General features: G+C 64.9%; 61 protein-coding genes (2 of these 61 running past the window's edge). 27 read left to right on the plus strand and 34 right to left on the minus strand.

Features of this window, described 5'->3' with window-relative positions:
• The 3 genes from ADBZ9O_RS25465 to ADBZ9O_RS25475 all read right to left on the minus strand — a co-directional run.
• Positions 1-113, minus strand: partial view of a TIGR02569 family protein gene (locus ADBZ9O_RS25465; RefSeq protein WP_526525838.1) — the 5' end (the start) only. The gene continues 742 nt to the left of window position 1, outside the view; the window shows 113 of its 855 coding nt (coding positions 1-113); its start codon is at positions 111-113; its stop codon lies off the left edge, out of view.
• Between the two features lie 95 nt (positions 114-208).
• Complete coding sequence (gene moeZ / locus ADBZ9O_RS25470; RefSeq protein ID WP_526533492.1) at positions 209-1390, minus strand: adenylyltransferase/sulfurtransferase MoeZ; 1182 nt, start codon at positions 1388-1390, stop codon at positions 209-211.
• Between the two features lie 112 nt (positions 1391-1502).
• Positions 1503-2540 carry a DUF3152 domain-containing protein gene (locus tag ADBZ9O_RS25475; protein ID WP_526525839.1) on the minus strand — a complete coding sequence of 346 codons (1038 nt, stop codon included), beginning with the start codon at positions 2538-2540 and terminating at the stop codon, positions 1503-1505.
• Between the two features lie 168 nt (positions 2541-2708).
• On the opposite strand from ADBZ9O_RS25475, the gene fasR reads away from it, so the two are divergent.
• A complete protein-coding gene (fasR, locus tag ADBZ9O_RS25480; RefSeq protein WP_526525840.1) occupies positions 2709-3356 on the plus strand; it encodes an HTH-type transcriptional activator FasR in 648 nt (215 codons plus the stop codon).
• On the opposite strand, the gene ADBZ9O_RS25485 is transcribed toward fasR, so the two are convergent.
• Positions 3343-3603 (minus strand): DUF3107 family protein, encoded by a 261-nt coding sequence (locus ADBZ9O_RS25485; RefSeq protein WP_526525842.1) that lies wholly within the window; start codon positions 3601-3603, stop codon positions 3343-3345. The two genes, fasR and ADBZ9O_RS25485, sit on opposite strands and share 14 nt — an antisense overlap.
• A 247-nt stretch (positions 3604-3850) precedes the next feature.
• Here ADBZ9O_RS25485 and ADBZ9O_RS25490 point away from each other — a divergent pair, with 247 nt between their 5' ends.
• Positions 3851-4636 carry a hypothetical protein gene (locus tag ADBZ9O_RS25490; protein WP_526525844.1) on the plus strand — a complete coding sequence of 262 codons (786 nt, stop codon included), beginning with the start codon at positions 3851-3853 and terminating at the stop codon, positions 4634-4636.
• 14 nt (positions 4637-4650) lie between these two features.
• Here the strand turns inward: ADBZ9O_RS25490 and ADBZ9O_RS25495 are convergent, their stop codons facing one another.
• Positions 4651-5343 (minus strand): ferritin-like fold-containing protein, encoded by a 693-nt coding sequence (locus ADBZ9O_RS25495; protein ID WP_526525846.1) that lies wholly within the window; start codon positions 5341-5343, stop codon positions 4651-4653.
• 325 nt (positions 5344-5668) lie between these two features.
• On the opposite strand from ADBZ9O_RS25495, the gene ADBZ9O_RS25500 reads away from it, so the two are divergent.
• Both ADBZ9O_RS25500 and ADBZ9O_RS25505 read left to right on the plus strand, forming a co-directional pair.
• The gene (locus ADBZ9O_RS25500; protein ID WP_526525848.1) at positions 5669-7201 is read left to right on the plus strand and encodes a DEAD/DEAH box helicase; all 1533 of its coding nucleotides are present in this window, start codon (positions 5669-5671) and stop codon (positions 7199-7201) included.
• Positions 7202-7215: 14 nt separating this feature from the next.
• Complete coding sequence (locus ADBZ9O_RS25505) at positions 7216-8439, plus strand: Rv3212 family protein (RefSeq protein WP_526525849.1); 1224 nt, start codon at positions 7216-7218, stop codon at positions 8437-8439.
• A gap of 2 nt (positions 8440-8441) precedes the next feature.
• Here ADBZ9O_RS25505 and ADBZ9O_RS25510 read toward each other — a convergent pair whose 3' ends face one another.
• On the minus strand, positions 8442-9239 hold the full coding sequence (locus ADBZ9O_RS25510) for a ParA family protein (RefSeq protein ID WP_526525850.1): 798 nt from the start codon (positions 9237-9239) through the stop codon (positions 8442-8444).
• Between the two features lie 75 nt (positions 9240-9314).
• Between ADBZ9O_RS25510 and ADBZ9O_RS25515 the strand changes: the two genes are divergently transcribed.
• The 3 genes from ADBZ9O_RS25515 to ADBZ9O_RS25525 are packed head-to-tail and all read left to right on the plus strand — an operon-like array spanning position 9315 to position 11511.
• Entirely contained in the window at positions 9315-9926 is a 612-nt protein-coding gene (locus ADBZ9O_RS25515; protein WP_526525851.1) for an acid phosphatase, read from the plus strand.
• The gene (locus tag ADBZ9O_RS25520) at positions 9923-11020 is read left to right on the plus strand and encodes an isochorismate synthase (protein ID WP_526525853.1); all 1098 of its coding nucleotides are present in this window, start codon (positions 9923-9925) and stop codon (positions 11018-11020) included. Before ADBZ9O_RS25515 ends, ADBZ9O_RS25520 begins: the two co-directional genes overlap by 4 nt.
• 8 nt (positions 11021-11028) lie before the next feature.
• Positions 11029-11511: a GNAT family N-acetyltransferase gene (locus tag ADBZ9O_RS25525; protein ID WP_526533494.1), complete on the plus strand. Its 483-nt coding sequence runs from the start codon at positions 11029-11031 to the stop codon at positions 11509-11511.
• Positions 11512-11522: 11 nt separating this feature from the next.
• On the opposite strand, the gene ADBZ9O_RS25530 is transcribed toward ADBZ9O_RS25525, so the two are convergent.
• Genes ADBZ9O_RS25530 through ADBZ9O_RS25540 form a run of 3 tightly spaced genes read right to left on the minus strand, consistent with a single transcriptional unit; the run spans position 11523 to position 14145 of the window.
• On the minus strand, positions 11523-11918 hold the full coding sequence (locus ADBZ9O_RS25530) for a hypothetical protein (protein WP_526525855.1): 396 nt from the start codon (positions 11916-11918) through the stop codon (positions 11523-11525).
• Positions 11915-12355: a type II 3-dehydroquinate dehydratase gene (aroQ, locus tag ADBZ9O_RS25535; RefSeq protein WP_526525856.1), complete on the minus strand. Its 441-nt coding sequence runs from the start codon at positions 12353-12355 to the stop codon at positions 11915-11917. Before aroQ ends, ADBZ9O_RS25530 begins: the two co-directional genes overlap by 4 nt.
• A complete protein-coding gene (locus ADBZ9O_RS25540; protein WP_526525858.1) occupies positions 12352-14145 on the minus strand; it encodes a bifunctional sugar phosphate isomerase/epimerase/4-hydroxyphenylpyruvate dioxygenase family protein in 1794 nt (597 codons plus the stop codon). Before ADBZ9O_RS25540 ends, aroQ begins: the two co-directional genes overlap by 4 nt.
• A 110-nt stretch (positions 14146-14255) precedes the next feature.
• Between ADBZ9O_RS25540 and ADBZ9O_RS25545 the strand changes: the two genes are divergently transcribed.
• The 11 genes from ADBZ9O_RS25545 to whiB1 all read left to right on the plus strand — a co-directional run bounded on the left by ADBZ9O_RS25545 (position 14256) and on the right by whiB1 (position 23887).
• Positions 14256-14900, plus strand: a complete 645-nt coding sequence (locus tag ADBZ9O_RS25545) for a TetR/AcrR family transcriptional regulator (protein ID WP_526525859.1) — start codon at positions 14256-14258, stop codon at positions 14898-14900.
• A 120-nt stretch (positions 14901-15020) separates the two neighbouring features.
• Complete coding sequence (locus tag ADBZ9O_RS25550) at positions 15021-15899, plus strand: shikimate dehydrogenase family protein (RefSeq protein ID WP_526525861.1); 879 nt, start codon at positions 15021-15023, stop codon at positions 15897-15899.
• Between the two features lie 44 nt (positions 15900-15943).
• The gene (locus ADBZ9O_RS25555) at positions 15944-17284 is read left to right on the plus strand and encodes an MFS transporter (protein ID WP_526525863.1); all 1341 of its coding nucleotides are present in this window, start codon (positions 15944-15946) and stop codon (positions 17282-17284) included.
• A 1-nt stretch (position 17285) separates the two neighbouring features.
• Positions 17286-18062 carry a protocatechuate 3,4-dioxygenase subunit beta gene (gene pcaH, locus ADBZ9O_RS25560; RefSeq protein WP_526525864.1) on the plus strand — a complete coding sequence of 259 codons (777 nt, stop codon included), beginning with the start codon at positions 17286-17288 and terminating at the stop codon, positions 18060-18062.
• On the plus strand, positions 18062-18634 hold the full coding sequence (gene pcaG, locus ADBZ9O_RS25565) for a protocatechuate 3,4-dioxygenase subunit alpha (RefSeq protein ID WP_526525865.1): 573 nt from the start codon (positions 18062-18064) through the stop codon (positions 18632-18634). The genes pcaH and pcaG overlap by 1 nt, the downstream gene beginning before the upstream one ends.
• Complete coding sequence (locus tag ADBZ9O_RS25570) at positions 18631-19833, plus strand: lyase family protein (protein WP_526525866.1); 1203 nt, start codon at positions 18631-18633, stop codon at positions 19831-19833. Before pcaG ends, ADBZ9O_RS25570 begins: the two co-directional genes overlap by 4 nt.
• Positions 19824-20999: a bifunctional 3-oxoadipate enol-lactonase/4-carboxymuconolactone decarboxylase PcaDC gene (gene pcaDC, locus ADBZ9O_RS25575; protein ID WP_526533496.1), complete on the plus strand. Its 1176-nt coding sequence runs from the start codon at positions 19824-19826 to the stop codon at positions 20997-20999. The genes ADBZ9O_RS25570 and pcaDC overlap by 10 nt, the downstream gene beginning before the upstream one ends.
• Complete coding sequence (locus ADBZ9O_RS25580) at positions 20996-21706, plus strand: 3-oxoacid CoA-transferase subunit A (protein ID WP_526525868.1); 711 nt, start codon at positions 20996-20998, stop codon at positions 21704-21706. The genes pcaDC and ADBZ9O_RS25580 overlap by 4 nt, the downstream gene beginning before the upstream one ends.
• Positions 21703-22380 (plus strand): 3-oxoacid CoA-transferase subunit B, encoded by a 678-nt coding sequence (locus ADBZ9O_RS25585; RefSeq protein ID WP_526525870.1) that lies wholly within the window; start codon positions 21703-21705, stop codon positions 22378-22380. Before ADBZ9O_RS25580 ends, ADBZ9O_RS25585 begins: the two co-directional genes overlap by 4 nt.
• A gap of 31 nt (positions 22381-22411) precedes the next feature.
• Positions 22412-23395, plus strand: coding sequence for a diacylglycerol/lipid kinase family protein (locus ADBZ9O_RS25590; RefSeq protein ID WP_526525871.1), 984 nt, complete (start codon positions 22412-22414; stop codon positions 23393-23395).
• A gap of 237 nt (positions 23396-23632) precedes the next feature.
• Positions 23633-23887, plus strand: a complete 255-nt coding sequence (gene whiB1, locus ADBZ9O_RS25595) for a transcriptional regulator WhiB1 (protein WP_011558794.1) — start codon at positions 23633-23635, stop codon at positions 23885-23887.
• A 70-nt stretch (positions 23888-23957) separates the two neighbouring features.
• Here whiB1 and pdtaS read toward each other — a convergent pair whose 3' ends face one another.
• Both pdtaS and ADBZ9O_RS25605 read right to left on the minus strand, forming a co-directional pair.
• A complete protein-coding gene (gene pdtaS, locus ADBZ9O_RS25600; protein WP_526525873.1) occupies positions 23958-25460 on the minus strand; it encodes a two-component system sensor histidine kinase PdtaS in 1503 nt (500 codons plus the stop codon).
• Between the two features lie 7 nt (positions 25461-25467).
• Positions 25468-25683: a biotin/lipoyl-binding carrier protein gene (locus ADBZ9O_RS25605; RefSeq protein ID WP_264068024.1), complete on the minus strand. Its 216-nt coding sequence runs from the start codon at positions 25681-25683 to the stop codon at positions 25468-25470.
• A 181-nt stretch (positions 25684-25864) separates the two neighbouring features.
• On the opposite strand from ADBZ9O_RS25605, the gene ADBZ9O_RS25610 reads away from it, so the two are divergent.
• Entirely contained in the window at positions 25865-25939 is a 75-nt protein-coding gene (locus ADBZ9O_RS25610) for a 50S ribosomal protein bL37 (RefSeq protein WP_011728008.1), read from the plus strand.
• 8 nt (positions 25940-25947) lie between these two features.
• Here ADBZ9O_RS25610 and rsrA read toward each other — a convergent pair whose 3' ends face one another.
• Together rsrA and ADBZ9O_RS25620 are read right to left on the minus strand one after the other, a co-directional pair.
• On the minus strand, positions 25948-26241 hold the full coding sequence (rsrA, locus tag ADBZ9O_RS25615) for a mycothiol system anti-sigma-R factor (RefSeq protein ID WP_526525874.1): 294 nt from the start codon (positions 26239-26241) through the stop codon (positions 25948-25950).
• The gene (locus ADBZ9O_RS25620; protein ID WP_526525876.1) at positions 26238-26894 is read right to left on the minus strand and encodes a sigma-70 family RNA polymerase sigma factor; all 657 of its coding nucleotides are present in this window, start codon (positions 26892-26894) and stop codon (positions 26238-26240) included. The genes rsrA and ADBZ9O_RS25620 overlap by 4 nt, the downstream gene beginning before the upstream one ends.
• Positions 26895-27140: 246 nt before the next feature.
• Here ADBZ9O_RS25620 and ADBZ9O_RS25625 point away from each other — a divergent pair, with 246 nt between their 5' ends.
• A complete protein-coding gene (locus tag ADBZ9O_RS25625; RefSeq protein WP_526525878.1) occupies positions 27141-27632 on the plus strand; it encodes an aminoacyl-tRNA deacylase in 492 nt (163 codons plus the stop codon).
• Between the two features lie 21 nt (positions 27633-27653).
• A complete protein-coding gene (locus tag ADBZ9O_RS25630; RefSeq protein WP_526525879.1) occupies positions 27654-28502 on the plus strand; it encodes an SDR family oxidoreductase in 849 nt (282 codons plus the stop codon).
• On the opposite strand, the gene ADBZ9O_RS25635 is transcribed toward ADBZ9O_RS25630, so the two are convergent.
• Entirely contained in the window at positions 28499-28765 is a 267-nt protein-coding gene (locus tag ADBZ9O_RS25635) for a helix-turn-helix domain-containing protein (protein WP_526525880.1), read from the minus strand. The two genes, ADBZ9O_RS25630 and ADBZ9O_RS25635, sit on opposite strands and share 4 nt — an antisense overlap.
• A 95-nt stretch (positions 28766-28860) precedes the next feature.
• Between ADBZ9O_RS25635 and map the strand changes: the two genes are divergently transcribed.
• The gene (map, locus tag ADBZ9O_RS25640; protein WP_526525881.1) at positions 28861-29625 is read left to right on the plus strand and encodes a type I methionyl aminopeptidase; all 765 of its coding nucleotides are present in this window, start codon (positions 28861-28863) and stop codon (positions 29623-29625) included.
• A gap of 7 nt (positions 29626-29632) precedes the next feature.
• Here map and ADBZ9O_RS25645 read toward each other — a convergent pair whose 3' ends face one another.
• Positions 29633-30421 (minus strand): SOS response-associated peptidase, encoded by a 789-nt coding sequence (locus tag ADBZ9O_RS25645; protein ID WP_526525882.1) that lies wholly within the window; start codon positions 30419-30421, stop codon positions 29633-29635.
• Positions 30422-30486: 65 nt separating this feature from the next.
• On the opposite strand from ADBZ9O_RS25645, the gene aroA reads away from it, so the two are divergent.
• The 3 genes from aroA to ADBZ9O_RS25660 all read left to right on the plus strand — a co-directional run bounded on the left by aroA (position 30487) and on the right by ADBZ9O_RS25660 (position 33699).
• The gene (gene aroA / locus ADBZ9O_RS25650; protein ID WP_526533498.1) at positions 30487-31758 is read left to right on the plus strand and encodes a 3-phosphoshikimate 1-carboxyvinyltransferase; all 1272 of its coding nucleotides are present in this window, start codon (positions 30487-30489) and stop codon (positions 31756-31758) included.
• Positions 31755-32768, plus strand: a complete 1014-nt coding sequence (gene rsgA / locus ADBZ9O_RS25655) for a ribosome small subunit-dependent GTPase A (protein ID WP_526525883.1) — start codon at positions 31755-31757, stop codon at positions 32766-32768. The genes aroA and rsgA overlap by 4 nt, the downstream gene beginning before the upstream one ends.
• An 82-nt stretch (positions 32769-32850) precedes the next feature.
• Positions 32851-33699: an aldo/keto reductase gene (locus ADBZ9O_RS25660; RefSeq protein ID WP_526525884.1), complete on the plus strand. Its 849-nt coding sequence runs from the start codon at positions 32851-32853 to the stop codon at positions 33697-33699.
• Positions 33700-33759: 60 nt separating this feature from the next.
• Here the strand turns inward: ADBZ9O_RS25660 and ADBZ9O_RS25665 are convergent, their stop codons facing one another.
• The 5 genes from ADBZ9O_RS25665 to ADBZ9O_RS25685 all read right to left on the minus strand — a co-directional run bounded on the left by ADBZ9O_RS25665 (position 33760) and on the right by ADBZ9O_RS25685 (position 39127).
• The gene (locus ADBZ9O_RS25665) at positions 33760-35034 is read right to left on the minus strand and encodes a fatty acid desaturase family protein (RefSeq protein WP_526525886.1); all 1275 of its coding nucleotides are present in this window, start codon (positions 35032-35034) and stop codon (positions 33760-33762) included.
• A 72-nt stretch (positions 35035-35106) separates the two neighbouring features.
• Positions 35107-36243 (minus strand): ferredoxin reductase, encoded by a 1137-nt coding sequence (locus ADBZ9O_RS25670; protein WP_526525888.1) that lies wholly within the window; start codon positions 36241-36243, stop codon positions 35107-35109.
• Between the two features lie 43 nt (positions 36244-36286).
• On the minus strand, positions 36287-36811 hold the full coding sequence (locus ADBZ9O_RS25675) for a DUF6912 family protein (RefSeq protein ID WP_526525889.1): 525 nt from the start codon (positions 36809-36811) through the stop codon (positions 36287-36289).
• Between the two features lie 20 nt (positions 36812-36831).
• Positions 36832-37689 (minus strand): polyphosphate kinase 2, encoded by an 858-nt coding sequence (ppk2, locus tag ADBZ9O_RS25680; protein WP_526525890.1) that lies wholly within the window; start codon positions 37687-37689, stop codon positions 36832-36834.
• 25 nt (positions 37690-37714) lie between these two features.
• Positions 37715-39127: a WS/DGAT/MGAT family O-acyltransferase gene (locus tag ADBZ9O_RS25685; RefSeq protein WP_526525891.1), complete on the minus strand. Its 1413-nt coding sequence runs from the start codon at positions 39125-39127 to the stop codon at positions 37715-37717.
• A 177-nt stretch (positions 39128-39304) separates the two neighbouring features.
• Between ADBZ9O_RS25685 and ADBZ9O_RS25690 the strand changes: the two genes are divergently transcribed.
• Positions 39305-39820 (plus strand): Rv3235 family protein, encoded by a 516-nt coding sequence (locus ADBZ9O_RS25690; protein ID WP_526525892.1) that lies wholly within the window; start codon positions 39305-39307, stop codon positions 39818-39820.
• Here the strand turns inward: ADBZ9O_RS25690 and secA are convergent.
• The 11 genes from secA to ADBZ9O_RS25745 form a co-directional block, all read right to left on the minus strand.
• Positions 39817-42633 carry a preprotein translocase subunit SecA gene (gene secA / locus ADBZ9O_RS25695; RefSeq protein WP_526525893.1) on the minus strand — a complete coding sequence of 939 codons (2817 nt, stop codon included), beginning with the start codon at positions 42631-42633 and terminating at the stop codon, positions 39817-39819. The genes ADBZ9O_RS25690 and secA overlap by 4 nt on opposite strands.
• A gap of 199 nt (positions 42634-42832) precedes the next feature.
• Positions 42833-43489, minus strand: coding sequence for a ribosome hibernation-promoting factor, HPF/YfiA family (gene hpf, locus ADBZ9O_RS25700; protein ID WP_526525894.1), 657 nt, complete (start codon positions 43487-43489; stop codon positions 42833-42835).
• A 346-nt stretch (positions 43490-43835) separates the two neighbouring features.
• A complete protein-coding gene (locus tag ADBZ9O_RS25705) occupies positions 43836-44474 on the minus strand; it encodes a ComF family protein (protein ID WP_526525896.1) in 639 nt (212 codons plus the stop codon).
• A 106-nt stretch (positions 44475-44580) separates the two neighbouring features.
• A complete protein-coding gene (locus ADBZ9O_RS25710) occupies positions 44581-45078 on the minus strand; it encodes a hypothetical protein (RefSeq protein ID WP_526525898.1) in 498 nt (165 codons plus the stop codon).
• Positions 45079-45199: 121 nt separating this feature from the next.
• The gene (locus tag ADBZ9O_RS25715; protein ID WP_526525900.1) at positions 45200-45586 is read right to left on the minus strand and encodes a hypothetical protein; all 387 of its coding nucleotides are present in this window, start codon (positions 45584-45586) and stop codon (positions 45200-45202) included.
• Positions 45587-45829: 243 nt separating this feature from the next.
• On the minus strand, positions 45830-46282 hold the full coding sequence (locus tag ADBZ9O_RS25720; RefSeq protein ID WP_526525902.1) for a hypothetical protein: 453 nt from the start codon (positions 46280-46282) through the stop codon (positions 45830-45832).
• Positions 46279-46557, minus strand: a complete 279-nt coding sequence (locus tag ADBZ9O_RS25725; protein ID WP_526525903.1) for a hypothetical protein — start codon at positions 46555-46557, stop codon at positions 46279-46281. The genes ADBZ9O_RS25720 and ADBZ9O_RS25725 overlap by 4 nt, the downstream gene beginning before the upstream one ends.
• A gap of 433 nt (positions 46558-46990) precedes the next feature.
• On the minus strand, positions 46991-47287 hold the full coding sequence (locus ADBZ9O_RS25730) for a hypothetical protein (protein WP_526525904.1): 297 nt from the start codon (positions 47285-47287) through the stop codon (positions 46991-46993).
• Between the two features lie 9 nt (positions 47288-47296).
• Entirely contained in the window at positions 47297-49828 is a 2532-nt protein-coding gene (locus ADBZ9O_RS25735; protein WP_526525906.1) for an NAD(+)--arginine ADP-ribosyltransferase, read from the minus strand.
• A gap of 3 nt (positions 49829-49831) precedes the next feature.
• A complete protein-coding gene (locus ADBZ9O_RS25740; RefSeq protein WP_526525908.1) occupies positions 49832-50125 on the minus strand; it encodes a WXG100 family type VII secretion target in 294 nt (97 codons plus the stop codon).
• Positions 50118-50432: a WXG100 family type VII secretion target gene (locus tag ADBZ9O_RS25745; RefSeq protein WP_526525910.1), complete on the minus strand. Its 315-nt coding sequence runs from the start codon at positions 50430-50432 to the stop codon at positions 50118-50120. The genes ADBZ9O_RS25740 and ADBZ9O_RS25745 overlap by 8 nt, the downstream gene beginning before the upstream one ends.
• Positions 50433-50564: 132 nt before the next feature.
• Here ADBZ9O_RS25745 and ADBZ9O_RS25750 point away from each other — a divergent pair, with 132 nt between their 5' ends.
• Complete coding sequence (locus ADBZ9O_RS25750) at positions 50565-51224, plus strand: C39 family peptidase (RefSeq protein WP_526525911.1); 660 nt, start codon at positions 50565-50567, stop codon at positions 51222-51224.
• 27 nt (positions 51225-51251) lie between these two features.
• Here ADBZ9O_RS25750 and lpqB read toward each other — a convergent pair whose 3' ends face one another.
• The 3 genes in view from lpqB to mtrA are tightly spaced (at most 52 nt apart) and all read right to left on the minus strand, a layout consistent with a single transcriptional unit that may run on beyond the window.
• Positions 51252-53027, minus strand: a complete 1776-nt coding sequence (gene lpqB / locus ADBZ9O_RS25755; protein ID WP_526525912.1) for an MtrAB system accessory lipoprotein LpqB — start codon at positions 53025-53027, stop codon at positions 51252-51254.
• Entirely contained in the window at positions 53024-54703 is a 1680-nt protein-coding gene (mtrB, locus tag ADBZ9O_RS25760) for an MtrAB system histidine kinase MtrB (RefSeq protein ID WP_526525914.1), read from the minus strand. The genes lpqB and mtrB overlap by 4 nt, the downstream gene beginning before the upstream one ends.
• Positions 54704-54755: 52 nt before the next feature.
• Positions 54756-54954, minus strand: the 3' portion of a protein-coding gene (gene mtrA, locus ADBZ9O_RS25765; protein ID WP_526525915.1) for a two-component system response regulator MtrA. The gene runs 488 nt beyond the window's last position; 199 of the gene's 687 nt are visible here — the last part of the coding sequence; its start codon lies beyond the right edge, outside the window; its stop codon occupies positions 54756-54758.

Genomic DNA, 54954 nt, shown 5'->3' on the forward strand with positions numbered 1-54954 from the left:
ACCACTTCGCCGCAGCGCCAGCCACCCTCCCAGCCTGCCCCTAGGGCGACCGGCTCGGTTCCGTTGATCCCAAACGCCGCCAGTACATGGTCAGGCGGTCGCTCGGCACTCACCCCGTCAGCCTATAGGTGCGGGCGGCCTGATTCGTGGCGCTGACCAGCTGTGTCGCGCAATCGGCGCGCAGACTTTTACCTCGGCGACAATTCGCTCAGTACATCACCATGTCGGGCTCGTACTGCTTGGCCCATGCCGTGATTCCGCCCTGCAGATGCACCGCGTCGGCGAAGCCGGCCTTCTTGACCGCTGCCAACGCCTCCGCAGACCGGACACCGGTCTTGCAGTACAGCACCTGCACCCGGTCCTGCGGCAACTTCGACAGACCGCTTCCCGACTCCAGGCTGGACTTGGGGATCAGCTGTGCCCCATCGATGTGGTTGATCTCCCATTCGACGGGCTCCCGCACATCGATGAGCGCGATTTTCTTCCCGGAATCCAGCAGCTCGCGCAGCTGCCGCGGGGTGATGGTCGAATCGGCTGCCGCCGCGACGGCGTCATCGGAGACGACACCGCAGAACGCTTCGTAGTCGATCAGGCCGGTGATCGTCGGGGTGGTCGGATCCTTGCGAATCGTGATGGTCCGGTAGGTCATCTCCAGCGCGTCGTAGATCATCAGACGCCCGAGCAGGGTGTCCCCGATACCGGTGATCAGCTTGATCGCCTCGGTACCCATCACCGACGCGATGGACGCGCACAGGATGCCCAGCACGCCACCCTCGGCGCACGACGGCACCATTCCCGGTGGCGGCGGCTCGGGATAGAGGTCGCGGTAGTTCAGGCCGCGCTTGTCGCCGGCCGAGCCGTCGGGCGCGTCCTCCCAGAACACCGACACCTGACCCTGGAAGCGGTAGATGGAGCCCCAGACGTAGGGCTTGCCCGCCAGCACCGCAGCGTCATTGACCAGATATCGGGTGGCGAAGTTATCGGTGCCGTCGATGATCAGGTCGTACTGGGCGAACAGTGCCACGGCGTTATCGGGTTCCAGCCGTAGCTCGTGCAGCACCACGTTGACCAGCGAATTGAGCTCCAATATCGAATCGCGCGCGCTCTGCGCCTTCGGCCTGCCGATATCGGACTGGCCGTGGATGATCTGGCGTTGCAGATTGGACTCGTCGACCACGTCGAACTCGACGATGCCGATGGTCCCGACGCCCGCAGCGGCCAAGTACAGCAGCGTCGGCGAACCGAGCCCGCCGGCGCCGATCACCAGCACCTTCGCGTTCTTCAGACGTTTCTGCCCGTCCACACCCAGGTCGGGGATGATCAGATGCCTGCTGTAGCGCGCAACTTCGTCGCGGGTCAGTTCTGTAGCTGGTGCGACCAGTGGCGGCAACTTTTCCCTCGGCGCAGACACCGGCGTCTCCTTGAGTTGACTTCCCACAAGAGTCAGGCGCTGCCCAACTGCCTGACTCCTCACCCTCCTCGTTCCTCGGCGAGATCGGTCGTCATGCGATCGGATACGGCCAGGGGTTGAACCGGCACGTCTTACCGTCGGCCTTGACCCATTCGGGGTCGAATTTGGAGGCGTCATCATCGGAGGTGGAGAACGTCTGCTGCATCATCACCGGCGCGAGGGCGCCGTTGGCGTCACACGGTTCGTGGTGCTCGTAGCCGATCGCGTGGCCGACCTCGTGGTTGATCAGATACTGACGGTACGAGCCCACGTCGCCCTGGAACGGCAGGGCACCACGCACCCACCGCGCCTCGTTGATGAACACCCGCGGCTGCGCGGTACTACCGTCAGCCGGACTGTAAACCGGGTTATAGCAAGATGATTCGAGGGGGATGTCGTAACCGCAACCCTCGCGGACCGTCATCGGGGACGTCAGCGACACGCGGAAATCCGGTTCACCACTGTCGATTCGGGTGAACGCGAACTGCGGGTCATGCGTCCAGCTCTTGGGATTGCTCAAGGTGCGGCTGACCATCTGGGCGAAACCGTCGTCGCCACCGAACGATGTGGTGTCCAGGCCGTCCTCGACCTCGACGGTGTAGGTGAACACCTTCGCGGTGCCCTGACCGGCCTGCGGCTCGACGCCGGGCACGATATGCCAGGTCTTGGCACCCGCCTCGGTGAACGGACCACCGTCGGGCAGGATCCCGGTGGGCAGGTTGGCGTCGAACTGGGTCAGGCCGCGCGGTGGGGCCCCGATGATTTTGGTGCCCTGCACGCCGATGGTCGGCGGCCCGTGCACCGCGTAGGCGGCGGCGGGCGGCGGCACCGACGTCCCGGTCACCGTCTGATAGATCACCATGCCGGTCACGACCATAAGAATCGGTATCGCATACGCGCGCCAGCCGTAGGTGGAGACAAAGCGGCCGAGCCAGGTCTGCTTGCGCCAGCGTTGGTGTTCATCGCGGTTGGACCTGACGCGACCAGAGTCACTGGCCAGCGGATCACGTTGTGCGCGCAGCGGCTCCCGCCACTCGTTGCGCAGCACCGGTGCGCGGCTCCCCCCGCGGCGCCCCGGGTCGTAGGTCACCGATCAAGAATGGCACAGTCCACTGCCCAGGCACTTCTCGGCGCGCCCGGCCATGGCACACGACCTGCCTATCGGTGCTCTTGCACATTCCAGTAGTAGGGTCGATCCGATGAGCGGCTGCATGAGAACGCACCTGGCCGACTCAGACCAATGCAGATAGAGGACTAGATGAGCGATCTCGCCAATGCGGCCGGACGGCGAGGAGCTGGAGCAGGCAGGCGCGGCAACCGGCTCCCCCGCGATGAGCGGCGCGGCCAACTGCTCGAAGCTGCCAGCGACGTTTTCGTCGACCGCGGATATCACGCTGCGGGAATGGACGAGATCGCCGACCGCGCCGGGGTCAGCAAACCCGTGCTGTACCAACACTTCGTCAGCAAGCTGGAGTTGTACCTGGCCGTGCTGGCGCGGCACGTGGAGAACCTTGTCTCCGGCGTTCGTCAGGCACTGCGCACCACCACCGATAACCGGCAGCGGGTACGCGCGGCGGTGCATGCGTTTTTCGATTTCGTCGAGCAGGACGGCCAGGGCTATCGGCTGATCTTCGAAAACGACTACGTCACCGAGCCTCAGGTGTCACTGCAGGTGAAAGTGGCCACCGAATCGTGCACCGATGCGGTGTTCGACCTGATCAGCCACGACTCGGGGCTGGACCCGCACCGCGCACGGATGATCGCGGTCGGTCTGGTCAGCATCAGCGTCGACTCGGCGCGCTACTGGTTGGACAATGAGCGGCCGATCACCAAGGACGACGCCGTGGAGGGCACGGTGCAGTTCATTTGGGGCGGCCTGTCCCACGTGCCCCTTACTCGCTCGTAACGGGCGCGGTCACCGGGCCGCTCCCGACACCGAAGCCGACGCGGCGGCCGTCCGCAGCACCGATCTCCACATAGGAGACTTTGGCTGCCTGCACCAGGAACCGGCGACCCTTGTCGTCGGTGAGGCTCAGTACCTCTGATCCCTTGGCCAGGCCGGCGGTCACCACCTTCTCCAGCTCATCGGGTGTCTGCGTGCTGTTGAAAAACAGTTCGCGCGGACTATCCGTGATACCGATCTTGACCTCCACGCGTGACCCTTTCCATTCGTGAGCGTTACTGCAAGCAGGCTAGTGGACGCGGGCACCCTCGGTTCGCAGCAGGCGTTCGCGGTCAGCGAATCAACGGGTCGACCAGCCGCGATATCGGCCCGATTTCGCTGCGCGGTGGCGCCGACACGCGCGCTCACTGCGCCTGGGGTGCCGCAGGCCCGATACGATCGTGTTCAACAAGTGACAGAAGTGGCCAGAGTGAAGAAATGGTCTGGGTGATGACGCGATGAGCAAGCCCTATTGGAGCGGCCCAGGCACCCTGAAAGGGTCCGCGGCGGGGTCTGGCGATAGCGGCTACCGCAGTGACCCCCGAGATGCCACCCACCGGCGCCACAGCGGGTCGTCCACCGGGGTCACCGACTACCACGGCTATTACCCCGAGGAAGACCTCAATTACCCCGTTGAGGACTACGAGGATTACGACGCCTACGAGTCCTACGACCAGCACGACACCAAGTGGCGGTGGGTGGCCATCGGCGCGACGGTGGTGCTGCTGGTGGCCGTGGCCGCCACGGCGGTGCTGATGTACGGCAGCGACTCGTCGACGAAGTCTTCGGTTCAGCCCCAACCAGGCTGGCAGGAGCTCACACCGTCCACCAGCCCACGGACCGTGATCGCCACCGTGCCCCCGACCGAGTCCCCCACCGCTACGTTGCCGCCCGAGACCGTCGTCACGATCACCACGCCCGCGCCGGAGACCGTTCCGCCGGTACCGGATCCGCCGGTGGCAGCCGTGCCCGCGCCGAACACGATCACCTACACCGTGACGGGCACCCGCCAGCTGCTGGACCTGATCACCATCATCTACACCAATGAGCAGGGCTTTCTCCAAACCGACTTCAACGTGGCGCTGCCGTGGACCAAGACGGTCGTGCTCGATCCGGGCGTGGAGACCAAATCACTGACCGCGACCAGCCTGCTGGGGCACCTGAACTGCGCCATCACCGACGCGTCCGGCGCGACATTGAGCGTGCAGACCAACAACTCGATGATCGCGACCTGCACGCCCTAGACGGACCGAGGGGGTCAGGCCAAGCCGAGCTGCTGCATCCGCTCGGCGTGTGTGCGCTGCAGTCGGTCGAAGAATTCCGACATCTGCCCCAACCCGCCGGCACCGGAGAGCACCAGATCGACGAGTTCGTCGTGTTCGGCCAGGACGTACTGGGCCTGGGTGATGGCCTCACCGAGCAGGCGGCGCGACCACAGCGCCAGTCGGCTGCGTTGCATATCGCTGGCGGCGATCGCCGCCCGGACTTCGGCGACGACGAACTGCGAATGCCCGGTCTCGGACAACACCGCACGCACGACGCCCGCGACGTCGTCGGGCAGGATATCGGCGATCACCATGTAGAAATCGGCCGCCAGCGCGTCGCCGACGAAAGCCTTCACCAGGGCTTCCAGCCAGGTGCTCGGCGTGGTCAGCCGGTGGTAATCCTCCAGCGTCGAGGCATACCCGGACATCGCGGGGACAATGTCAACTCCCCTGCGCGCCAACGCATCTCGCAACATTTCGTAATGCTGCATCTCGGCGGCCGCCATGCTGGCCATGTTGATCCGGCCGGCCAGGTTCGGCGCCATCCGCGCTTCTTCGGTGAGCCGGTAGAACGCGGCGACCTCGCCATAGGCGAGGAGGGCGAACAATTCGTCGACACCCGGATGGTCGGCGGGAACGGTCGACTCCGAGGAGGACGGGCCGGCCACAGGCTGCGTCGCACTCATGGGCCCACTGTAGTGCTCCCCGCGCGAGCCTGACGGGGCCGAGCATGGCGGGACCGGCCAGATAAACGCGACCAGCTAAGATGGTGGCGGGAAGTGGCATTTTTTGTTTTTCAGCCGTTCCCAAGAAGTGTGCGTGCACGCAGTTGGTCCGCCTGTTTTCCCGCTTGAACCCCAGGCGTGGGCCCATTGAATCGGTGTCATCGCTGTGGCCTCAACCCGGCACTGCGAGTCTCGTTCCTGTCAGAACTGGTGCGCGCGTGAGAGACGCGACGACAACCCGACCAGAAATGACTCGGACCGAGACCGAAAGGCTTGACCCCACCGCATGACCGTACTCAAACACAGCTTTGCCACCCTTGGCGTTCGCGAGGAGATTGTCCGCGCACTGGCCGAAGAGGGCAAAGAACACCCCTTTGCCATCCAAGAACTGACGATGCCGATGGCGCTGGCCGGCGACGACCTGATCGGTCAGGCCCGGACCGGCATGGGCAAGACGCTGGCCTTCGGTGTACCGCTGCTGAACAGCATCACCACCGACACCGAGCGACCGCTGACCGGCGCCCCCCGCGCGCTGATCGTCGTCCCGACCCGCGAGCTCTGCCTGCAGGTACACAGCGACCTCTCGGGCGCCGGGAAATACCTCCGCGTGGGCGACCGCGCGCTGTCCGTCGTGGCGATCTACGGCGGCCGGCCCTACGAAGCGCAGATCGAGTCGCTACAGAAGGGCGCCGACGTCGTCGTCGGTACCCCGGGCCGCCTGCTCGACCTGGCCAATCAGGGACACCTGCAGCTCGGCGGCCTCTCGGTACTGGTGCTCGACGAGGCCGACGAGATGCTGGACCTCGGCTTCCTGCCCGATATCGAGCGCATCCTGCGGCTCACCCCGGACACCCGCCAGGCCATGCTGTTCTCGGCGACGATGCCCGACCCGATCATCACCCTGGCCCGCACCTTCATGAACCAGCCCACGCACATCCGCGCCGAGGCTCCCCAGTCGTCGCAGACCCACGACACCACCGAGCAGTTCGCCTACCGCGCGCACGCCATGGACAAGGTCGAGATGGTCAGCCGCATCCTGCAGGCCGACGGCCGCGGCGCGACGATGGTCTTCACCCGCACCAAGCGCACCGCACAGAAGGTGTCCGACGAGCTCGCCGAGCGCGGTTTCAAGGTCGGCGCGGTCCACGGCGACCTCGGCCAGGGTGCCCGCGAAAAGGCACTCAAATCCTTCCGCACCGGCGAGATCGACGTGCTGGTCGCCACCGATGTGGCCGCCCGCGGTATCGATATCGACGACATCACCCACGTCATCAACTACCAGTGCCCTGACGACGAGCAGGCCTACGTCCACCGGATCGGTCGCACCGGCCGCGCCGGCAAGACGGGTATCGCCGTCACCCTGGTCGACTGGGACGAGATGGCCAAGTGGACTGCCATCGACAAAGCGCTTGCCCTGGATTGCCCCGATCCGGCGGAGACCTACTCCAGCTCGCCGCACCTCTACGAGGAACTGCACATCCCGACCGATATCACCGGCACTGTCGGCGGCCAGAAGAAACAGGCCACCAAGCGACCGGAACGCTCCGCCGGCCGGACCTCCGGCGATGACGACAAGCCCCGTACGAGGACCCGCAGCCGGGACCGGCAGCGCACCCGCGGCGGCGGCAAGACGACCACCGGGCACGTCGAAGGCGCCGCCGACTCGACTACACCCACGGGCCCCGCGGAGGGCACCGATGGTGCCGACAGCGCGAACAGCCAAGAAGGTTCGGGCGACACCGCCGCCCGGCGTCGCCGTCGCCGTCGTCCCCGTAAAGCCGCGGATGCCGCCCCCGGCGCGCCCGTGAACGCTGGCTAACCGGCCAGCACACCATGGTCAGGCCTGAGCGCCGGACCAGGGCCGATATCGTCGCCGCCCTGGCCATCGTCGTCATCATCGCGGTCGCAGCAGGGGTTATCTGGTGGACCAGTGATGCCAGGGCAACCATCAGTCGGCCCGCCGCGGAATCCAGTACCAGTGCGGCCGCCGCCACCGCGGTCCCTGCCACGCTCAAACAGCTCTGGACCGCCCCCAGCCCCTACACCACCACCCCGGTGGTGGCGGGCGGCGTGGTGGTCACCGGCGACGGCAGGACGGTGGCCGGCCTCGATCCCACCACCGGCGCGACGCGGTGGACCTTCGCCCGGGACCGCGAACTGTGTGGCGTGTCCTGGCTGTACTTCTACGCGGTGGCGGTCTATCCCGACAGCCGCGGCTGCGGCCAGGTCAGCACCATCGACGCGACCGACGGCACCCGCGGGCCCACCCGGTCGGGGTACGCCGATGACCACGTCGAGCTGTCCTCGGACGGGGTCACGGTGCTCGCCGCAGGTCCGACCCGCCTTGAACTGTGGCGTTCCGATATGGTCCGCGTCCTCGGGTACGGCGAGGTCGACGCCCGCGTTCTTCCCGTCCAGACCGGGTTGGGAAAAGGGTGCGACATGCTGTCCGCGGCCGCCAGCACCTCGGCGGTGTCGGTGCTGCAATCGTGTGCCGGTGAGGACGATGTGCGGCTGACGCTGCTGCAGCCCGCCGATCAGGACGACCAGCCCAAGCTCAAAGATGTTCCGCAGGTTGGTGTTACCGCCTCATCCGGTCCTCGGGTGTTGGCCGTCTCGGACACCACGACAGCGGTGTATCTGACCGCACCTACACCGCGGGTCTCGGTTGTCGACGCCACCGGCACCGAAATCTCCAGCACTCCCCTACCCGAGCCGCCGTCGTCGGCCAGTCCGGCCGGCACCGTGTCGCGCGCCGGCGAGTACTTCACCTGGTGGACCGGTGACAGCGTGCTGGTCTTCGACGCCGCCAACCTCGAGTATCGCTACACCGTCGCGGCCGACGGCCCTGTGGTTCCACTCGGGCCCGCGACGATGATGGCCAAGAAACTGCTGATCCCGATCACCAACGGGATCGGCGTCTACGACCCGGCCACCGGCGTGCGCGAACGTGTCATCCCCGTGCAGCGTCCGCCCGCCGATACCGCGATCGTGCCTTCGGTATCCGGTCCGACGGTGCTCGAACAGCGCGGTCGCACCGTGGTGGCGTTGGGCTGAGCTCAGACCTCGGGGGTGAAGGTGGCCAGTTTCTTGCCGGTCTTCCAGTGCTTCAACAATCCGGCCGCCAGCTCCTGATAGGCGAGCGCACCCTTGTTCTTGCGTCCGGCGAGCACCGATGCCCCAGACGCACTGGCCTCGGCGAACCGGACGGTGCGGGGAATCGGCGGGGCCAGCACCGGCAGGTCGTAGCGGTCGGCGACGTCGAGGAGCACGTCGCGGCTGTGGGTGGTCCGCGAATCGTAGAGCGTCGGGAGCGCGCCAAGCAGCTTCAAGTCGGCGTTGGTGATCTGTTGGACGTCGGTGACCGTGCGCAGGAACTGCCCGACACCGCGATGCGCCAACGTCTCGCACTGCAGCGGCACGATGACATCGTCGGCGGCGGTCAACCCGTTGAGCGTGAGAACCCCCAGCGATGGCGGACAGTCGATGATGATGACGTCATAACCGTCGAGTTTGGCCAGCGCCCGCTTGAGCGCGTACTCCCGGCCCGCCCGCATCAGCAGCATCGCCTCGGCCCCCGCCAGGTCGATATTGGCGGGCAGCAGCGACATCCCCTCGGAGGTCTCCACGATCGCGGCACTCGGTTCGACGTCGCCGAGCAGCACCTCATGCACCGATACCGGCAGCTTGTCGGGGTCCTGGCCCAGGGAGAACGTCAAACAACCCTGCGGGTCCAGATCGACCAGCAGAACTTTGCGGCCCTGCTCGACCATCGCCGCCCCCAGCGATGCCACCGTCGTGGTCTTGGCCACCCCACCCTTCTGGTTGGCCACCGCCAATACATGTCTCCCCGTCACGGTTTCCATCCTGGCACGGTCATCGGCTAACGGTAACGTGACGCAGCGTGCGGGGTTGGGGCACAATCGGTGAACGTGAGCGTCGACAAGCATCGGTTGTTCCTACTGCGGCACGGTGAAACCGAATGGTCTAAGTCGGGTAAGCACACCAGCACCACCGAACTCGAGCTGACCGATGATGGCCGCCAGCAGGCCAAGCTGGCCGCCGAGGCTCTGGCGAACCTGCAGCTGCGCGATCCGTTGGTGATCAGCAGTCCTCGACACCGTGCGCTGGTCACCGCCGAACTGGCCGGCCTCACTGTCGACGAGGTCTCTCCCCTTCTGGCCGAATGGGATTACGGCGACTACGAGGGCACGACGACCAACGACATCCGCAAGGCAGTGCCGGACTGGTTGGTGTGGACCCACGGCTGCCCCGGTGGCGAAACCGTTGCGCAGGTCAGCCAGCGCGCGGACCAGGCCATCGCAATGGCATTGGACCACATGACGTCCCGCGACGTGTTGTTCGTCGGGCACGGCCACTTCTCCCGCTCGGTGATCACGAGGTGGATCGAGCAACCGCTCTACGAGGGCATCCGGTTCTCGATGGCCGCGGCGTCGATCGCAATCTGCGGATTCGAGCACGGCGCCCGCCAGATCACGGCACTCGGCCTGACCGGCCACGCCAACCCATGTCTGCCGGCGTGAGGGCCGAACCCACCTTTGTGCTGTCCGGCCCGACTGGCACGCTGATCGCCGACGGTATCCGGACGCCCTTTTCCTCGGTCGCCGCGGCCAGCTCGGCGCTGAACCGCGGAGAAGTCCCAATAGTGTTGGGCGCGTTGCCTTTCGACGCAGACGCCCCGGCTGCACTGCACACCCCGGAGTCGGTGGTGACCACCGAGGCGTTACCCGACTGGCCGAGCGCACCGATGCCGTCGGTGCGGATCGACGCGACGCTGCCCACACCGCAGGAACACCGGGCCAGGGTGGCCAAAGCGGTAGCGGAGCTGCGGGCACCAGGAGCCGCGCTCCACAAGGTGGTACTGGCCCGGGCCCTGCGCATGGTCGCCGACCGCCCATGGGATGCCCGGACGATCGTGGCGCGCCTGGTCGCCGCCGACCCATCGGCCAACGCCTATCTGGTCGATCTTTCCCCTGCCGGCGGCCCCTACCCCGGCACCGTGCTGGTGGGTGCGAGTCCCGAACTGCTGGTGGCCCGCGTCGGCGACCAAGTGACCTGCCGCCCCTTCGCCGGGTCGGCGCGGCGCTCGGCCGATCCGGACACCGACGCGGCCAACGGCGCGGCACTGGCCGCATCCGGGAAGAACCGCCACGAACATCAACTCGTCATCGACACCATGCGCGAAGCCCTGGCCCCACTGTGTGTCGACGTTCAGATCGACGCCGCCCCGCAGCTGCACGCCACCGATGCGCTGTGGCATCTGAGCACCTCGATCAGCGCTCGGCTGCGCACATCGTCAACCACCGCAATCGATCTCGCGATGGCCCTACACCCGACCCCGGCCGTCGGCGGCGTCCCCACCGCGGCCGCAGCAGCGCTGATCGCCGAATTGGAGGGCGACCGAGGGTTCTATGCGGGTGCTGTCGGCTGGTGCGACACCCACGGTGACGGGCGCTTCGTGGTGTCGATCCGCTGCGCGCTGCTCTCCGCCGACCGTCGCACGGCACTGGCCCATTCCGGCGGCGGGATCGTCGCCGAATCCGACCCCGACGACGAAGTCGACGAGACCACAACAAAATTGACCACCATCATGACCGGACTGGGGGCGAATACATGACCGAACTTATGCCTGAACGTATCCGGAGGGCGGTGCCCGGCGACGAAGTGCACATCACCGCGATGATCTACGAACTGGCCGAGTTCGAGCATGCCGCGCAAGAGTGCGTCGTCACCGAAAAGCAAATCCACACCGCACTTTTCGGCGACCACCCGACCGCGTACGCCCATCTCGTCGAAGTGGATGGCGAGGTTGCGGCGATGGCACTGTGGTTCCTGAACTTCTCCACCTGGGACGGGGTGGCGGGTATCTACCTGGAGGATCTCTATGTCCGCCCGGCGTTTCGGCGCCGCGGGCTGGCCCGCATCCTGCTCTCAGCGCTGGCCAAGGAGTGCGTCGAACACGACTACACCCGGCTGTCATGGGCGGTACTGAACTGGAATGTCAATGCCATCGCGCTCTATGACGACGTCGGCGGCAAACCGCAGACGGAGTGGACGACCTACCGGGTCTCAGGCGAGGAACTGACATCGCTCGCACTGAACCCGTAGGCCCTGACGGGTCAATCCTGCGACGGCGCGCCGTCGCGGCCCGAGGTCATCCAGCGCACCGCCGCCGGGCTGAACAGCAGACCGAGCGCCAGCAGGGCCGCCGCGGTGAGCAGCACCGCGTAGACCGCCTGATGCGAGCCGTAGACGTAATAGGCCACGCCCAGCAACAGCAGATTGGCGAATACGGCCAGGCCGCGTCCCCACCGTCGCCCGGTGACCAGCGCCCACCCGGCGGCCAGCACACCACCACCGACGATGACGAACCAGGCGGCGGTGCCATAACCGCTCACCACATGTTGATCGGTGCCGGCGAGCGCCCGGACCACCAACACGACGGCCGCCACCACCGCGAGTGCACCTTCGGTGGCCACCAGATAGCCGGCCCAGCGCACGACCGGTGGTGTCATGCCAGCCTGCCCGCCAGGTAGCGCACCGCCATCTCGTACCCCAGCGGGCCCGCGCCTGCGATGACCATTTCGGCCACCGCCGATACATACGAATGGTGGCGGAACGGCTCCCGACGGTGGATGTTGCTCAAATGCACCTCGGCGACCGGTAATTCGACGGCGGTCAGCCCATCGGCGATCGCCACCGAGGTGTGGCTGTAGGCACCGGGGTTGATGATGATGCCTGCGCAGTCGGCCCTGGCGGCGTGGATCGCATCGATCAGCACGCCTTCGTGATTGCTCTGCACCGCACGGACGGTGAAACCGAGCCCAGCAGCCACCGCGGCGACCTGCTCCTCGATCTGCGCCAACGTGGTGGCACCGTAAATTTCGGGTTGCCGCGTACCGAGCAGGTTCAGGTTCGGTCCGTTGACGAGAAGCAGGCGTCGTTCGGTCACCTCCGTACGGTACCGACGCCACCCCGCTGCGCAGCCAGGCGCACCGGTGCATTGTCGACGCCGTACCCGTCGTACTGGCCGAACCGTTGGACGAACTCGAAGAACACCGTGCCGACCGTGCGGGTGTAAAAGTGCACGAAGTACCCATCAGCGCTGCGGTCATAGAGCAGGTTGAGCTCACGCAGCTCGGCGACCACCGCCTCGTCGAGCCCGAACCGGCCGAGCAGATAGTCGTAGTAGTTATCGGGGACGGCCAGAAATGACAACCCGGCAGCGGCCGCGGTCCTGGCCAACCCGATCACATCGGCACAGCCGAACGCGACATGTTGCGGCAGGCTCGTCTCATCCATGACGTGCGGAGCGACATTCAGCGGTATCCGGATGGCGCCGTCGGCGGTCCGCAGCACTTGGCTGCGCACCAACCCGGTGGGCCCGGGCACCTCAGTGGGTGCATCGGCATCAAGTCCGAAGATGCTCGTCAGGAACAGCACCGCATCCTGGGCGGTCTGCCATGGTTGGGTCAGGTTCACATGATCGATGGCCAGGACCGAACTCGGTGTCGTCTCGGGTGCGCCACCTTCGAATTCACCCACCCAGGCGGGAGCCCCGCCGGACGCCTCGGTGACCCAGAAGAACTCCGTGCCATCGGGTGCCGTCGCGGCGCCGAACGGCTGCTCGGCAGCGTAGGTGCGCCGGAAGGCGACCGGCGCCATCAGATCAGCGGACCGCCGTGAGGTGGCGTCGGCGTCGGGCACCTGCAGTCCGACGGCGGCGACGTGCGGGACCTGATCGCGGGCCTGCTGTTCGTTGAGCACCACCCGTGCGCCACCCGCCGCCCACAGGGCGACTGCTTTGGTGCGATGCCGCCCGCGCGAGGTGAATCCGAGCTGGCCAAGCAGTACCTCGATCTCGCTGGTGTCCTCGGCCTTGACTTCGACGAAATCAAACCCGCTGGGCGGCTTGGCATCTGAGATGGGTACCAAGCCGAGCTTGTCCTGGAGCCACAGCAGCGAACGCAGCGCATGCACGGCGGTGTGACCGGGATCGGTCTGGCGGAAGGTGTCGTTGAAAACCTCCAGCGATAGCGGGCCGTCATACCCGGCGGCCAGCACGTGACCGACGAAGGCGGCGAGATCGAAGGTGCCTTCACCGGGGAACAACCTGTGGTGGCGACTCCACGACAACACATCCATGCTCAGCGCTGGCGCATCCGCCAACTGCAGGTAGAAGATCTTCGCCCCGGGGATCTGTTCGATCGCCGCCGGGTCGTGCCCGCGCGAGAGCACATGAAAACTGTCCAGGCAGACACCGACCGCCGGGTGATCGGCGAGTTCCACGATCCGCCAGGCGCGACGGTAATCATCGACGTAGCGGCCCCAGGCGAGCGCCTCGAAGGCGATGCGGATGCCGAAGGTCTGCGCCACGTCGCCGATACGCCGCAGTTGATCGGCGGAGACCTCGTCGGAGTCGATGGTCGCGGTCGCGACATTGCTGCACACCAGGACGGTGTCGATACCGAGACGCGCAGCGGTGGCGAAGGTGGCCCCCGCCCGGCGCAGGTTCTCGCCGAAGGTGGCTTCGTCCACACCCTCAAGGTCGCGCAGCGGCTGATACAGGTCCAGGGAAAGGCCGAGGCGGTGCGCCAGGGCCCTGATCTCAGCCGGCGAGTGGTCACTGGCGATCAGGTCGGGTTCGAAGATCTCGACGCCGTCGAAACCAGCGGCCGCGCAGGCATGCAGCTTCTCGACGAGCGAGCCGGACAACGAGACGGTGGCGATCGACGTTTTCATGGTGCGGCCTTCATGGTGTGCCTCCAATCACATCTCAATGTACTAAACGGTTAATACATTGGAAAGCCCATCGCGGATATTGGCGCCCAGTGCCCAGTAAGCTGCCCGACGTGCCAGCCAAGCCGAAACCGGAGCTGCTGCGCGACGCCGAGCGCACGCGCGCCGAACTATTGGCCGTTGCCACCGAGGTATTCGCCGAATCGGGCTATTCGGGTGCCCGCGTCGACGAGATCGCCGAGCGCACCCGCACCACCAAGCGGATGATCTACTACTACTTCGGCGGTAAAGAGCAGCTCTACCTGGCAGTACTGGAGGACGCCTACCGCGGTATCCGCGAAGCCGAACAGAAGCTACGCGTGGATCATGTCGATCCGGTGGTGGCGATCCGCAGGCTGGCCGAGCTGACGTTCGATCATCACATCGCCCACGATGCGTTCATCAGGCTGGTCTCGATCGAGAACATCCACCGCGGCGAGTACATCAGCCGATTGCAGTCGCTGCGGGAGATTTCCACGCCGGCGACGTCGGTGCTCGACGAGATTCTGCAGGCGGGCCGCGCCGAAGGGAAGTTCCGCAGTGACGTCGACGCCCTGGATGTACACATCGTGATCAGCGCATACTGCGTTTTCCAGGTGGCCAACCGGTACACGTTCGGCTTCCTGTTCGGCGTCGATTTCACCGAGACGGCCCGTCGCGCCCACCTGCGTCGAATGATCGGCGACGTGGTGGTCGGCTGGCTCACGGCCAGCACCTAACGCACACGTCGCTGACGGGCCAATAGAGACCCGGCTCACACTTCCCCCTTGACGCGACCGGGGACACAGTGCTCTACTTTTCTTAACGTACTAGTTCGTACATTACGGAGAGCAGAGCGCATGGCCCACAGCCCGACCACCCCCTATCTCGTCGGCCTGATCGGCAGCGGGGTTGGCCCGTCACTCACCCCGGTGCTGCATATGGCCGAGGGCAGGGCCCAGGGCCTGGACTACCTCTACCGGATCATCGATCTCGGCAACATCGGCGCAGCGCCCGAGCAGATCGGCGAGATCATCGACTGGGCGCGTGCGCTGGGGTACGACGCGCTGAACATCACCCACCCCTGCAAGCAACTCGTCATCCCCCACCTCGACGAGATCAGCGCAACCGCGGCCGCACTGGGCGCGGTCAACACCGTCATCTTCGAGGGCACCCGCGCTATCGGGCACAACACCGACACCACCGGCTTCGCCATCGGATTCGCCGACGGCCTACCGAATGCTGCCACCGCCAATATCGTGCTGATCGGTGCCGGTGGCGCAGGAACCGCAGTCGGTGACGCCATGTTGCGGCTCGGAACCGAACACCTGACCGTCGTCGACCTCGACGTCGAACGCGCCACCGCATTGGCCCGCGACCTGGCCACCCGCCATCCGTTGACCCGCGTCGAGTCCTCATCTTTCGACAAGCTGTCGGTGCTGCTACCCGCCAGCGACGGTGTGGTGCACGCAACGCCCACCGGAATGGCCGACCATCCCGGACTTCCCTTCGATGCCGAGCTACTCCATCCCGGTCTGTGGGTGGCCGATATCGTCTACCGCCCGCTGGACACCGCACTGCTGCAGGCGGCGCGGTCTGCGGGCTGTCGCACCCTCGACGGCGGCCACATGGCCGTGCACCAGGCCGCCGAAGCGTTCGCCCTGATCACCGGTATCACCCCAGACGCCGAGCGCATGTCTCGCCATTTCCGAGAGCTCGTCACCACCACAAGCGCATGAAAACCCTGTCCGCTCAACCCTATTAGAGAACAAGGGAGTTCCCAATGACCACCACCGCCTCGCACCAACCGGGTGACGCCCCGGTCAGGACGCCGCGGCGCGCCGCCTTGGCCAGCTTCATGGGTAGCGCCGTCGAGTACTACGACTTCTTCCTGTTCGGATCCGCCGCGGCGCTGATCTTCCCAAAGGTGTTCTTCCCTTCGGGCGATGAAGCCGCCCTGGTGATGTCCTTCGCGACGTTCGGCGTCGCCTATGTGGCCAGGCCGCTGGGCGCGGTCATCCTCGGGCACTTCGGTGACCGGGTCGGCCGCCAGAAGGTCCTGATGTTCACCCTGGTCCTGATGGGCCTGTCCACCTTCTTGATCGGCTGCCTGCCCACCTTCGAGACCATCGGCTGGGCCGCGCCTGCGCTACTGGTGTTATGCCGTCTCCTGCAGGGCCTTTCGGCCGCCGGCGAACAGGCCGGTGCCAGCTCGCTGACCCTGGAACACTCCCCCGACCACCAGCGCGCCTTCTATACCTCCTGGACGCTGACCGGCACGCAGGGCGGGTTGATCCTCGCGTCGTTGGTGCTGATCCCGTTCGTGTCGCTGCCCGACGATGCCGAGTTCTCCTGGGGCTGGCGGGTTCCGTTCTGGCTCAGCGCATTTGTGGTCGTCGTGGCGTATTTCATCCGGCGCAGACTGCAGGAAACCCCGGAGTTCGAAGATGCCAAGGCCGCGGGCACCATCGCCCGGATGCCGCTGAAGCCGCTGCTGCGCAACCACTGGCGCGACGTGCTCCGGGTGATCTTCTGCGCCTTCATCGCTGCGGTCTCCACCGTGTTCGGCACCCTGGCCATCGCGTACGGCAAGAAGGTCGGCCTGGACTCGGGTATCACGCTCTGGTTGGTGGTGGTGGCCAACGTGTTTGCCCTCGGCACCCAGCCGCTGTTCGGCAAGCTCGCCGACCGGATCGGCCGCAAACCGGTCTTCATCTACGGCGCGCTGTCTTCAGCTGTGATGATGCCGTTCTACCTGCTCTCGATGGGCGGCGATAGTGAGCTACTGACGTTCGCACTGGCCGTGGCCACCTTCTCCTTCGGCTACGCCGCCGCCAACGCGACCTGGCCGTCGTTCTACGGCGAGATGTTCAGCACCCAAGTCCGGTTCTCCGGCATGGCAATTGGCACACAACTGGGCTTCCTGGTCGCCGGCTTCGCACCGTCGATCGTCACCGCCCTCGGCGGTATCAAGGAAGGCGGCTGGGTGGTCATCAGTATCTTCACCGCGGTCGTCTGCCTGATCGCTGTGGCGGCGGCATTGACTGCCCGCGAGACCAAGGATGTCCCGACCGCCCAGCTCGGCGTCAAGCCCGATACTGCCAAGGACCTGGTGGACCACTGAGATGACTATCGATACCAACCCCGACAGTGCGTCCATGACGCAGTCCCAGCTCTCCGCTGAGATCGCCCAGATCGAGTCTGACTACCTGCGAACCGGTACCGAAGAGACCCAGCCCCGACTGGACTATTCGCCCTACCGCAGCAGCCTGCTGCGCCACCCGACCAAAGCGTTGCAGCACGCCGATCCCGAGACCATCGAGTTGTGGGCGCCGTGCTTCGGCCGGCGCGACGTGCACGCCCTGGAAGCGGACCTGACCATCCAGCACAGCGGGCAGCCCATCGGTGAGCGGATGGTGGTCACCGGACGCATCGTCGACGGTGACGGCAGGCCGGTGCGCCATCAGCTGGTCGAAATCTGGCAGGCCAACGCGGGCGGGCGCTACGTGCATAAGCGGGATCAGCACCCCGCGCCGCTGGATCCGAACTTCACCGGTACCGGTCGCTGCCTGACCGATGGCGACGGTTGGTACCGGTTCACCACCATCAAACCCGGCCCCTACCCGTGGAAGAACCATCGCAACGCGTGGCGGCCGGCCCATATCCACTTCTCGCTGTTCGGGACCGAATTCACCCAGCGGATGATCACCCAGATGTATTTTCCCGGCGACCCGCTGTTCGCGCTGGACCCGATCTACCAGTCGATCACCGACCAGAAAGCCCGTGACCGACTGGTCGCGGCCTATGACCACGACGTCACCACCCACGAGTGGGCGACGGGCTACCGATGGGACATCGTGTTGACCGGCACGGCGAGCACCCCGATCGAACAGGACCACTGATGAGAACCCTGCTGACCGCTGTTTTCCCCCCGACGCCCGGTCAGACCATCGGCCCGTTCTTCGCCTATGCACTGCCGTTCGACGGCGACAATGAGCTGGTTCCGCCCGGTACCGCCGGGGCCATTCAATTCCACGGCACCGTCACAGACGGTGCGGGCGAGCCGGTTCCCGATGCGCTGCTTGAGATTTGGCAGGCCGATGCGGCCGGCGCCGTGCCGCACACTGGCGGATCGCTGCGCCGCGACGGCTGGACCTTTACCGGCTGGGGTCGCGCCAGCACCGACGACGAAGGCAGCTACTCGTTCACCACGGTCGAACCTGCCGCCACCGAGCCCGGCGCGGCAGCGTTCTTCGCCGTCGCCATCTTCGGCCGCGGACTGCTCAACCGGTTGTTCACCCGGGCGTATGTGCCCAGCGACGCTTTGGCCGACGACCGACTGCTGGCGACGCTGCCGCCGGAGCGCCGCGACACCATGATCGCCGACCGCGATCAGCACGGATTGCGGTTCGACATCCGATTGCAGGGCGAGTCCGAAACCGTCTTCCTGCGCTACCCGGGCCATCAGGCATGACCGACCTGTTCTGGCCGGGCGATCATCGCGCGGGTGAGGTGATGAGCGATGCGGCCTTCCTGGCCGCCATGGTCAAGGTCGAAAGTGCTTGGCTGCGTGTGCTTGTCGAGGCCGGTGTGGCTCCGGCGGCGGCAGCGGCAGACCTGCGTGGGGTCGTCACCGCTGTCGATGCGACGGCAATTGCCGACGGTGCCGAAGTGGGCGGGAATCCGGTGATCGGGCTGGTGGCGCTGCTGAGGGACCGCACCGGCGGCGAGACCGCCCGATGGTTGCACCGCGGGTTGACCAGTCAGGACGTCATCGACACCGCCCTGGTGCTGTGCCTGCGGGCCGCACTGGAGGCCATCGGCGGGCAGCTCACCGCACAGCTGTCGACACTGCTGGCCCTGACCGAAACCTACCGCGACGCACCGATGCTCGCCCGCACCCTGACCCAGCCCGCGCTGCCCAGCACCGCGGGAATGAAATTCGCTGGCTGGCTGGACGCGACGCTCAACGCCGCCCAGACGGTCACCGCCCTGCCGGCGCTACCCGTGCAGGCCGCGGGCGCGGCGGGCACCATGGCCGCCGCCACCGAGCTGACCGGTTCCCCCGCGGCGGCGATCGGGCTGACCGACGCACTTGCCGCCGCGCTGCGGTTGGCTCCGGCCACGACGTGGCACACCTCCCGCGCGGTCATCACCCGGGCCGGTGACGCCCTGGTCACCTGCTGCGACGCCTGGGGGCATATCGCGGGCGATATCACCACCGGAAGTCGTTTCGAGATAGGCGAATTCGCCGAGGGACGCGGGGGTGGCTCATCGACCATGCCACACAAGAGTAATCCCGTGCTGTCGGTGCTGCTGCGCCGCAGCGCTGTGACCGCTCCCCTGCTCGGCGCGACACTGCACGCCGCGTCCGCGGCCAGTGTCGATGAACGCTCCGACGGTGGCTGGCACGCCGAGTGGGCGACCCTGCGCACCTTGACCAGGCACACCGTCATCGCCGCCGGCCAGGCCACTGACCTTCTGACAGATCTACGCTTCAACGACGACCGGGCCGCAGCCAACCTCAACGCCGCACACGGCCTACTGGCTGAGCAACGCTCGATGAGCGAACTGACCGGGCGGGCAACGGCTTCGAGCTATCTGGGCGCCTCTGACATGATCATCGACGGCGTCCTGCACCGGGCCCGCCACCAACTGAAGGAATCACAGTGAACGTGCGTATCACCGGGACCGATTTCGGCGGACCGCAGGGCGCGCCCCTGCTGCTGCTCGGGCCGTCGCTCGGTACCTCGGCACGCACGCTGTGGGGCACCGCAGCCCGACGACTCGCCGGAGGCTTCCGGGTGATCGCCTGGGATCTGCCCGGTCACGGCGGCGCACCCGCCGCCACGGGATTCTCGATCGCCGATCTGGCCGCCGGCGTGCTGGCGCTGGTCGACGAGCTGCGCCCTGGCGCCACCTTCCACTACGCCGGCGACTCCGTCGGGGGCTGCGTCGGACTGCAGCTCATGCTCGACGCCCCCCACCGCGTCAGCGCAGCCACCCTGCTGTGCACCGGCGCGCAGATCGGTACGGCCGACAGCTGGCGGGAACGCGCCGAGACCGTTCGCGCGTCGGGCACCGAAGCGCTGATGGCCGCGACACCGCAACGCTGGTTCGCTCCCGGTTTCCCGGACCGTGCGGCCGAGGTCAGCACGGCGCTGCTGGCCGCACTTCGCGATACCGACGACGACAGCTACGCGACGGTCTGCGCGGCCCTGGCCGAGTTCGATGTCACCGCCCGGCTGGCCGAGATCAGCACACCCGTGTTGTGCATCGCAGGCGCCGACGACATACCGACACCGCCGGATAGCTTGCAGCGCATCGCCACTGGCGTCAAAGACGGTCGGGTCATCGTGCTCGACAGCGTCGGGCACCTGGCCCCCGCCGAGGCCCCGGACCGCGTCGCGGACCTGATCGGCGGCCGCATCGGTTCGGACGCGCTGGTCGACGGGATGGCGGTGCGCCGTGCGGTGCTCGGCGACGCCCACGTGGACCGAGCGGTTTCGGCCACCACCGAGTTCACCGCCGACTTTCAGGACCTGATCACCCGGTATGCCTGGGGCACCATCTGGACCCGGCCCGGGCTGGATCGTCGCAGCCGGTCGTTGATCACCCTGACAGCGCTGGTCGCCCGCGGACATCACGACGAACTGGTGATGCATCTGCGCGCCGCCCGCCGCAACGGGTTGACCACCGACGAGATCAAAGAACTTCTGCTGCAGACCGCCATCTACTGCGGCGTGCCGGACGCCAACACCGCGTTCCGGATCGCCAACGACGTATTGGCCGAGTACGACCGGGATCACAAAGCCCCCCAGCCTGGAGCGCCCTCATGAGCCGCACCGTCATCTATCAATCTGCAGGCGAAGCAGTAGCCGGAATTGCCGACGGTGCAACGATTCTCGTCGGCGGATTCGGGATGGCCGGGATGCCGACAACGTTGATCGACGCCCTGATCGCCCAGGGTGCGACCGACCTGACCATCGTCAGCAATAACGCGGGCAACGGCGATACCGGCCTGGCCGCACTTCTCGCGGCGGGCCGGGTCGCCAAAGTGGTGTGTTCCTTTCCCCGGCAGTCCGATTCGTATGTGTTCGACGGCCTCTACCGGGCGGTCAAGATCGACCTCGAGGTGGTGCCCCAGGGCAATCTCGCTGAGCGCATCCGGGCGGCCGGCGCTGGGATCGGCGCGTTCTTCTGCCCCACCGCCGTCGGCACCCCGTTGGCCGAAGGAAAAGAGACCCGCACCATCGACGGCCGGGATTATGTGCTGGAATACCCGATCCGCGGGGATGTCGCGCTGATCGGTGCCCACATCGGCGACCGTGCCGGAAACCTGTTGTACCGCAAGACTGCCCGCAACTTCGGGCCGGTGATGGCGACCGCCGCCGAACTGACCATCGTCGAGGTCTCCCAGGTCGTCGACACCGGCAGCCTCGACCCGGAAACCGTGGTCACCCCGGGCATCTTCGTCGACAGCATTCTGGACCTGTCCAGCAGCACCACCCCGGCCGCAGACCAATCCGAAGAGATCGCCTCATGAGCACGTCGGCCCTGACCACTGTCGAACATCTGGACCGCGGGTTTCTCGACCGTGACGAACTGGCTGCCGTCATCGCGCGCGATATCCCCGACGGGTCGTATGTGAACCTCGGGATCGGCCAACCGACGCTGGTGGCCGATCACCTGGCCCCTGACGCGGGCGTGGTGCTGCACACCGAAAACGGGATGCTCGGCATGGGCCGAGCCGCATCAGGTGACGAGGTCGACCCCGATCTGACCAATGCGGGCAAGATCCCGGTGACCGAAACCCCTGGCGCCTCCTACTTCCACCACGCTGACTCGTTCGCGATGATGCGCGGCGGCCACCTGGATGTGTGCGTGCTCGGCGCATTCCAGGTCAGCGAGTACGGCGACCTGGCCAACTGGCATACCGGCGCACCGGATGCCATCCCCGCCGTCGGCGGGGCGATGGACCTGGCGATCGGCGCCAAGCGGGTCTTCGTCATGATGAACCTGTTCACCAAGGACGGCACCGCCAAGCTGGTGCGCTCCTGCACCTACCCCTTGACGGGACTGCGCTGCGTGTCACGGGTGTACACCGAGTGCGCGGTCTTCGATATCGACCGCACCGGTCAGCGTCCGGTGCGTGTGGTGGAAACGTTCGGCATCAACGCGGCCGCGCTCGCCGAACGCCTCGATATCGCATTCAGCTGACCGCACCCGGAGCCCGATAGGCTGGGTCCTCGTGCGCGCCGTGCTGATTGTGAATCCCAATGCCACCTCGACGACCGCCGCCACGCGAGATCTCCTCGCCCACGCGCTCGAGAGCCGAGTCAGCCTCTCCATCGAACACACCAACCATCGCGGGCATGCCATCGAGATCGGCGAGCAGGCCGTCAGAGACGGCGTCGACGTGATCATCGTGCATGGCGGCGACGGAACCGTGAACGAAGTGGTCAACGGCCTGTTGGGCCGACCGGGCCCGCTTCCGCTGGGTCACGTGCCCGCGGTCGCCGTGGTGCCCGGCGGATCGGCCAACGTATTCGCCCGCTCGCTTGGCATCCCGCAGGACCCCATCCTGGCCACCAACCTGCTGATCGACCTGCTCAGCGACTACCAGCGCAACCGCACCTGGCGCCAGATCGCGCTGATGGACTGCGGCGAGCGGTGGGGCGTGTTCACCGCGGGCCTCGGCGTCGACGGCGAAGTGGTGGGCAAGGTTGAAGCGCAGCGGAAGCGCAGCCGTAAGCAGAAGGGCGTCACCGCGGCCAGCTACATCTCCCTGGCCGTGCCCGCCGTCTTACGCAGCGCCCGTCGCGCCCCCACGCTGACGTTGCACCTGAAGGGTCGAGAGCCCATCCCGGGCGTGCACTTTGTCTTCGTCTCCAACGCCAGCCCATGGACGTACGCGAACACGCGCCCGGTCTGGACGAATCCCGACTGCACCTTCGAGGGCGGGCTTGGGGTGTTTGCCACCACGAGCATGAGCATCTGGCGAAATCTGGGGCTGGTGAGGCAGATGTTGGCCAAGAAACCGAAGTTGAAGGCGAAGCACCTCATCCGCGAAGACGATGTCGACTATGTGCGGGTGACGAGCGACACGCCGGTGGCCACTCAGATCGACGGCGACTACGTCGGTTTGCGGGATGAGATGACGTTCCGCGCTGTTCCCGCCGCGTTGGACGTGGTTGCGCCTCCCACAAAGACCCCTATTGACCTGCAGCGATGAAGTTACCTTGAGTAATTAAGGGCGTAGGTGGGTTCAGTGTAGTACAAACGAATGAGGGCTTCGGAAACGGACCTCGCTAGTGACATTGCACACGTGTTAACTCGCGCTCTTGACTTCTGTTCTGCCTGTGAAACGATCAGATGCAACAGTGCAGAAACATTTGGTACGCACGAGTTAACAGCCGAACACACAAAAACAGGTGCGCCTTGCTGCGCACACAGTTAAGGAGTATGTCCCATGGATTGGCGCCACAAGGCGGTCTGTCGCGACGAGGATCCGGAGCTGTTCTTCCCGGTCGGGAATAGCGGTCCGGCGCTCGCGCAGATTGCTGATGCGAAGCTTGTCTGCAATCGCTGCCCGGTCACCACTGAGTGCCTGAGCTGGGCGTTGGAGTCAGGTCAGGACGCCGGCGTTTGGGGCGGTATGAGCGAAGACGAGCGGCGTGCACTTAAGCGCCGCAACGCCCGAACAAAGGCACGTAGCGGAGTCTAAAGACCGCAAACGAATTCACAGTAACGGCCCCGACATTTGTCGGGGCCGTTACTTTGCGCACACTTCGGTGTTATTGCGCCGCAAGTCGCGTGCGTCGGCCAATTGGTACCCGGAGCACCACATCGGTACCGCCGGCAGCCAGATCGTGCATTCCCAGTGAGCCGTCCAGTTCGGCAGAAATCAGGGTGCGCACGATCTGCAGGCCGAGCCGGTCGGACTTCTCCAGGCTGAAACCGTCGGGCAGACCCTTACCGTCATCGTGGACGACGACGTCGAGCCAGCGCGCCGACCGTTCCGCCCTGATGACGACGCAGCCCTGCTTGGTCACCGGGTCAAAAGCGTGCTCGATGGCGTTCTGCACCAGTTCGGTGATCACCATGACCAGTGCGGTAGCCCGGTCGGCGTCGAGCACGCCGAGCGCTCCCACCCTGGTGATCTTGATCGGCGCGTCCACCGAGGCGACGTCATTCATGATCGGCAAGATCCGGTCGATCACCTCGTCGAGGTTTACTTCCTCGTCCACCGACATCGACAGTGCGTCATGGACCAGGGCGATCGACGAGACCCGCCGCACCGATTCGATCAGCGCCTCACGACCCTCGGCGTTATTGGTGCGCCGCGCCTGCAGGCGCAGTAGTGCAGCGACCGTCTGCAGGTTGTTTTTGACCCGGTGATGGATCTCGCGGATGGTGGCGTCCTTGGACAACAGCGCCCGGTCCCGACGTTTGACCTCGGTCACGTCTCGAATCAGCACTGCCGCGCCGACGGGGCTGCCATGCACCACCAACGGCAACGTACGCAGCAGGACCGCGGCCCCGCCGGCGTCGACCTCCATCCGCATGCTGGACCCGCCGGCCAATGAATCGCGGACGTGTGCGGCAAGTTCCTGGGCCTCGAACGGGTCGGAGATCAGCGGTCGGGTGACTGCCACCAGGTTGTGCCCCTCTAACTCAGAGGTCAGGCCCATCCGGTGATACGCCGACAGCGCGTTCGGGCTGGCGTACGCCACCGCGCCCGTCACATCCAGACGGATGAAACCATCGCCGACCCTGGGGCTTGACCGCGACATCGCGAGATCGCCGACGTTGGGGAATGTGCCCTCGGAAAGCATGTGGACCAGATCGCCCGCGCAGTCCAAATAGGCGATCTCCAACGGGCTGGATTTACGCATCGCGGCCAGCGCGGTCTGATGGGTGAGGACGGCCACCACGTTGTTGTCGTGCCGTACCGGCACAGCCTCGACATTCAAGCCGGACTTGCTGATCGCGAACTGCCTGCCCGCATCGTCCTCGCGCCCGATCGCACCAGACTGGAAGGCCGCCGCAACCAGCGGCAGATCTTCAGAGGCGGAGACGGTGGCCACTGCATCGGTGAGCAGCACCGTCGAGGCGGTGTTCGGCCGGCACTGGGCCACACACACCAGAGCACCGTCGTCGCGGCGCACCCACATCAGGTAATCGGCGAAGGACAGATCGGCCAGCAGCTGCCATTCACCGACCACGGCGTGCAGATGATCGACCGCGCTACCCGGCAGAATCGTGTGCTCGGCGAGGAGATCACCGAGGGTGGACATCGGCCAACTAGCTGATCACGGCAATGAGGTCGCCGGCCTGGATGACGTCACCGACGGAGACGCTGACCTCGGTCACGGTGCCCGCCACCTCGGCCAGCACCGGAATCTCCATCTTCATGGACTCCAGCAGGACGACGGTGTCACCCTCGCCGATCTGATCGCCTTCATGCACCACCACTTCAAGCACGCTGGCCACGATCTCGGCGCGAACATCCTCGGCCATCTTCACCCCTTTTGTTCCGGGTTCTGTTCCATCGCACCTGCGAAGCTCCAGACTGCCCCTGTATCGAACCATAAGGGCGAGTGGATCGAGCACCATCTCGTGCGTGAGACACTTGTAGAGGTGCTCGCTACCGCCCGCCGGTGCGGCCGAAGCAATATTTCACTCAACTTGGAGGTACCCCATGGCTAAGCGTGGCCGTAAGAAGCGCGATCGTAAGCACAGCAAGGCCAACCACGGCAAGCGTCCCAACGCCTGAGCTGAGCTTTAACCCCTGATGATGGTGGTGCGGCTGATCTCCAGCCGTAACCGCTGTCGCAGGCCGTCAGGGGCCCTCTCGCCACTGCATTTGGTGGCAACCAATGTCTTGATCCGCTCCTCGACCCCGTAATGCCGCAGGCATGTCGGGCATTCGTCGAGATGGTGCTGCAACTTCTGCTTAGTCTCCGCAGTGCATTCACCGTCGAGCAGGGTCCACACCTCCGCGATAACTGCCGCACATTCAGGGTGGTCAGGATCGACGGGGCCTACTGGAGGCTTCCAGTTCTCTTCGGTGCTCACGACGACACCTCCTCAGGCTCGTCTAGTTGATGGCCGCGGAGAAAACCGCGTTCCTTGGCGACGTCTTCGAGTAAGACACGCAACTGGCGCCTGCCTCGATGGAGCCGGGACATCACCGTCCCGATCGGTGTATCCATGATTTCGGCGATCTCCTTGTAGGGAAAACCTTCGACGTCGGCGTAGTAGACCGCCATCCGAAACTCTTCTGGCAGCGCCTGCAGGGCGGCCTTGATCTCGGTATCCGGCAGTGACTCCAGCGCCTCCACCTCGGCTGAGCGCAGACCAGTCGAGGTGTGCTCGGCGTTGGCCGCCAGCTGCCAGTCGGTGATCTCTTCGGTCGGGTATTCCGCCGGCTGCCGCTGCTTCTTGCGGTAACTGTTGATGTAGGTATTCGTCAGAATCCGATACAGCCACGCCTTGAGATTGGTGCCTTCGCGGAACGACCGGAAGCCGGCGTAAGCCTTGACCATGGTCTCCTGCAGCAGGTCCTCGGCGTCTGCCGGATTGCGCGTCATGCGCAACGCACCACCGTAGAGCTGATCGAGTAGCGGTATGGCATCGCGCTCAAATCGCGAGGTCAGCTCACTGTCAGTCTCTATCGGTGGAGGTGGTTCTTCAACGCTCACACCGGTCACGCCATCGATGTCGGCCATCTTGAAAGACACAGTCCCTTCTGTCTGGGCAGACCCGATGAACGCCGGCTGCGGCAACAACGTCAATGACGTCACTGCCACTGAACGCTCCAGGCACACCGTCGACACCAGACTCCCCTGTCTTTCAATCCTAAGGCCGTTACTGACAAACCCACTCCTGCGGGTTGCGACTGATGTGTTTAACAGCGTTTACCACCGGGCTATTTCCCGGCTTGGATCCCGTCGAGCTCCGGATACCCTGTGTCGGTGGCACGAGCGGCGACCCCGGCGATCGCGGCTCTGGTTGCCGCGAACATCCCGCACACCGTCCTGGGCTACCAGCACGATCCCCGCAGTCAAGCCTTCGGTGACGAAGCCGTCGAAGCACTCACCGTCGCCGCCGGGGTGCGTCCCGAGCAGATCTACAAAACCTTGATCGTGGCGATTCCCAACGGATTAGCGGTGGCGGTGTTGCCCGTCCCTGCCAAGCTGTCGCTGAAATCCGCGGCCGCCGCGCTCGGCGTTGCCAAGGCCGCGATGGCCGACCCCGCGGCCGCGCAGCGGTCGACAGGCTATGTGCTGGGCGGTATTTCGCCGCTGGGTCAGCGCAAGACGCTGCCCACTGTCATCGACTCGTCGGCCTTGGCGTGGGACCGCATCCTGTGCAGCGCCGGTAAACGGGGCCTGGAGATCGCGGTGGCGCCCGGTGACCTGATCACGCTGACCCGTGCGGTGACGGCGGATATCTCTGCGGGCTAGCGCAGGTTTAGGGTGCGAACTATGTCCCTCAATGGCAAGACCATGTTCATATCCGGAGCGAGCCGCGGCATCGGCCTGGCCATCGCCAAACGCGCCGCCCGCGACGGCGCCAATATCGCGTTGATCGCCAAGACCGCCGAGCCGCACCCCAAGCTCGAGGGCACGATCTACACCGCGGCCAAAGAGATCGAGGACGCCGGCGGCCAGGCGCTGCCGATCGTCGGTGATATTCGCGACGGCGACTCCGTTGACGGCGCCGTCGCGAAAGCCGTCGAACAATTCGGTGGCATCGACATCTGCGTCAACAACGCCTCGGCGATCAACCTGGGATCGATCACCGAGGTACCGCTGAAACGCTTCGACCTGATGAACGGCATCAACGTGCGCGGAACCTACGCAGTCTCGGCCGCCTGCATCCCGCATATGAAGGGCCGGGAGAACCCGCACATCCTGACGCTGTCGCCGCCGATCCTGCTGGATCAGAAATGGCTCAAGCCAACGGCTTACATGATGGCCAAGTTCGGTATGACGCTGTGCGGACTCGGGATGGCCGAGGATCTACGCGCCGACGGTATCGCGTCGAACACCCTGTGGCCCCGCACGATGGTGGCGACGGCCGCAGTGCAGAACCTGCTCGGCGGTGACGAGGCGATGGGGCGGGCCCGCAAACCGGAGGTGTACTCCGACGCGGCCTACGTCATCTTCAACAAGCCGGCCCGCGAGTACACCGGCAACGCGGTGTTGTGTGAGGACGTGCTGGTCGAGTCCGGGGTGACGGACCTGTCGGTCTACGACTGCATCCCGGGCTCAGAGCTCGGAGTCGACCTGTGGGTGGAGACCCCGAACCCGCCGGGATACGTCCAGCGTTAACCGGTGTGCTGAAAGTCGATACGCGCCAAGCAGATGTCGGCGAGTTCGTCGAGCGAGAGCGGAAGGACACGGGCCAGCGCGGCGATGGTGGTGAATGCCGGGGTCGCCAGCCGGCCCGTTTCGATCTTGCGCAACGTCTCCGGTGAGATTGACGCCGCCTCAGCCACCTCGGCGAGGGTGCGGGTGCCCCTGGCAGTCCGGAGCTGCTCGCCGAGGCGCTTACCGGCGGCGAGTTGTTCTGCGTTCAGCGGGAGACGAACCATCGGGTCAGCCTACCTCGACGCGGTATGAAAATACCGCCTTCTCCGCTAGGCTGGTATTTTCATACCGGTCGATGATGGCAGAGGAGTGATGACGGGTGTTGGAACTGAAGACCTCGCATGAGATCGCAGCAATGGGCGCGACCGGCTCGTTCATCGCCGGCCTGCTCGACGATCTGGCTGGTCGCGCCCGGCCCGGTGTGAATCTGCTCGACCTCGAAAACCGCGCCCGCGCACTGATCACCGAACGCGGCGCCCAATCCTGCTACTGGGATTACGCGCCATCATTCGGCAGCGGCCCGTTCCGCAACGTCATCTGCCTGTCGGTCAACGACGCAGTGCTCCACGGGTTGCCGCACGACTACGTGCTGGCCGACGGTGACCTGCTGAGCATGGACATCGCCGTCTCCATCGACGGATGGGTCGCCGATTCGGCCCGCAGCATCATCGTCGGCACCCCGCGAGCCGAGGATCAGCGACTCATCGCTGCCACCGAGCAAGCCCTCGCGGCGGGTATCGCCGCGGCAGTGCCGGGACATCGTCTCGGCGACATCTCGGCGGCGATCGGCTCAGTGGCAGCTGACTACGGGTATCTGGTGAACACCGAGTTCGGCGGCCATGGGCTGGGCCGCACCATGCATGAAGATCCGCACGTCTCGAACACCGGACGTGCCGGGCGCGGGCTGAAGCTGCGTCCCGGGCTGACCTTGGCGCTCGAACCGTGGTTCGCCGCAGGCACCGACAAGATCGTCTACGACCCCGACGGGTGGACCATCCGTTCTGCGGACGGCTCACGCACCGCGCACAGCGAGCACACGATTGCGATCACCGAAGGGCCGCCGCAGATACTCACCATGGCGTAGGTCAGCGCTACAGCAGAACGCCCTGCTCAGGTTCCGGCGCGGCGGGCTCGATGAGCTCCGGTCCGTTATTGCGCACGCTGTTGACCAACCGGGATACCTCGCGGATCTCGATGCGGTCCAGGTCGCCATGCCCGCGCAGCAGGCCCTCGTCGATCGGGGCGTCCGGGTCCAGCCAAGCGTCCCAGTTCGCCTTGCTGATGGTCAGCGGCATCCGGTCGTGGATATCAGCGAGCTGAGCGGCCGCCTCAGTGGTGATGATGGTGCAGCTCAGCAGCGGTGGACTGTCCTTCGGAGCCTCTTTCGAGGGCCGCCAGGTGGACCACAGACCGGCCATGAACAGCGGCTCACCGTCTCCGGCGTACATGTAGAACGGTGTCTTGCTCGCCTTCTTGCCGGATGCGAGTTCGCCGTTGGGCCGCCACTCGTACCAGCCGTCCATCGGAATCAGACAGCGCTTGCTCTTGGCCGAACTGCGAAACGCCGGTGAGGTGGTCACCGTCTCGGCGCGGGCGTTGATCAGCAGCGGCCCCTTACCGTCCGGCCTGCCGTCCGGTCCGGTTTTGGCCCACGCGGGGATCAACCCCCAGCGCATCGCGCGGAGCCGACGCGTCGACTCGTCCTCCGGTTCGGTATGACGTTTGACGACGGTGCTGATGGTGGTGGTGGGCGCCACGTTGTAGTTGGGCCCGGGCGCGTCCTTCTTTTCCGACGCCGCTGCCGCCGTGATCTCGTCGAGGGCCGCAATCTTCTCGGCCAGCAGAGCGGGGTCGGTGGTGACCGCGAATCGTCCACACATGGATGCCATGGTTCCAGAAGGTCCCGACAAGGCAGGATGGAGCCGTGACCGACCTCAAGGCGTGGATGGCGCCCCGCACTCCCACGCCCGTTCATGCCACCGTCGCGGTCCCCGGCTCGAAATCGCTGACCAACCGCACCTTGGTGCTCGCCGCGCTGGCCGCCGCGCAGGGCCAGGGCAGTTCGACGATCACCGGCGCCCTGCGCAGCCGCGATACCGACCTGATGATCGGCGCGCTGCGCACCCTCGGTCTCGATATCACCGGGGACAGCTCCGAACTGGTGGTGTCCGGTCGGCTCTCCCCCGGTGCGGGTGCCAGGGTGGACTGTGGGCTGGCGGGCACGGTGCTGCGCTTCGTTCCACCGGTGGCCGCCCTCAGCGAGTCGGTCGTCGAATTCGATGGCGACGAACAGGCCAGGACCCGGCCGATCACTCCCCTGCTGGACGCGTTGCGCACACTCGGGGTGACGATCGACGGTGATGCGATGCCGTTTGCGGTCAGAGGCACTGGATCAGTCCGGGGCGGCACCGTCGAGATCGACGCGTCGTCGTCCTCGCAGTTCGTCTCCGCACTTCTGTTGACGGGCGCGGCGTTCACCGACGGGTTGACCGTGCAGCACACCGGAACCTCGGTGCCCTCGGCTCCGCATATCTCGATGACGGTGGCAATGCTGCGCCAAGCGGGCGTCGATGTCGATGATTCGACGGCCAACCGCTGGCGAGTCGCACCCGGTCTGATCGCCGCCAGACACTGGGAAGTCGAACCCGACCTGTCCAATGCCGTGCCGTTCCTCGCGGCGGCGGTGGTGACCGGCGGCTCGGTGCGCGTCACCGGCTGGCCGTCACCGAGCCTGCAACCGGCTGGGACCATCCTCGGCATCCTGGGCCTGATGGATGCGACTGTCTCCCAAGCGGATCTGCATATGGAGGTGCAAGGGTCACCCCGCTACGGCGGTTTCGATGTCGACCTGCACGACGTCGGAGAGCTGGCACCGGCCGTGGCCGTGCTGGCGGCTCTCGCTGCACCCGGCTCGGTATCGCGGCTGCGCGGTATCGCCCACCTACGCGGCCACGAAACCGACCGCTTGGCGGCGCTGAGCACCGAAATCAACGGCCTCGGCGGCAGCTGCGAAGAGACCGAAGACGGACTGCTCATCACGTCTGAACCGTTGCACCCGGGAACCTGGCATTCCTACGCCGACCACCGGATGGCGATGGCGGGTGCGATCATCGGACTGCGGGTGGACGGCGTCGAGGTCGATGACATCGCGACCACCTCCAAGACGCTGCCCGAGTTCCCGCAGCTGTGGGCAGAGATGTTGACGGGCCAGATTTGAGCGGTCTCGACTACGACGAATCCGATGTCCGGATCAGACCGGGCAAAGGCTCGCGGCCCAGGACCAAGACCCGGCCGCGGCACGCCGACGCCCAAACGGCGATGGTGGTGACAGTTGATCGCGGCAGGTGGGGCTGTGTGCTCGACGGTGACCCGACACAGCCGGTAACTGCCATGCGCGCAAGGGAATTGGGCCGCACACCGATCGTCGTCGGCGATGATGTCGATATCGTCGGCGATCTGTCGGGCCGGCCCGACGCACTGGCAAGAATTGTCCGCCGGGGTGAACGCCGAACAGTGTTGCGCCGCACGGCCGACGACGATGATCCCACCGAGCGGGTGGTGGTCGCCAACGCCGATCAGCTGCTCATCGTGGTGGCGCTGGCCGACCCACCGCCGCGGACAGGTTTCGTCGAGCGCGCATTGATCGCCGCCTATGCCGGCGGACTGAAACCCATTCTCTGCCTGACGAAATCGGACCTCGCACCCGCTGAGCCGTTCGCCGCACAGTTCGCCGGTCTTGATATCACCATCGCCACCGCCGGTCGTGAAGATCCCCTCGACGTCGTCGAGCCCCTGGTATCGGGCCAGCTGACCGTACTGCTCGGCCATTCCGGGGTGGGGAAATCCACACTGGTGAACCGTCTGGTTCCGGCTGCCGAGCGCGCCATTGGCGTCGTCTCCGGTGTCGGCAAAGGCAAACACACCTCGAGCCAGTCGGTGGCCCTGCCGCTACTCAGCGGCGGCTGGGTGATCGACACCCCCGGCGTGCGATCGTTCGGTCTGGCGCACATCGAAACCGACGACGTGCTGTTGGCGTTCTCCGATCTGGCCGAGGTGATTAGCGAATGCCCCCGCGGCTGCGGCCATATGGGTCCGCCCGCCGATCCGGAATGCGCGCTGGACGCATTGACGGGCCCCGCCGCGGGCCGGGTCGCCGCGGCCCGCCGACTGCTCGGCGCGTTGAAGGAGGGGGAATCAGCGCATACAAATCGTCCGCCGGAATCCTGACGGCCCAACCCGTGTTTGTTCTGAGGTCCGGCAGGGCACGCCATCTAGTGCCAGTTCAACCCCACAGTGAGGAAGTTCCATAGTGAGCAATACCCCCGCGATTGCGCTGAACGACGGATCGCAGATCCCGCAGCTCGGTTTCGGTGTCTACCAGGTCAAACCGGACGAGACCGCCGGCGCAGTCAAGCAGGCGCTGGACATCGGCTACCGCCACATCGATACCGCCGAGATGTACCAGAACGAGAAGGGCGTCGGGCAGGGCGTCCGCGATTCCGGCCTGGCTCGCGCCGACGTCTTCGTCACCAGCAAGCTAAACAACGGTTTCCACAAGCCCGATGACGCGCGCCGGGCGTTCGACCAGACCCTCAAAGAGCTCGAATTCGATTATGTGGACCTGTTTTTGATCCACTGGCCACTGCCGACCTTGTACGACGGCGACTTTGTCTCGACCTGGCAGGTGTTGGAGGAGTTCAAGAAGGACGGCCGGGCCCGCAGCATCGGTGTCTCCAATTTCCAGGCGCCGCACCTGTCCCGGCTGGCCGCCGAGACCGAGACGGTGCCGGCAGTCAATCAGATCGAGGTACATCCGTACTTCACCAACGAAGAGGTCCGGGCCTACGGCGCCGAGCACGGCATTCTGACCGAGGCCTGGTCCCCGATCGCCCAGGGTGCGGTCCTCGACGACCCGGTGGTGGAGCGGATCGCCTCGGCGACCGGCAAGTCCCCGGCCCAGGTCGTGTTGCGCTGGCACATCGAGCGCGGCGATATCATCTTCCCGAAATCGGTGACACCGCAACGCATCAAGGAGAATTTCGAGATCTTCGACTTCGAGCTGAGCGATGCCGATATCGACGCGCTCTCGGACCTGGACAAGGGTGAGCCGGGTCGCACCGGACCGAACCCTGACACGTTCGATTACGTGCCGTCCTGACCGCAATATACAAAGCGGGCCTGCGCAATGCGCAGGCCCGCTTTGGTTTTCAGTTCTTGGTCAGGCAGCCAGTTCGCCGCTGCTGGCGACCTGCTTGGCGCCCCGCCACTTTCGGACCGCGGCAATGGCGGACTTGAGTCCGCGCCGACGCCCGGTGGTGGGGTCTGTCGTCGCGAAATCGGCGCCGAGGTCGGAAAACATCCGCTCGCTGCGGGTTTCGGGTGCATTGTCTGCGGTATCGCGCAGGTACTTGTCCGGCAGCGACAATTTGGCGATGGTGCGCCATGACTTGCCGTATTGCAGCAGGAAGGATCCCGTCGTGTACGGCAGGTCGTACTTGTCGCAGATTTCCCTGACCCGGAACGACATCTCGTGATACCGGTTGCTGGGCAGATCCGGGAACAGGTGATGCTCGATCTGGTGGCAGAGATTGCCGCTCATGAACCGCAACAGCCAGCCACCGTCGAAGTTCGCGCTACCAAGCATCTGCCTCAGGTACCACTGGCCCTTGGTTTCGCCGACCATATCGGTCTTGGTGAACTTCTCGGCACCGTCGGGGAAGTGACCGCAGAAGATCACGGCGTTGGCCCAGACGTTGCGGATCACGTTGGCCACCGCATTGGCCTTCAACGTCGATCCGTAGGTGGCCCACGGAGACAACGCAGTCAGCGCCGGGTAGGCGACGTAATCCTTGGCGAGCTGTTGGCCCGCCTTGAGGCCGAACTCGCGCACCCGCACCATGGTGGCGGCGCGGTCGTCACGACCCTTGGAGATCTTGCCCAACTCCAGGTGCTGCAGCCCGACTCCCCATTCGAACCCGATGGCCAACAGCGTGTTGAATAGCAGGTTCCCGTACAGGTTGAACGGGCTCCACTTCTGGTCGCGGGTGACCCGGATGACGCCGTAGCCCACGTCGTCGTCCATGCCGAGGATGTTGGTGTACTTGTGATGCATGAAGTTGTGGGTGAACCGCCAGTGCTTGGAGGACCCGCTCATGTCCCACTCCCAGCTTGAGGAGTGAATTTCGGGGTCGTTCATCCAGTCCCACTGGCCGTGCATGACGTTGTGGCCGATCTCCATGTTCTCGATGATCTTGGCCACGCCCAATGTCGCCGTGCCTGCCCACCACGCCGAGCGCTTGGAGCTGGCGGCCAGCATCAACCGGCCCGCCACCTCGAGCGCACGCTGGGCGGCGATGGTGCGGCGGATGTACTTCGCATCCCGCGCTCCGCGGGAATCTTCGATGTCCTGGCGGATGGCATCCAGCTCAACGGCGAGGCTCTCGATATCAGCCTCAGTGAGGTGCGTAAACGCGGGAACGTCCGTTACTGCCATTGATCTGCTCCTTCCGTTGCTATACCTACGATAGCGTAACCTACGACGCCGTAGGTTACTAGCGAGTAAATGTCACACGTCCAGCACGCAGTCGCCTGAGGCCGTCGATACACACGTCTGCACCCGCGTGCCGGGTTCGTGTTCGACACCGGTGCGCAGATCGCGGACGTGCCCGTCCACCAGGCCGACCACGCAGGACTGGCAGATCCCCATCCGGCAACCGAACGGCATCTGCACGCCGACCTGTTCGCCGGCATCCATCAGCGGAGTGGCGCCGTCGGCGACGACAGTTTTCCCGCTGCGCGCGAAGGTGACGGTGCCACCGGTACCGTGCGGCGCGGCCCGCGACACCGCAAACCGCTCAAGGTGCAGATTGCCTGCAATCCCCGCGGCCGCCCACACCCGCTCGGCGTCGTCGAGGATCGCCGCGGGACCGCAGGCCCAGGTCTGGCGGGTCCGCCAGTCGGGTACTTCATCGTCGAGGCGATTCAGGTCGAGCCGGCCCTGTGTGCGGGTGGTCCGAACCTTCAGCTGATAGCCCTTGTGCTTGCTGGCCAATTCGGCCAGTTCGGCCCCGAACATCACGTCATCGTCGGTGGGTGCCGAATGCAGATGCTGGATATCGGTGACCTGATCGCGGCGTTCCAGGGTGCGCAGCATCGACATGACCGGGGTGATCCCCGATCCCGCGGTGAGGAACAGCACCGATGCCGGGGCCGGGTCGGGCAACACGAAATTGCCCTGCGGTGCGGCCAGTCGGACGATGGTTCCCGGCGCGACGCCGCCGACGAGATGACTGGACAGGAAGCCTTCCGGCATCGCCTTGATCGTGATCGTGATCGTGCGGGCGCCGGTCACCGGGCTCGACGTCAACGAATACGACCGCCACCGCCAACGACCGTCCATCAGCACGCCGATACCGACGTACTGACCGGGCTCGTAGTCGAAGGTGAAACCCCACCCCGGCTTGATCACCAGCGTCGCGGAGTCCTCGGTCTCGCGCCGGACGTCGAGGATGCGGCCGCGCAGTTCGCGTGCCGACCACAACGGATTGGCCAACTGCAGATAATCGTCCGGCAGGAGCGGGGTGGTGATCCGGGCAGCAAGAGTGCGCAGCGCGTGCCAGCCGGGGTGCTTGTCCGCGCCCGCTACGGTCTTGGGGATCGTGTCGACGACCTTGGCGCTGATCTTGATGGTGTTCTTGGCCATGATGAACCTACGCTACCGTAACTTACGGTGCCGTACCTATCCGTCAGAGAAATTCGAGGAGAAACGGCAATTCCTGCGTTGCGTACCAGGCCATGTCGTGGTCCTGCGCGTCTCCGACGATGAGTTCTGCATCCTCGTCACCCAAGTCGGCCGAGTCGATGACCTTGATCGCCGCGCGCACCGCGGTCTCTGCCGCCGCAGTGTCGACGAAGGCGGCGATCAGATCCGACAGTGCGACGGGACCGCTGAGCCGGACCACCGCGTCGTCGAGATCGGGCCGCAGGGTGGCTCCCTCGACGTCGGCGACCAGTACCGCTCGGCGTACCGGCAAGCCCTCGGCCGAATCGGCACTGACGTCCTCTTCAACGTCGTCGAAACCGAGCAGCCGAATTGACGCCAGCGCCGCCTCGCGCAACGCCACCTCGGCGAGTTCCTCGTCGTCACCTTCGGCATAGGCCTCACGCAACGTCGGTGTCACTGCAAACGCCGTCCCGCTGACCGGGAACATCGAACCGTCGGCAACCAACTGCTGCAGCATCGCCAGCGTCGCCGGGATGTAGACCCGCATGGACCGAGGATATCCGGCTACTACTCCGGATCCCCCATCAAGGTGGCCACGTGATCGTCGACATAGGTCGACAACGAACGCGACGGCCGCACGTAGGACTTGCTCAGGATCGGCCGCTCGGGCAGCTCCACCTTCGGCAGCTCGACGTCGTGGTATTCGATGGTGGACAGCAGATGCGCCATCATGTTGAGCCGGGCGTGCTTCTTGATATCGGACTCCACGACGTACCAGGGGCTCGCCGGAATGTCGGTGTGCACCATCATCTGGTCCTTGGCGCGGGAGTAGTCCTCCCAGCGGTAGATCGATTCCAGGTCCATCGGGCTGAGCTTCCACTGCCGGACCGGATCGTTCATGCGGGACTTGAACCGGCGCAGTTGCTCATCGTCGGACACCGAGAACCAGTACTTACGCAACAGGATCCCGTCTTCGAGCAGCATCTGCTCGAAGACCGGGGTCTGCCGGAGAAACAACGTATGTTCCTGCGGCGTGCAGAAACCCATGACCTGCTCGACACCGGCCCGGTTGTACCAGGATCGGTCGAAGAGCACGATCTCGCCCTTTGAGGGCAGCTGAGCGATATAACGCTGGTAGTACCACTGTCCGCGTTCACGATCGGTGGGTGCGGGTAAAGCGGCGATCCGCGCGACACGGGGGCTGAGATATTCGGTGATGCGCTTGATGGTGCCGCCCTTGCCTGCGGCGTCACGGCCCTCGAAAACCACCGCGATGCGGGCCCCGGTATGCCGGGCCCACTCCTGAAGCTTCACGAATTCCGTTTGGAGGCGGAACAATTCGGCTTCGTAGACGTCGTTGTCGATCTTCTTGATCTTATTCTTCGGCTTTGTTTTGATTTCGCCGTTTGTTTTCCCCTTGGCCATCTGGCGAATGTTACTGCCGAGGGGCTTATTGCGCCGCGTCTAATAGCTCGTCGAGGGATTCGCGTAGCAGCGTGGGTAACACGTCGACATCGCTCATCGCGTCACGGTCAGCGTTGATCCCGAAATACAACATGCCGCAGTAGGAGGTCACCCCGATGGCCAGCACCTGGTCGTGCAGCAATGGCGGCACCGCGTAAGTCTCCAGTAGTTTGGTGCCCGCAATGTACATCTGCGATTGCGCCCCTGGCACATTGGTGATCAGCAGGTTGAACAGCCGGGCGGAGAAGCCGGTCGCCACCCTGATACCCATCGCGTGCAGCGTCGGCGGCGCAAAACCGGACAGTGTCACGATGGTGCGCGCATCCACGAGGGTGGCCGCTGTCGAGTGCGATTCGGTGGCGTGGGCGATCTGCGAGAGGCGCACCACCGCGTTGCCCTCTCCCACCGGGAGGTCGATCAAAAACGGTGCCACCTCACTGATCGCCTGCCCGCGCGTTGCCGTCAAATCTCCATCGGGCGAGGTGTACACCGACATCGGCGCCATCGCGCGCACCGTCGAAGTGGGGGTGACCGGTTCCCCGCGCGACAGAAGCCAGTTCCGCAGCGCACCGGCGACGACAGCCAGCACCACGTCGTTGACATCGCAGTCGTAGCGGGCCCGCAGGTTTCGGTAGTCCTCCAGGCGTCCGGTGGCCACGGTGAACCGCCGATTGCGCGACACCGTGGTGTTGAGCGGACTATTCGGTGCGGTGCCCCGCGCGACGGTGCGGGCGACATCAGCGACCCGTCGGCCGGCCTCGACCAGTTGACCGGAGTTGGTGACCACGTCGGTGAGCGCGGACTGTACGGCGTGGAGCTGTTGGCGCGGTCGGGACAGCCAATCCCCCACCGCACCGATCAGCAACGACGTGGTTCCCGGTTCGCGGGCCGGGATCCAGATGTCCTCACCGAACTCTGGCGGGCGTTGTGTGCGGTCAGCGATGACGTGACCGATTTCGAGCGCGGTCATCCCATTGACCAGAGCCTGATGGGATTTGGTGTAGATCGCGACGCGGTTCTTGGTCAGCCCCTCGACGAGGTACATCTCCCACAGCGGTCGCGATTTGTCCAAGGGCCGTGAGCCCAGCCGGGCGACCAGGTCATGCAGCTGCGCGTCCGAACCCGGTGAGGGCAGCGCCGAGCGGCGAATGTGATAGGTGATATCGAATTCGCGGTCGTCGATCCACACGGGCCGGGACAGGCCCATCGTGACCTCACGAACCTTCTGCCGATACCGCGGGATCTGCGCCAGCCGTTGCTCCACAGTGGCCAGCAGTGCGTCGTAGCTCAGCCCGTTACGCGGCCGTCGCAGGATGGAAAGCGAGCCGACGTACATCGGTGTGGAGGAGTTTTCCAGCTGGTAGAACGACGAGTCGGAGGCCGACAACCGAGTCACCATCGCGGCGTCGTCCCCCCTTCGCCCGTACGAATCCTGCGCAAGCCACGGTAACCGGAGCACCTGTGAGTGCGCACCGCGGGTGCATACGCGCTGCGCCGAGATATGCCATGATCAGGCCTTCGGCTGCCAATCTCCAGCAGACCCGTCCGTTGCGTCGCGTCCACTGGAGGGCATCGAATGACCGTCTCTACCACCACATCTCGTGGGCCTAGCGTCACGCCTGTCGTCGATTACGAGCCACCGGTGATCGGTGCCGAACCACGCCCGCCAGCGCGGATCCGGCGACCGGCCAGCCGCGACCGGCACCTGCACGCGGTGACGCGGCCAACCACCACGGCGCCGTCGGAACGATTTCTTCTCGCGTCGGCATTCGCCGACGCGGCACTGCGCAGCATCCTTGAAGTGATCGACCGACGCAGACCGGTCACCCAGCTGCGTCCACTGCTGGCCGGTGGGCTCGCCGACACCGTCGCATCTTTCACCCGCGCCGCACCGAACCCCGCGGCCGCGGCGATCCTGCGTCGGGTCAGGGTGCAGGCCATCCTCGACAGCCACGACGATCGCGAGCTGGCCTACGAGGTGGCGGCGTCATACTCCCGCGGATCACGCACGCACGCGATCGCCTGCCGGGTGGGTCTCGTCGCCACTGTGCGGGGTGAACGCTGGCAGATCGTCGCGCTACACATCGGCTAGCTCTTCTTCGCGCGCCTGGCTGCTTCCCGGCGTTCGCGGCGTGTGCTGCCGGTCTGCGCCGCATGCGCTCCGCCACCGCCGTTGCGTCGCTGCACCTGGGCGTCGCCGTCCTCGGACGGTCCGGTGTAGGTGAGCGCAGGTTCCGACGTCTCGTCCTCAATTCCCTTGGCCCGCAATCCTGAAGGAGCCGGGGGCCGGGGCCCGCTGGACGGGGCGCCGCGCTGAGCCTGCGCGTTCGCAGCCGCTGCCGCGGCGAATTCGGCCAGGCCTTCCGGGGTGGCCACCGGGGCCACCGTCGGCGCCTGGGGAGCCGCTTCCACCTGCACGTTGAACAGGAATCCGACGGACTCCTCCTTCAAACCATCGAGCATGCCGGTGAACATGTCGTAGCCCTCGCGCTGGTACTCGACCAGCGGGTCGCGCTGCGCCATGGCCCGCAGGCCGATGCCTTCTTTGAGGTAATCCATCTCGTAGAGATGCTCACGCCACTTGCGGTCGATCACCGACAGCAGCACATTGCGTTCGAGTTGGCGCATGGCGCCTTCGCCGGCAAGCGCTTCGAGATCGGCCTCGCGCTTGGCGTAGGCCGCCTTGGCGTCCTCGATGAGCGCGTCGAGCAGCTCTTCGCGGGTGAGCTCACCGGGCTCACCGACAGCTCCGGAATCGATCAGATGGTGATGGTCGATGCCGACGGGATAGAGCGTCTTGAGCGCCTCCCACAGCTTCTCCAGGTCCCAATCTTCTGAATAGCCTTCGGCAGTGGCCCCGTCCACGTAGGCGGTGACCACGTCGACCAGCATGTCGTGGGCCTGTTCCTGCAGGTTCTCCCCTTCGAGGATGCGCTTGCGCTCCTCGTAGATGACCTTGCGCTGCTGGTTCATCACCTCGTCGTACTTGAGGACGTTCTTGCGGACCTCGAAGTTCTGCTGCTCGACCTGGGTCTGGGCGCTCTTGATGGCGCGGGTGACCATCTTGGCTTCGATCGGGACGTCGTCGGGCAGGTTGAGCCGGTTCAGCAGGGCTTCGAGCGTCTCGCCGTTGAACCGGCGCATCAATTCATCGCCAAGCGAGAGGTAGAACCGGGACTCGCCCGGGTCGCCCTGACGTCCGGAACGGCCGCGCAGCTGGTTGTCGATGCGGCGCGACTCGTGGCGCTCGGTGCCCAGGACGTACAGGCCGCCGACATCCCTGACTTTGGTGGCTTCCTCGGTGGCTTCGGCTTTGATCTGGGTGAGCACTTCGTCCCAGCCGGCTTCGTACTCATCCGGCGTCTCGATGGGGTCGAGGCCGCGCTCGCGCAGACGCTTGTCGGCGAGGAAGTCGACGTTGCCGCCGAGCACGATGTCAGTTCCACGGCCGGCCATGTTGGTGGCTACCGTGATGGCGCCGAGCCGGCCCGCTTCGGCGATGATGCCGGCTTCCTGCTCGTGGTACTTGGCGTTGAGCACGTTGTGCGGGACTTTGCGCTTGGTGAACTGCCGAGACAGATACTCCGAGCGCTCCACGCTGGTGGTGCCGATGAGGACCGGCTGACCCTTTTCGAAGCGCTCTGTCACATCGTCGACGACGGCGATGTACTTGGCTTCTTCGGTCTTGTAGATCAGGTCCGACTGGTCGCTGCGGACCATCGAGCGGTTGGTCGGGATGCTGACCACGCCCAGCTTGTAGATTTCGTGCAGCTCGGCCGCCTCGGTCTGGGCGGTACCGGTCATACCGGCGAGCTTGTCGTAGAGCCGGAAGTAGTTCTGCAGCGTGATCGTGGCCAGCGTCTGGTTCTCGGCCTTGATCTCGACGCGTTCCTTGGCCTCGATGGCCTGGTGCATACCTTCGTTGTAGCGACGTCCGACCAGCACGCGGCCGGTGAACTCGTCGACGATGATGACTTCACCATCGCGGACGATGTAGTCCTTGTCGCGGGTGAAGAGCTCTTTGGCCTTCAGCGAGTTGTTCAGGTAGCTGACCAGCGGGGAGTTGGCGGCCTCGTAGAGGTTTTCGATGCCCAGTTGGTCCTCGACGAACTCGACGCCGAGTTCGTGCACGCCGATGGTGCGCTTGCGGATGTCCACCTCGTAGTGGGTGTCCTTCTCCATCAGCGGTGCCAGTCGGGCGAATTCGGAGTACCAGTTCGAGGCGCCGTCGGCCGGGCCCGAGATGATCAGCGGGGTCCGGGCCTCGTCGATCAGGATGGAGTCGACCTCGTCGACGATGGCGAAATTATGTCCGCGCTGCACCCGCTCTTCGAGCGAGTGCGCCATGTTGTCGCGCAGGTAGTCGAAGCCGAACTCGTTGTTGGTGCCGTAGGTGACATCGGCGGCGTAGGCAACGCGCCGTTCGTCAGGCGTCATACCGGACAGGATCACGCCGACGTCGAGGCCGAGGAAGCGGTGGACGCGACCCATCCACTCGCTATCGCGTTTGGCCAAGTAATCGTTGACGGTCACCACGTGCACGCCATCGCCGGAGATCGCGTTGAGGTAGGCGGGCAACACACAGGTCAGGGTCTTGCCCTCACCGGTTTTCATCTCTGCGACGTTGCCGAAGTGCAGTGCGGCGCCGCCCATGATCTGGACGTCGAACGGACGCTGGCTCAGGACTCGCCACGCGGCCTCGCGGGCGACGGCGTAGCCCTCGGGCATCAGGTCATCGAGGCTCTCACCGTCGGCGTAGCGCTTCTTGAACTCATCGGTTTTGGCGCGCAGCTCATCGTCGGAGAGCTTCTCGACGTCGTCGGACAAGGTGTTGACGTAGTCAGCCACCCCCTTGAGGCGCTTGACCATGCGACCTTCACCAAGGCGCAGCAACTTCGAAAGCACGAATGTATCCCCTACAGGATTGGAGTTTCTTGCGCTCCCCATCCTAGGTGACGCCGGGGCGCGACCCCTCCAACGTCGGTTTATTCAGCCCGGCTGAGCCCCTGAGTGGCTCGGAGGCGCGTCGAGTGTGCAGGTCCTGGTGACAACGCGCAGGTCACCATCCCCTCAGGACCTGCACACTCGGCGCAACCGGTCTGGGTCAGGCCAGGCGGATCAGCCCGTAGTCGTAGGCGTGTCTGCGGTAGACGACGGTCGGCCGGTCGGTGCTTTTGTCCTGGAACAGGAAGAAATCGTGACCGACCAGCTCCATCTCGTAGAGCGCATCGTCCACGGTCATCGGTTTGGCCGTGTGCTCCTTGGTACGCACCACCCGACCCGGTTCGTGGTCATCGACCACGCCATCCATCTCGGACGCGACGGCGTCGAGCGCTTCGACGGGAGCGGAGAAGTCGGCTGTCAGAGCGGTGGCTTCGGCCAGCGAGACCGGCGTCTTATCGCCGTAGTGGATTTTGCGGCGGTCCTTACCGCGGCGCAGCCGTGCTTCGAGTTTGGCGACAGCGGATTCGAGTGCGGCGTAGAAGCTGTCGGCGCAGGCTTCGCCGCGGACAACCGGACCGCGACCGCGCGCGGTGATCTCGACGTGTTGGCAGCTCTTGCGCTGGCGTCGGTTCTTTTCGTGGTCGAGTTCGACATCGAACATGTAGATGGTGCGATCGAAGCGCTCCAGACGAGCAAGCTTCTCGGCGACGTACAGGCGGAAGTGTTCAGGAACCTCGACATTGCGTCCCTTGACGACCACTTCGGCATTGGGAGCCGGCTCTTCGTGCTCGTTCTCAGGTTCGATGTAGGGGGTCATTGTTTGGGCAGTATCCACGGATTGGGTTGACATGCTTGACAACTCGATTCTGTTGCACGTCGCACGCGCTGAGGCGTGCCTGACTCATCAAGGACGTGCGCCGAGAGCTCCGAGTACTGATCGAATTGGGCAGCCCCGCGGCGCTAGGTGTCGAAAACTCACCTCCTACCGCAGTCGGCCGAAGTGGGGCCTCAAGGGCTGAAGCCCGCCGCGTTGGAATCGCGGATCGTAGGTTCCGACGGTAGTCCGCGTTCACCCAAACGTGCCACCTTTTTCGCACACCTGTTGCCAGTTCTTTCAACGCCCGTTACATGGACCGCGGTCCAGTCGTGTAATGACGCCGGCGTCAAGCTGCGGCGAGGGTGAGCACGCCCACCACCCGTGCCCCTGCGGTTTGCAGGACGCGGACCGACTCGCGAGCGGTCGAGCCGGTGGTGATGATGTCGTCGACCACGAGGACGTCGCTGCGTGCCGGGAAGTGCTTAGTTGTCATAAGCACCCGACCTGCGATATTGCGTTCCCTTGCGGTGGTGCTGAGTCCGACCGAATCCCGAACCAGCGCCTTCATCCGCAGCGCTGCGACGACCGTAATGTCCGGGTGGGCGGCGACCGCGGCGGTTGCCATCCGGGTGACGGGATCACCGCCGCGTCGGCGTGCGGCTTGGCGACGAGTGGGTGCCGGGACGACCGTCAGCGGGACGTCGACCAGACCCCAGCTGTGGAGGTGGTGAATGCCGGTCGCCAGGGCATGCGCGAGTGGCGCGATGAGGTCGGTGCGACCGTGCTCCTTGAGTGCGACGATGGCCTGTCTGCGGCTACCTGCGTAGCGGCCGAGGGTGAACACCGGCACGCCCGGATCCAACCTTGGCGTCGTCAGGTGTGGCTCGTCGGTGGCGACAGTTATTGCGGCACTGCAGGTTTCACACCATCTGGTGGACGGCGCGGCGCACCCACCGCATTCCAGCGGGAGAATCAGGTCGAGCATGCGTGCCAGTGTGGTCGTGAGGTACGACATTGCGTGAGCCGCTTGCTTGCTTGCCGTTGCGTGCCGCTGCGCCGAGATTGCCGTGAGGGTCGCTGCGTGGCGGTGTTCACGACCCTGGTGACAATCTCGGCGGCGGCGACAGAGCACTCGGCGGCCCAGAGGGGGTCTCCCGCGTTTCGCCGTCGGTGAGAGTGCTCGACGTCGGTTCGGGGACCGCGTCGGCGAACCCGACTGCCGCGAACTCGACTTTGCCGAAATCCAACCGCTCATCGTTGCCAAGCGTGTTGTCGATGACGAAGGCGATATTGATCGGCATCGACCGCATTCGCGCATGAAACCGAGTTCCGACCAAGCGCGCACAGACGACGATTGCGTAAACCCATAGGAACGGACCGTCCTCGTCGGTGGCGAGAAAGGCGTGCTGCGCCCTGGTCGTGCTAAAGGCTGCTGGATAGTGGTATTTGATCGGCCGCTCCAGAATTGAGACCAAGTAGTCGTCGCGATCCGGACCAGGTATCTGGCGCGTGATGTTGGCACGAACGGGGAGCTGACCCCCGAAGTCGGTTGGGCCAAGATCGAGACTACGAATTACAAACGTCGCCATCGCTCACCTTCCGGTCACTTTCGCGTGTGCGCATGGATCTCGGGGGCTCTACCCGAACCCTGGTGCCTAACCGATGACTCCCAAGTGTGTTGTCTCGAATCTCCCTGTCATAGTGGAAAACTCACTCGCGAAGCTCCGGCGGCACGTAGCCAGGGGTGAACCCTGTCTCATCGACAATGAGGTTGAGCGCACCCAGGTCGCACTCCTGGATGTCGTCGAACGCGATGTCCGGCTTCAATCTCGTATGGAAGATCGGATGCCCCTGATCGTCGTAGCCCCCGTAGCCCTTGTCCTCGTACACATCGACGTACTGCTCGATAGCCATCGCCGCTGCCACCTGGCGGGCGTACTTGGCGCCGCCGCCTGACCACAACATGATCTTGGTGTTCTTCATGCTCGCCAGGGTGACCAGCAGGGTGCGAATACGTTCGTTGGCTACGAGTCGATCCTCGACGGTGTTGTCCCTCAGCGTCCCGTCGATGTCGAACGCGATGACGATTTGATTCATGTGCTCACTCCCGGCTGTATCGAGTCGCTATCTGATGGCGGTGCTTCAAACCTGTCTCAGTTCCGTCTCGCGGCACTTTGATCGGTTCCGTAGGAAGCACCAAGCAAAGTCAGTTTCGATCACCGCATCGTCGATGATCGCTAGCTCGCCCACGCGAGGAGCTCCGGCGAAGCACGGTATGCATCACTCGGTCACCTCCGTTTCTCTGTGGCAGGCCAGAGAGCGCCGAAGGAGCGTCTGGAGTTACCCACGGGGCGTAAACCGGCCGGGCGAATGAACGACGACGGGAGGAAGCATTAACGCGGTGCCGATCTGGCGCCGCACGACGGCTTGCAACTCAGTGGCGTCTTCGGGCAATCCGGCAGCGGTTCCTGGTTCTGCCAGCAGGGCAAGAGGGCGTACCAGGCCATCAACGTCAATCGAGCCGACCGGCTGAAGGATTGTGCCCGGAAGCAGCGCAATTTCCTCTTCGTCTGGGTGACGAGACAAGCGCGCAATGCTCCGCCCCGAAATCGCCACTATGGCTACTAGCTGATCCGCCGTGAAATTCTCACTCGCTACCCGCGGATTAATCGAAGTCGGCAAAACGCTTTGCAGGGTGATCGCCGCATTGATCCCGACCCCAGATGATCCGCGATAAGTAATCGCAGGCGTCGCGGGTAGGGCTAAAAGTGCGTCTAGAAGACTCTGAGTCATTGTCGAGCCTTCCCTGCTTTAATGGCTTTCAACGTGGCAGCGGTGGCTCGCTGCAAAAACTCAGTACCCCTCGCTTTTCCGTGGACATCCCACTGCCAGCTCCCGACGTACGTCAAATCAGCCCCCGGTCGACCAGGGAAACCTATTTCAATAATATCGCGCTTGATAAGCAATGGAGTGGGTTCGACATAACCGCGGACTATGTCGATTTTGAACCCGACCTTCGACAACGTTGCGACCATCGCTTGCTTGGCTTCTAAATACTCAGCTCCCATTATTTATTCTCCTTCTAGTATCCAGGAATTCTCGCGTCGTTTATATCAAAATTGAGCAGCATCGCCGTTTAGAAAATTGATTTCGAGCGAATCATCCGGACGAAGATACATGCGGTCTTCGCAGACCTCCGTCCAAACAACATCCGCTACCTGAGCTCTCTACTCATTTGCGTGGGTGAGGAAGTCTCACCCCTCCCATCACTGCTCGCCAGGACGATCAGGAGCGTGCGGCTTCGATCGTCGAGGATCAGTCGATTTTGGACAGATTTCGCATCCAGAGTCTGTCAAGGAAGGAAAGCGAATGAAGATCGGTTTCATATCTCAGTATCCGACACCTTTGCTGTTGATTTCTTGCGGCATTTCTTGTTCGCGTTACTTCCAGCGAGCAATTTCTGCCGCCAGAACAGTCTCGTCGAATAGGAAAGTGTTTCAGTTATCGCATTAAGAATGTGTAGTATCGGGCTAGAGCGACAAGTGCGGCTTCGGAGAGTTCCGGATGCTGTGCGGCCATTATAGATTTCATCGCTTCTCCGCCTTCTATTAGGCTCAATCCATCCCAGTTGACTTCCGTTCGCATCGCCTCGTCGAGTGTTTCACGAACTTTTCCAAGCATCCACGAAGCGCTCTCGCCGAATACACTGTCGAACTCCTCGGTATTTTTCCCGGGGTAGCGCCGAAGAAAAATCACAATAGCCTCGTTGATATCTGAGCTTGACTCGTTTGGTTCCATTCGAAAAGTCTACTCCCGACTGAATATTACTATCTGAGTACCAGTATCTGGATCTACCTGAACGATTCTGACTACATTGGGATTCTCCATCAGCCGCCCTATCTCCACAGTTTCCCAAATATTGCCGGGGCGCAGGCTGCTACCGATCACCGCAGTCACCGACCCGCTGGCGTTGTCGGCATAGGCTGCAGATGCCTGCTCCCAGAACCGGACTGATTCTGGATCCAGCTGATTCCACACAGGCAGTGGATCTACGCCGTTCTTCTGAAGTGTCATCTCCAGTGTGGTTGCGTGCGCATCCGTAGCCATCTGTTCAGCTACACCGGATCCGTCAGGCCCGACTCCGACACCACTCGCGTCACGCCCCGACCAGTAATAGGCAGAATCAATGTCGGTTTTAGTGAGATCTCTTAACTCGGGGAACGACGGCAAACTGCCCGGGGGATAAAATTCGCCATCGGGCGGTGGATCGAACGGAGAACGATCACCGTTGAGTTCGTGATCCCCGGGGCCATCTTGAGAACGACCTGGATCAGCCCCATCGGGACTGCCGGTGCCGCTCGAGTCGCCGCCTCTATCTCGCGCTCCGGAGTCACCACTTCCAGTAGCTCCGTCTTCCCCACCGCCGTGCCCCGGCCGGTCACTACCGGGTCCGTGTGAGCCACCCGAACCCGAACCATCCCCACCAGTGGGCCCATAGCCATGCGTCGCAGCCTCGCCCGCGGCTTCGGCGCTGTGTGCGCCCACACCAGCCGGTACCAGATCGTCGCCTGCGCCGGCCGCCGAGGACGCCATCCCACCCAAGTCGGGTAGCTTCGGCAGGTTCTCCCCCGCAGAACCGGCAGCGGAGGCAATCCCGCCTAGATCAGGAAGTTTGGGCGCTCCGGCGCCCGCACCGGGCGCGGCTTCAGGCACTCCGTGGCCAGCCGGGCTCGGGCTGGAAGCTGGGACGGGGGCAGCTTCAGAAACATGCCCACCAGAAGCGGACACACCCTCGCCTGTAGCTGGCGTCGCAGACGGAGCGTCATGAGGCGCCGGCCCAGCAGGCGGGCGAGACTCCGTGGGCGACGTCGGCCTCGGAGCCTCTGGCGGCAACGATGACGGCTCAGCTGGTCGCGGGGCGGGTGCTGGCACGGGCTCACCCGGTCGCGGCCCGGGCATCTCCGGGGTGGGCGGCCGCACTGGCGGCGGCACCGCATCAGGCAACACCGCCGGTAGATGCTCCGCAGCATTGTCAAGCCCTTCGGTGGCTTTGGCGACCTTGCCCCCTGCCCCACCGGGGATGAGCATGCTCGCCAGGTCGACCGCCGTCATTCCTGCTGCCTTGGCCGGGTTCTCGGCCCACATGTCCCAGTGCACCGTGTCTTTGCCGAGCTGTTTCCACACGTCGGCTACGCCTGGCGCGCCGTCACCGCCTAACCCCACCAACGGGGCCACCGCCTCGAACTGCCCCTTGACGTCATCGAGGTAACCGTCAGTGTCGAGAACCATCCGAGGCAGGCTGTAATCCCACGCGTGGGTCACAGTCTCCTCAGCGATGTCGAAGCCGCGCCCCCACGCGCCAGATGCGTACTGGCCGAGTTGATTGATCACCCCACCGACATCAGTCCCGTGCAGGAACTGATCCCACTCCTTGTCAGCGGCACTGGCGATCCCAGAAACAGCATGCTCCACCGCGCCGACCGTCGTCGAAATCTCCGACGCCAACGCCGAGGCCTCGGCGGACAAGCTGTCGACGACGGTCTTGATATCGTCGGCGATCTGTTTGATCTCGTCTTCGTCCTCGTCGGTGATGATGTCCCAGATTTCCTTGATCCCGGTCATCGGGTCGCAGATCCGCGACAACAGATCGATGATCGCCGCGTGCGTGGCGTCGATCTGTCCGGCGTAGGCGTTCAGGGTGCTGGCCACACTGGCCGTCGCAGACATGATCTGACTGGCCGCCGCCAACGACCCCGAGAACATCTGACCCATCATCTCCCCCTCGGGGATCTGTTGGGCACCAACGACTCCCAAGGGCGCGGCGGCACTGGTCTCGGTCACCAGCAGTTGCGTTCCCGCAGCCACCCAAGCACCGGCGGCAGCACGCAACTTGGCGGAATCACCGTTGGGCCAGATCATTCCGATGTACTTGGCGACCCATTCGAAACCGGCCGGGGCCGAATCACCGGCACCGACAGACGACGGCGCCGACGATGCCGTGATCTTGCCGGTCGCACTCGGCGCAGGCAGCGGTTGCGCGCGCCGAGACACATCGGACTGCGCCTCGGCCACCGAGTAGTTGAATGCCGACATCCGCACGCCATCACCGAGATTGACCACGCTGTTGCGCGCCGTGGCAGTCGCCTTGAGCAGCGCATCAGCCGACCGGTCGTAGGCGTGCCCCATGGCCTCACCCACCGGGTCGTTACCGCACATCGAGCCGCAACCCGATAGCGTCCCGGTCAGCGTCGACAGCGTCAGACCGATGCCCTTACCGACATCGATCAGCGAGGATCCCGCGCCGTCGAGGGCGCCAGGATCAACGATCAGCGGCGCCATCGCCTACGTGGACCACATCTTCTGATTCGCCGCGATGGCATCGGTGTAGTTGCCGTGAGCGCCCGCCCCAGCCTTATGCAATTGGTCCAGCGCCTCGCGCATCATGGCCGCACCCCGGACCCAGCGCTGATGCGCCTCGGCCTGGCTCGCCGCGCCCTCTCCGGTCCAGGTGAGGTGCAGGTTCTTGACCGTCGTATCGATCTCGGCAAGCAGTGCCTCGGCGGTGTGCTGGAAATCGGTCATCCGGTCCACCGCGTCCGCGATAGCTTCTGGATCCACCGCAAAGCGCTCAGCCACGGTAAACCCCGCGCAAGTCCTCCGCCGTGGCCTGTTCCTGCTCTTCGTAGCCTTTGCCTGCCTCGCCCAGCAGGTGCGCCATCATCGCCAGACCCTTTTCCACCTCGTCGGCGCCACGATGCCAGGTGTTCCAGATATCCGCATAAGCCCCGCCTGAGGTTCCCTGCCAGGTCGCCAACATCGACGTCACGGTGCCGTCCAGCGATTTCAGCTGCGCGAGCAGATGATCCGCCGCCGACGACAGTGCCTCGCAACTGGCGGCCAGGACGGCGGGATTCGCCTTGAGTTCTCCCCCGCTGTCGGCCATATGGGCGAGGCTAGCGACCAAATTCTGTCAGCTCAATTCACCTGACCGCGCGCCAAGATCCTGCCAAGGATCCGCCCAGGGCTGCGTTCGAAGCTTCCTTTCGTACATCCGAACGGAAAAGGAAGCCCCGACATGCGTAACGCCATCCGCACCACCACCATCGCCGTTCTGATCGGCGGCGCCGCCCTCGGCCTGGCCGGTACCAGCCATGCCGCCGCATACGGGGACGCGGACTCGGCCACCCCGTACTGGAGCCAGCAGACCCTCGATGACTGCATGCTGATGGCGGTCGCCGACGTGGTCGGTCAGATCACCGGCACCACCCCCAGCGAAGCGGACATCATCGCAGTCGCCGGCGCAACACCCAGCCGCTACTTCAACGGTCCGGTGTACACCCCGGCCACCGATATTGACGACCCCTCGACCTGGTCGAAGACCGACAGCCGTGACGAGATGACCTTGCTGACGCATTACGGCATCAGCTCGACGAACACTGATGATTACTCAGCCGAAGACGGCGGCCTGCCTACCGGGATGACTGCCTTGGAGAAGTATCTGAACCAGGGGCGCAAGGTCATCGTGTCGGTGAACGCCGAGACGTTGTGGGGTGAGGACGGCGATCACAACACCGGTGACCACGCGGTGGTCGTCACGAGCGTGGACACCGACAACGGCATCGTTCACCTCAACGACAGCGGACCCGACGACGGCGCCGACGAGCAGGTGTCAACGGCCACGTTCGAAACCGCTTGGAAGGCCGCGGATCACGACATGGTGGTCACCAATGCCTAACCGGCCCAGTCCTGACAACCCAACGGATCAGCCCGGTAGCACCGGTGCCGCCCCGGGAAGCAGGAACGGGCGCACTTCCGACCAGGCCTGGTCGTCTTCGGCGCCGGAACCCGAAAGTTGTTTCACCCCACGCTGATCCTCGACGTACACCGTCGAGGGGTTGGCCGCCACCGTCGTCACCGGCATCTGCAGGTTCCGGCTGGGACCGTCTGAGTTGACCCCGTCGAGGTTCACATACGACACCGGATGTGTCGGATCATTGCGGCTCACCACGATGTCGTCACCGGTGCGCCAGGACAGTGACACCACCGAGGAGCCGAGTCCGAAACCGAGGCGTCGCGGATAGGTCAGCGCGAACTCTCCGCCCTGCGTCTGCTCGACCCCGGCGAGAATCACCTGTCCTTCGATGACCATCGCGGCGCGGGTGCCGTCACGCGACAACTGCAGATCAGCGATGGCCCCGGTGAATCGTGTTGATACCGCGGTCGAATCGACCGGAATCTTGGCCGGCTGGCCTGAGGCCGCTTCCCGGATCACCCGCACCACGTTATTACCGTCGACCACCAACCACACCGCTTGATCGAGCGCCCACGTCGGCCGCGACAGACTGCGCCCGTCGGCGGCCTGCACCGCCGACCCACCGCTGTCGCCGATCCACAACGCGGACGCCATATCCGGTGCCCCGGCCCGTAACGTCACCACCGAGGCCACCTGATGCCCGTCCCGCGATAACGCCGCCGACGTCTGATCGGGCATCTGACCGAAGGCCCCAGGCACCCGAGTGGCCTTCTGTCCGTCCAGGAACATCAACGATCCGCCGACCAGCGAATGCAGACCGGCCGACGCCCCGTCTGCCGCGCCGGGATCGGTGGCCGCGACATCGGAAGTGTCCCAGCCGTCGGCGAAGCGGTCGTCAAGCGCGGCGCCATCGGCGTTGATGACATACGGGCCCTTGATATCGGCGCGCGTCAGCGTCCAGATGATCTGCGCCGCAAGCAGTTGCCTGCTGTGCGGGTCCGTGGTCGACAGATTCTCCAGCTCCACGCGCGCGCCACCGTAGCCGCGCCCGATACCGGTCTTACCGCCGTCGGCGCGGGTCACCGGCCCTCGCAACCGCAGCGGCGGCGCGAGCATATTGCGGACCGTGTTGTCCATCTCCGGACGCGGTCCGATGATCAGTTTCGACACCAGTTCGGTGGCGAGTTGGTCAGGGTCGGAGACGGCGACGTAGCGCGGGTCGGGTGCCATTGTCTTGCCGGTGGGGTCGACGAAGTAGAGCGTGTGTCGCTTGTAGGTTTCCTGAAACTGCTGCCAGTCCAGGAACACTCCATTGGGGAGTTTGTCGATGCGCCAGCCGTCGGGGGTTTTGACCAGTTCGATCTGGCCTGGATCGGGCAGCGCCCCCTCGGCGGTTTCGAACACTCCGATATCGGACAGCGAGCCAAGGATATCGGCGCGCATCGTGACCGAAACCCGCTCAGCACCCCGGGTTTCGACGAAAACCACCCGGTCGATCAGCAATGCGCTGCCGGCATCATCCCAGGCGCTCGACGCCGATTCGGTGAGGAACTGCCTGGCGGCCAGATGCCGGTTGCCGGGATCGGCGGTGGCCTTGAGGAACTCGCGGAGCAACAGATCGGGATCCATGCCAGGCGTCGGCTTGGGCAGGCTGGGAGGTGCGGGCCGGTCGACGGTTCCGATCGCTTGCGGCGCAGATGAACTCGGCACGCCCGCGCATCCGGACAACGAAGATATGCAGAACGACAGCACGCCGACCAGTAACACGGTCAGCCACCGCTTCACACGGTCTCCCCTGCGGGTTCGCGATCGCGCTGGCGCGCCAGATCGGCGGCCTTCGCGGAACTGTTGCGGTCTTTGCGTTCAGCGGCAATGGGTTTCATCGGCAGCGGACTCGTGGTCACTTTGTGCCCACGGACCAACGGCAACGTGAGCCGGAAACACGCACCCTTGCCGGGTTCACCCCATGCCTCCAGCCGTCCCTGGTGTAGCCGGGCATCCTCGATACTGATCGCCAGGCCAAGACCCGTTCCACCGGAACGGCGCACCCGGGATGGGTCCGATCGCCAGAACCGGCTGAAGACGAGCTTCTCCTCGCCCGGCCGCAGGCCGACGCCGTAGTCCCGAACGGTGACCGCGACGGTGTCCTCGTCGGCGGCCATCCGAATCCGTACCGGTCGACGCTCGGCGTGGTCGATGGCATTGGCGATCAAGTTGCGCAGGATGCGTTCGACGCGCCGGGCATCGACTTCGGCGATCACCCCGTCTTCGGGCATGTCCACCACCAGTTCGACACCCGCTTCGTCGGCCAGGTGCCCGACGTTGCCGAGCGCGCTGTTCACCGTCGACCGCAGATCGACCGCTTCCACCGACAACTCGGCGACACCGGCGTCGTGGCGGGAGATTTCGAGCAGATCGTTGAGCAGCGTCTCGAACCGGTCCAATTCGTTGACCATCAGTTCGCTGGACCGCCGCAACGCAGGGTCGAGGTCTTCGCTGTGGTCATAGATCAGATCGGCGGCCATCCGCACTGTCGTCAGCGGTGTGCGCAACTCGTGGCTGACATCAGAAGTGAAGCGCCGCTGTAAGTTACCGAACTCTTCGAGCTGGGTGATCTGCCGCGACAGGCTCTCGGCCATATCGTTGAACGACACCGCCAACCGCGCCATATCGTCCTCGCCGCGCACTGGCATCCGTTCGGTCAGGTGGCCTTCGGAAAAGCGTTCGGCGATGCGCGATGCCGAACGCACCGGCAGCACCACCTGCCGCGAGACCAACACCGCGATCGAGGCGAGTAACACAAGTAGCACCAGCCCACCGGTGACCATCGTGCCGCGCACCAGCGAGATGGTGCTCTCCTCATTGGTCAGCGGAAAGATCAGGTAGAGCTCCAGATTCGTCACCTGTGATGACGTCGGGCTACCGATGATCAGCGCGGGCCCGGAGAAACCTTCCGTGCGCACGGTCGCGTACTGGTAGCTGACCTGGCCCGCCTTGACGAAATCGCGCAACGCTTTCGGCACCTGATCGATGGGTCCGGCGGCGGTCGCCGCCCGCGGACCGTCCCCGGGTACCACCAGCACTGCGTCGAATGCGCCGGCCAGGCCGCCGCCCGAGGTCGGGTCGGCCTTGGAGGTCAACGTATTTCGCGCCAGCTGCAGGCTGCTGTCCAGCGAGCGAGTCTCCTCACCACCGACGATGCCGCTGACGGTGTTTCTGGCTCGTTCGACTTCCTCGGTGGCTGCACGGACCTTGACGTCGAGCACCCGGTCGGTGATCTGGCTGGTCAGGACAAACCCCAGGACGAGAATCACCGCCAGCGACAGCCCAAGGGTCAGCACCACCACGCGCAACTGCAGCGAGCGGCGCCACGCGATGCCCACAGCTCGACTCAACGCACTCAGACCGCGCAGTAGAGGTGCCGACCGCCGGTGAATGCGCCGATTCGAGCGGAGAATCATTGGCCTCGCTCCGCCTCGCCCGTGCCTCGCTCCGCGTCGTCGCGGCGTGAGATCACGGCGGTCCGGCCTTGTAACCCACTCCTCGAACGGTCAGGACGACCTGCGGGTTCTCCGGGTCCTTCTCCACCTTGGCGCGCAAACGCTGGACATGGACGTTGACCAAACGCGTGTCAGCGGGGTGACGGTATCCCCACACCTGCTCAAGGAGCACATCACGAGTAAACACCTGCCGCGGTTTGCGTGCCAGCGCC

The organism is Mycobacterium sp., assembly GCF_965229105.1.
Lineage (GTDB): Bacteria > Actinomycetota > Actinomycetes > Mycobacteriales > Mycobacteriaceae > Mycobacterium.

Excerpts from the sequence above, each read along its gene's own strand:
- whiB1 (WP_011558794.1), top strand. The coding sequence starts at position 23,633 with ATGGATTGGCGCCACAAGGCGGTCTGTCGCGACGAGGATCCGGAGCTG.
- pdtaS (WP_526525873.1), bottom strand. The coding sequence starts at position 25,460 with ATGTCCACCCTCGGTGATCTCCTCGCCGAGCACACGATTCTGCCGGGT.
- ADBZ9O_RS25745 (WP_526525910.1), bottom strand. The coding sequence starts at position 50,432 with ATGGCCGACAGCGGGGGAGAACTCAAGGCGAATCCCGCCGTCCTGGCC.
- ADBZ9O_RS25570 (WP_526525866.1), top strand. The coding sequence starts at position 18,631 with ATGACCGACCTGTTCTGGCCGGGCGATCATCGCGCGGGTGAGGTGATG.
- ADBZ9O_RS25495 (WP_526525846.1), bottom strand. The coding sequence starts at position 5,343 with ATGAGTGCGACGCAGCCTGTGGCCGGCCCGTCCTCCTCGGAGTCGACC.
- ADBZ9O_RS25500 (WP_526525848.1), top strand. The coding sequence starts at position 5,669 with ATGACCGTACTCAAACACAGCTTTGCCACCCTTGGCGTTCGCGAGGAG.
- ppk2 (WP_526525890.1), bottom strand. The coding sequence starts at position 37,689 with ATGGCCAAGGGGAAAACAAACGGCGAAATCAAAACAAAGCCGAAGAAT.
- ADBZ9O_RS25735 (WP_526525906.1), bottom strand. The coding sequence starts at position 49,828 with ATGGCGCCGCTGATCGTTGATCCTGGCGCCCTCGACGGCGCGGGATCC.
- ADBZ9O_RS25580 (WP_526525868.1), top strand. The coding sequence starts at position 20,996 with ATGAGCCGCACCGTCATCTATCAATCTGCAGGCGAAGCAGTAGCCGGA.
- ADBZ9O_RS25725 (WP_526525903.1), bottom strand. The coding sequence starts at position 46,557 with ATGGGAGCTGAGTATTTAGAAGCCAAGCAAGCGATGGTCGCAACGTTG.
- ADBZ9O_RS25675 (WP_526525889.1), bottom strand. The coding sequence starts at position 36,811 with ATGCGGGTCTACATCCCGGCGACGCTGGCGATGCTGCAGCAGTTGGTT.
- ADBZ9O_RS25530 (WP_526525855.1), bottom strand. The coding sequence starts at position 11,918 with ATGACACCACCGGTCGTGCGCTGGGCCGGCTATCTGGTGGCCACCGAA.
- mtrB (WP_526525914.1), bottom strand. The coding sequence starts at position 54,703 with ATGATTCTCCGCTCGAATCGGCGCATTCACCGGCGGTCGGCACCTCTA.
- ADBZ9O_RS25635 (WP_526525880.1), bottom strand. The coding sequence starts at position 28,765 with ATGGTTCGTCTCCCGCTGAACGCAGAACAACTCGCCGCCGGTAAGCGC.
- ADBZ9O_RS25715 (WP_526525900.1), bottom strand. The coding sequence starts at position 45,586 with ATGAATCAAATCGTCATCGCGTTCGACATCGACGGGACGCTGAGGGAC.
- ADBZ9O_RS25685 (WP_526525891.1), bottom strand. The coding sequence starts at position 39,127 with ATGGTGACTCGGTTGTCGGCCTCCGACTCGTCGTTCTACCAGCTGGAA.
- ADBZ9O_RS25605 (WP_264068024.1), bottom strand. The coding sequence starts at position 25,683 with ATGGCCGAGGATGTTCGCGCCGAGATCGTGGCCAGCGTGCTTGAAGTG.
- ADBZ9O_RS25525 (WP_526533494.1), top strand. The coding sequence starts at position 11,029 with ATGCCTGAACGTATCCGGAGGGCGGTGCCCGGCGACGAAGTGCACATC.
- pcaG (WP_526525865.1), top strand. The coding sequence starts at position 18,062 with ATGAGAACCCTGCTGACCGCTGTTTTCCCCCCGACGCCCGGTCAGACC.
- ADBZ9O_RS25540 (WP_526525858.1), bottom strand. The coding sequence starts at position 14,145 with ATGAAAACGTCGATCGCCACCGTCTCGTTGTCCGGCTCGCTCGTCGAG.
- pcaH (WP_526525864.1), top strand. The coding sequence starts at position 17,286 with ATGACTATCGATACCAACCCCGACAGTGCGTCCATGACGCAGTCCCAG.
- ADBZ9O_RS25620 (WP_526525876.1), bottom strand. The coding sequence starts at position 26,894 with ATGGCCGACATCGATGGCGTGACCGGTGTGAGCGTTGAAGAACCACCT.
- ADBZ9O_RS25630 (WP_526525879.1), top strand. The coding sequence starts at position 27,654 with ATGTCCCTCAATGGCAAGACCATGTTCATATCCGGAGCGAGCCGCGGC.
- ADBZ9O_RS25720 (WP_526525902.1), bottom strand. The coding sequence starts at position 46,282 with ATGACTCAGAGTCTTCTAGACGCACTTTTAGCCCTACCCGCGACGCCT.
- hpf (WP_526525894.1), bottom strand. The coding sequence starts at position 43,489 with ATGACCCCCTACATCGAACCTGAGAACGAGCACGAAGAGCCGGCTCCC.
- ADBZ9O_RS25710 (WP_526525898.1), bottom strand. The coding sequence starts at position 45,078 with ATGGCGACGTTTGTAATTCGTAGTCTCGATCTTGGCCCAACCGACTTC.
- ADBZ9O_RS25490 (WP_526525844.1), top strand. The coding sequence starts at position 3,851 with ATGAGCAAGCCCTATTGGAGCGGCCCAGGCACCCTGAAAGGGTCCGCG.
- aroA (WP_526533498.1), top strand. The coding sequence starts at position 30,487 with ATGGCGCCCCGCACTCCCACGCCCGTTCATGCCACCGTCGCGGTCCCC.
- ADBZ9O_RS25645 (WP_526525882.1), bottom strand. The coding sequence starts at position 30,421 with ATGTGTGGACGATTCGCGGTCACCACCGACCCCGCTCTGCTGGCCGAG.
- ADBZ9O_RS25505 (WP_526525849.1), top strand. The coding sequence starts at position 7,216 with ATGGTCAGGCCTGAGCGCCGGACCAGGGCCGATATCGTCGCCGCCCTG.
- ADBZ9O_RS25730 (WP_526525904.1), bottom strand. The coding sequence starts at position 47,287 with ATGGAACCAAACGAGTCAAGCTCAGATATCAACGAGGCTATTGTGATT.
- ADBZ9O_RS25665 (WP_526525886.1), bottom strand. The coding sequence starts at position 35,034 with ATGGCAGTAACGGACGTTCCCGCGTTTACGCACCTCACTGAGGCTGAT.
- ADBZ9O_RS25705 (WP_526525896.1), bottom strand. The coding sequence starts at position 44,474 with ATGCTCGACCTGATTCTCCCGCTGGAATGCGGTGGGTGCGCCGCGCCG.
- ADBZ9O_RS25555 (WP_526525863.1), top strand. The coding sequence starts at position 15,944 with ATGACCACCACCGCCTCGCACCAACCGGGTGACGCCCCGGTCAGGACG.
- ADBZ9O_RS25585 (WP_526525870.1), top strand. The coding sequence starts at position 21,703 with ATGAGCACGTCGGCCCTGACCACTGTCGAACATCTGGACCGCGGGTTT.
- fasR (WP_526525840.1), top strand. The coding sequence starts at position 2,709 with ATGAGCGATCTCGCCAATGCGGCCGGACGGCGAGGAGCTGGAGCAGGC.
- ADBZ9O_RS25750 (WP_526525911.1), top strand. The coding sequence starts at position 50,565 with ATGCGTAACGCCATCCGCACCACCACCATCGCCGTTCTGATCGGCGGC.
- ADBZ9O_RS25670 (WP_526525888.1), bottom strand. The coding sequence starts at position 36,243 with ATGGCCAAGAACACCATCAAGATCAGCGCCAAGGTCGTCGACACGATC.
- ADBZ9O_RS25690 (WP_526525892.1), top strand. The coding sequence starts at position 39,305 with ATGACCGTCTCTACCACCACATCTCGTGGGCCTAGCGTCACGCCTGTC.
- ADBZ9O_RS25550 (WP_526525861.1), top strand. The coding sequence starts at position 15,021 with ATGGCCCACAGCCCGACCACCCCCTATCTCGTCGGCCTGATCGGCAGC.